Origin of the sequence: Aquabacterium sp., assembly GCF_044226965.1 — a bacterium.
GTDB lineage: Bacteria > Pseudomonadota > Gammaproteobacteria > Burkholderiales > Burkholderiaceae_C > Pseudaquabacterium.
The window spans coordinates 1-57132 of the sequence record NZ_JBGAGA010000006.1; the positions used below are offsets into that span (position 1 = coordinate 1).

Sequence of the window (57132 nt, forward strand, 5' to 3'; positions counted from 1 at the left end):
AACACGCAGCCCACGCTGAACGGGATGCTCGACATCCTGGCCAGTGCCAAGCAGGGGGCCACGGTCCCTTTTGAAGTGGCCGAGGCGGCCCAACCGGCCGACCAGGGTTCCGCTGCCCTGGCCGCGCTGCCGCCTCGGTATGACATGCAAGCGGTGGCCGAGCCCCTTCCCACGCAGGTGGCTCGCCAACTGAACATCGGTCACTGGCTGCTGGCGTCCGATGCGAGCGGCCAGCTGGCCGACCTGATGGCCGCGGAACTGGTGCAGCGCGGATGCACGGTGCACCGGCTGCCGCGCGAACTGCTGGCCGACGAGGCCGGCCTGGCCGCGTGGATCGCTGCGCAGCGTGACGCGCTGACCCCGCTGGCCGGCCTGCTGCACCTGGCGCCGGTGGGCGCGGCGGCGATCGACCCACAGGGCAAGGTCGACGACTGGCGGCGCAGCCTGCAGGCCAGCGAGAAATCGCTGTACCAGCTGCTGCACGGCTTCAGCGCCGCGCTGGCCGATGGCAGCCAGGTGCTCGCGGCCAGCGCACTGGGCGGCGGCTTCGGCCGCACGGCGCTGCCGCCGATCGACGGCCTGCTGCTGCAAGGCGGCGCGCCCGGCGTGCTGAAGTCGCTGCTCGAAGAGCGGCCGGGCCTGCGCGTCAAGGCGGTCGACCTCGACCCGGCCGCGCAGCCTGGCTGGGCCGCACAGCTGATGGACGAACTGCTGGCCGTCGGCGGCCGGCAGGAAGTGGGCTATCCGCAAGGCGTGCGCACGATCTTCCGCACCGTCGAGGCGGCGGCCCCCGCGAAGCTGGCCGCGCCGCAGCTCGACAACATCGTCGTGCTGGCCACCGGCGGCGCGCGCGGCATCACCGCCGAGGTGCTGCGCGAGCTCGCGCGGCCCGGCAACACGCTGGTGCTGACCGGCCGCAGCGCGCTGCCGGCGACCGAAAGCGCCGACACCGCCGCGCTGGATAACACCGAAAAGCTGCGGCAGCATTTCGTCGCCCAGGCCCGCGCCGGTGCCCTCAAGATCGGCGACGTGCCGCGCAGGGTGCAGGCGGTGCTCGGCGAGCGCGAGATGCGCCAGAACATCGCCGACTTCCGCCGGCGCGGCGCGGCGGTCGAGTACCACGCGGTCAACGTCACGGGCGAAGCCGATCTCGCGGCGCTGGTGGCCGATGTGAGCGGCCGCCTCGGCGCGATCCACGGCATCGTGCACGGCGCCGGCGTGATCGAGGACAAGCTGCTGGCCGACAAGCGGCCCGAGAGCTGGTCCCGCGTCGTCGAGACCAAGGTCATCGGCCTGCTGCTGCTGCACAAGCTGGTGCCGGCGGCCGACCTGCGCTTCGTCAGCATCTTCAGCTCGGTGGCCGGCCGCTACGGCAACAGCGGCCAGAGCGACTACGCCACCGCCAACGAGCTGATGAACCGCCTGGCCACGCAGCTGGCGCAACGCTGGGCCGGCCGCGTCACCGTGCGGGCGATGTGCTGGGGCCCGTGGGGCCCGACCTTGTTCGGCGCCGGCATGGTGACCGAGGACACCGAGGCCAAGTTCGCCACCAAGGGCGTGTTGCTGGTGCAGGCCGCGCAAGGGCGGCGCCTGTTCATCGACGAGCTGCGCGGCCCGGTGGCCGGCGCGGTCGAGGTCATCTGCGGCGTCGGGCCCTGGGAGCAGCGCGAGGCCGACAACGGCCGCTTCACGCTGGCGCCGGCCGATGCATCCAGCATCCGCGGCCCGCTGATCGGCGCGGCCGTGATCGAGCCGCAGCCCACCGGCAGCCAGCTGCTGCGCTTCACGATCGATGCCGGCCATGCCTACCTGCAGGACCATGCGATCGACGGCAAGGCCGTGCTGCCGGCTGCCGCCGCGCTGGAAGTGTTCGCCGAGGCCGCACGGGCGCTGTGGCCCGGCTGGCAGGTGGTGGAGCTGCGCGACCTGCGGCTGATGAAGGGCATCGAGCTGGCCGAGATGCCGCGCAGCCTCACGGTGCTGGTGCAGCCGCCGCCCTATGGCAGCAGCGAAGGCTTCGAGGTCGACGCGACGCTGCACACCGAGCTGGACGGGGGCCGCAAGCTGGTGCATTACCGCACGCTGATCCGGCTCGAGCAGCAGTTCAGCGGGGTGCCCGCGCCGGTCGCGCGCCGCCATGCCGAGAAGCGGCTGGCGGTCGACAAGGCGTACGCCGAGTGGCTGTTCCACGGCCCGCGGTTCCAGGTCATCAGCGCGATCAAGGGGCTGTCGGCCGCCGGAGCCACCGGCAGCGTGCGCACGGTGTCGCCGCAGCACTGGCTGCCGGCCTTGCCTGCGGGTGCGCCGGGCTGGGTGTTCGACCCCGCGGTGGTCGACGCTGCGCCGCAGATGGCCATCCTGTGGGACCGCGCGTTCCACGACCAGACCTGCCTGCCCACCGGCTTCGGCCGCGTGCAGCGCTGCCGCGCCGACTGGCCGGCCACGCTGCAGATGGCCTACGAGGCGCTGCCCTCGGACGACGCGTCCACCGTGCGGGCCAACGTGTATTTCCTCGATGAGACCGGCGCGGTGGTGCTGGCGATCGAGGACATGCGCTGCGTCTCCAGCCAGGCACTCAATCGCCTGGCCGCAGCGGCGAACCGGAAAGTCATGGCATGAGCAGCCAGAACAACAGCGACGGCATCGCGATCATCGGCATGGCCTGCCTGTTCCCGCAGGCCGAGAACCTGCGCGCGTTCTGGCGCAACATCGTGCAGGGCGTCGACGCGATCTCCGAGCCCACCGAGGCCTGGGACGCGCCGCGCTACCTGAGCTCCGGCCGCATCAAGACGGCACATGGCGGCTATCTCAAGGACCTGTACCGCTTCGACCCGCGCGCCTTCGGCATCATGCCCAGCTCGCTCGACGGCGGCGAGCCCGACCAGTTCCTCGCGCTGAAGATCGCCAGCGACGCGCTGGCCGACGCGGGCTATGCCGGCCCGGACGTCGACCACCGCGACACCGGCATCGTGCTCGGCCACAGCACCTACCTGCACCGCGGCCAGGGCACGCTGATCCAGAACCACATCGTGCTCGACCAGACCATCGAGCTGATGCGCATCGCCTGCCCGCACCTGGACGAAGAGCAGTTGGGCCAGGTGCGTGCGCTGCTCGAGAAGCGCGTGCCGCGTTCCACCGCCGACATCGCGCCCGGCCTGGTGCCGAACGTGATGACCGGCCGCATCGCGAACCGGCTGAACCTGCGCGGACCCAACTACCTCGTCGACGCGGCCTGCTCGTCGTCGCTGCTGGCGGTGGCCTCGGCCATCGACGAACTGCGCACCGGCCGCAGCAAGCTGATGCTGGCCGGCGGCGTCAACGCCTCGCTGCCGGCCGAGGTGTCGGTGATCTTCACGCAGCTGGGCGCCTTGAGCGGCCGCGGCAAGGTGCGGCCCTTCGAGACCGGCAGCGACGGCACGCTGCTGGGCGAAGGCCTGGGCGTCGTCGCGCTGAAGCGCCTGGACGACGCGCTGGCCGACGGCGACCAGGTCTACGGCGTGCTGCGCGGCGTCGGCCAGGCCAGCGATGGCCGCGGACATGGCCTGTTAGCCCCCAGCGTCGACGGCGAGACCCTGGCGATCCGGCGCGCCTACCAGGACTCCGGCATCGACCCGCAGACGGTGGGCCTGATCGAATGCCACGGCACCGGCATCCCTTTGGGCGACAAGACCGAGATCGCGGCGATCAAGAACGTGCTGGGCGAGCGCCAGGCCGACCAGGGCACGGTGGCGATCGGCTCGGTGAAGTCGATGATCAGCCACTGCATCCCGGCCGCGGGCATTGCCGGACTGATCAAAGCCACGCTGGCGCTGCACCACCGCGCGCTGCCGCCCACCTTGTGCGAGGCGCCGAACCCCGAGCTCGGCATCGCGCAGACGCCGCTGTACATCAACACCCAGCTCGCGCCGTGGATCCACCGCAGCGACGCGCCGCGCCGCGCCGGCATCAACTCGTTCGGCTTCGGCGGCATCAACACGCACGGCATCGTCGAGCAGGCGCCGGCCGCGGCGAAGCGGCCCGATCGCTTCATGCCCTGGCCGGCCGAGCTGTGCGTGCTGGCCGATGCCTCGGCCGCCGGGCTGGTGCAGCGGCTGCGCGAGCTGGCCGAACGCTGCGAGGTGTGCGGCTGGGGTGTGGCCGAGGTCGCCAAGGCGCTGGCGCAGCAGCCGCTGGACGGCGCGCACCGCATCGCCATCGTCGCAAAGGACCCGGCCGCACTGGTCAAGGCCTTGCGCCAGGCCGCCGACAAGCTGGCCAAGGACGATGCGCCGCAATGGGCCACGCGCACCGGCATCACCTACAGCCGCGTGCGCCAGGTCGGCCAGCTGGCCTTCCTGTTCCCCGGCGAAGGCTCGCAGTTCCTGCACATGTTCGCCGACCTCGCGCTGTGCTTCGACGAGGTGCGCGAGTGGCTGGACTTCTGGCGCGGCCTGTACCCCGATGCGCCGGGCCACACCCGCACCGACATCGTCTATCCGCCGGCGGTGGAGCTGAGCCCCGAGCGCCGCGCGATCCTCGAGGCGCGGCTGCACCAGATGGACGTGGGCTCCGAGGCGGTGTTCGTTGGCGGCCAGGCGATGTACGCGCTGCTGAAGGCCTGCGGTGTCGAGCCCGACGCGATGCTGGGTCACAGCTCGGGCGAGTCGTCGGCGCTGGCGGCCTCGGGCGCCATTCCCGCGGCCGACCGCGAGAAGCTGGCCGAGTTCATCCGCGAGCTGAACGTCGTGTACCAGCAGGTGCTGGCCGCGGGCAAGATCCCCACCGGCGCGCTGCTGGCGGTGGGCGCGCTGCCGGCGGCCACGGTGCTGGAAAAGGTGGCGGCCACTTCGGGCGAGGGTCAGGTCGTCGTCGCGATGGACAACTGCGCCAACCAGCTGGTGCTGTACGGCAGCGGTGAAGCCATCGACGCGATGCGCGACGCGCTGGCGGCCGAGGGCGGCATCTGCCTGCCGCTGCCCTTCGACCGCGGCTACCACACGCCCCACTTCCAGGCGGTCAGCGACGCGTTCCTGAAGTACTACAAGAGCATCAAGCTCGGCAAGCCGAGCGTGCCGCTGTACTCCTGCGCCTCGGCCGGGCTGTTCCCGGACACCGCCAGCGGCATCCGCCAGCTCGCCGCCGCGCAATGGTCGGACACCGTGCGCTTCCGCGAGACCATCCTGCGCATGCACGACGACGGCGTGCGCTGCTTCGTCGAGGTCGGCCCGTCGAACAACCTGAGCGCCTTCGTCGGCGACATCCTGAACGAGCGCGAGCACCTGGCGCTGGCCACCAACCAGCGGCGCCGCAACGGCGTGGAGCAGTTCCTGGCCACGCTGGGCCAGCTGTTCGTGATCGGCCGGCCGCTGAACCTGGGCCGGCTGTTCCAGGATCGGGCCCTCGACGCCATCGACCTGGCCGGTGCGGCGACCAAGCCCCAGCCCGGCTTCCTGCTCGACAACACGATGCCGCGGGTGCGGCTGAACGATGCCGACCGCGCCGCGCTGCGCGCGCTGACGGCGCCGCCGGCGGCGCTGCCTGCTAGCGTTGAAAATGAGCGGCCAGCGCTACCGGCGACGCCGATGGCGGAGCCTGCGCCTGCCCCTGCGGCGGAGACCGTGGCCGACGGCCGCGAGCAACTGGTGGCCGAATACTTCGACCTGATGCGGGGCTTCCTCGACCAGCAGCGCGCGGTGCTCGGCCGCTGGCAGGGCGACGACGAGGCGGCTGCCCTGCCCGAGGCCGAGGCGCGTGCCTGGCCGCTGCTCGACGGCCTGCTCGAAGCCGATGAGAGCCACCTGGTGGCCGCCTGCCGCGTCGATGTCGAGACCCAGGCCTATCTGCGCGACCATGTGCTGTCCGGCGCGGTCTCGGGCTTCGACCCCGAGCTGCGCGGGCTGGCCTGCGTGCCGATGATGGTCAGCCTCGAGATCATGGCCGAGGCCTGCGCCTGCCTGATGGACCCGCTCGGCACGCCGGGCACCGTGCGGCTGATCGAGCAGGTCAAGGCCTTCGACTGGATCGCGCTGGACGAGGGCTTTGCCGACCTGCAGGTGCGCGCCGAACGCATTGCCGGCACCCACCAGTGCAAGGCCCTGCTCAGCCGCGACGGCAAGCCCATCATGAGCGCGAGCTTCGGCTTCGAGGCTGACTGGCGCCTGGCCCCGGTCGCGCCGCCGGCCACGCTGAACCCGACGCCGTGGAACGACGAGGCGCTGTACCAGATCGGCATGTTCCACGGGCCGATCTTCCAGAGCATTGCCCACATCGAAGGCTGGGACCCGGGGGCCATCAGCGCGCAGCTTTCGCGCTGCAGCCTGGACGGCTTCCTGCAGCCCGGCGCGCGGCCGGCGCTGGTGCTGAATCCGGTGATGCTCGACGCGGTCGGGCAGCTCGCGGCCTTCTGGATCGCCCAGTACGCCGGCTACGACTTCAACTGCTTCCCGTCGACGATCGAGCGCATCGAGCTCCATGCCGAGTGCCCGGCCGACCAGCCCGGCCTGCGGCTGGTCGCGCGACAGGCACCGCTGGACCCGGCGGCCACCGAGGTGGGCGCGGTGCGGCGCTGGGACTTCGAGGTGCTGGATGGCCAGGGGCAGCCGCTGCTGCGCGTCGCCAACCTGGTCAACGTGTTCTTCGCGGTGCCGAACCGCTTCTACCAGGTGCGGCGCTCGCCGCTCGAAGGTGCGCTGGGCGAGCCGCTGGCGTCACCCCCGTCCGAGCTGCTGCTGTGGCAGCTGCCGCACCTGCCGGAGGAGTTCTGCGCCCAGTCCGGTGGCATCTTCCTGCGCATGCTGGCGCATGCCACGCTGGGCGCGCCCGAGCGGGCCGAGTGGGCCGCGCTGCAGGGCAGCGTGGCCTGGCGCCGCCAATGGCTGCTGGGCCGGCTGTGCCTGAAGGAAGCGGTGCGCGAGTGGGTGCAGCGCCAGACCGGCGAGCGCCTGCACACCGCCGACATCTGGGTCGGACACCTTGAACAGGGGGGGCCCTTCATCGACGGGCCCTGGTGTGCGGACTTCACGCCGCCCGTCGTTTCCCTGTCGCACAATGCCACTGGTTGCTTGGCGGCAGTTGCAGCGCCAGGCTGGCGGATCGGGGTGGACCACGAACAAGCCGGCCGTGTGCAGCGACCCGAGCTGTTGCGCGACGCGCTGACAGAGGGAGAACAACAGCAGTTGCAAGGCCTGCAGGACGCAGTGCTCGGGCAGCGCATGTTGAAGATCTGGTGCGCGAAGGAAGCCGCCGCCAAGCTGACCGGGCTTGGCCTGCAGGGGCAGCCCGCGGCATTCGACGTTCGATTGGTCGGTGAAGGTGACAACAAGGCAATGGTGGCTTACGAGGGCGACAGCATCGAGGTGCTGCTGATGACGGGACAGGGCGCGATCGTGGCGCTGGCGGCGATGGCTGTGCAGGACATCGGGGTGGCGGCATGAGCAGTACCCTGGTGCGCGACACCGCCGAGGGCACGGTTATTGCGGTGGTCGAGGACCTGATCCAGGACTGGGGACTGGACCTGCCCGAAGGGGTGCTCACGGCGTCCAAGGTCGTCGAGGACCTGCAGTTCGCCTCGGTGGACATCATCCAGCTCTGCGTGGCCCTGGAGCAGGCCTATGACCGCAAGTTCGGCTTCCAGGACTTGCTGATGAAGGACGGCAGCTACGTGGGCGACCTGTCGCTCGCGCAGTTCGCGCGCTTCATCGATTCCAAGCTGAGCGCCTGATCCCGGAGCGAGCGAAATGACCGTCAAGACCCTCTTCATCGGCATGGATGGCGCCACCTTCACGGTGCTGGACGACCTGACCTCGAAGGCCGACCCCGACGCGTCGGTGATGCCCTTCCTGTCGAAGATCTTCCGCGACGGCGCCCGCGCCAAGCTGCGCTCCACGCCGAATCCGCTGACGCCGCCGGCCTGGGTCTCGCTGATGACCGGCCGCTCGCCCGGCAACCACGGTCTGTACGACTTCATCCGCGCCGAGGAGCGCAACAGCGACGTCTTCTTCACGCTGTACGACTCGCGCGATTGCCGCTGCGAAACCATCTGGTCGATCGCCAGCCGCCAGGGCCAGCGCGTCGCGGCGCTGAACTTCCCGTTCACCGCGCCGCCGCCGAAGGACCTGAACGGCTTCATGGTGCCGGGCTTCATCCCGTGGCGCCACCTGCGCCGCAACTCGGCGCCGGCCGACCTGTACGACAAGCTGAAGGCGATTCCCGACTTCAACCCGCAGGAACTGGCCTGGGACTTCGAGCAGGAGAAGCAGGCGCTCAACGAGCTGACCGACGAGGACCGCGAGCACTGGGTCGAGTACCACCTGCCGCGCGAGCAGCAGTGGTTCCGCATCGCCGACTACCTCCTGCGCGAAGAAGCGCCCGAGCTGATGGCCGTGATGTTCGACGGCGTCGACAAGCTGCAGCACCAGGCCTGGCTGTACGTCGACCCGGCGCAGCAGAAGGGCGAGCTGAGCGAATACCACCAGCGCATGCGCAAGCTGTGCCTGGCCTACTTCAAGCAGCTCGATGGCTTCATCGAGAAGCTGGTCACCGCGGCCGGCCCGGAGGTGCAGGTGTTCATGGCCTCCGACCATGGCTTCACAGCGACCTACGAGGTGGTGCGCATCAATGCCTGGCTGCACGAGAAAGGCTGGCTGAAGTGGAAGCCAGCCGACGACAGCGAGGCCGGCAAGCGCCGCGAGGAAAGCATGTTCGCGAACCTCGACTGGAACGAGACCATCGCCTACTGCCGCACGCCCTCGTCCAACGGCATCAACATCCGTGTGGCGCGCAAGCCGGGCGACCAGGGCATCAAGCCCGAGGACTATGAGAAGGTGCGCGCGAAGCTGATCCGCGACCTCGAGGACCTGAAGGATCCCGACACCGGCGACCGCATCATCACCGAGATCCACACCCGCGAGAAAGCCTTCCCGGGCCCGGCGATGGAAGACGCTCCCGACCTGCTGCTGGTGCTGCGCGACCACGGCTTCGTGTCGATCAAGAACAAGCTGCCGGTGGTCGAGAAGCGCACCGAAATCGCCGGCACCCATCACCCGGACGGGGTGTTCCTGGCCTACGGCCGGGGCATCGCCCGTGGCGCAAATATTGCTCGCCGCAACATCGTGGATGTGGGCGCGACCCTGCTGTACAGCCTGGGGCTGCCGGTGCCTTCGGATTTCGAGGGCAAGGTGCCTGCATCGATGTTCACGTCGGAGCAGTTGCAGGCCCAGCCCATCGTGATCGGGGCGCCCACCGCCGTCGCCGGCAAGGCCGAGTCCGAGGCCATGGCCGACGACGAGAAGGACAAGATCCTCGCGCAGTTGCAGATGCTGGGGTACATGGAGTAAGCATCGTGTCCATCCTGGAAGTCAACGGCGCTCGCATCAACTACGTCCAGCTGGACTGCCATCCGGCGGACCATGGCGCGGGCCACCCGTCGACGGCCGCCGAGCCCGAAGACCTGGTGATGGTGCACGGCCTGGCCACCAACATGGCCTTCTGGTACTTCCAGTACGCCGCTCGGTTCTCGCAGCGGCGCTTCCGCGTCACCTTGTTCGACCTGCGCGGCCATGGCCGCTCCGAGATGACCGAATCGGGCTACACGCCCGACAACCTGGCGCGCGACCTGCAAGGCCTGCTCGATGCCCTGGGCATCCGGCGCGCGCACTTCCTGGCGCACAGCTACGGCGGGGTGGTCGCACTGAACTTCGCGAAGCTCGACCCCTCGCGCGTGGCCAGCCTGGTGCTGTGCGACACCCACATCGCCGCGGTGCGGCGCGATGCGCGGGTCGAAGGCTGGGGCCATGGCCCCGAGATCCAGGCCATCGTCGACAAGGTCGGCCTGAACCTGGACACGCGCGACCCCTACTTCGGCTACAAGCTGTTGACCGAGGTCTCGCACCTGCAGATGCGCAGCGCCGAGGTGCCGCCCGAGCTGGTCGAGCTGGTGAGCCCGCTGGTCGGCAAGTACGGCAACCGCACGGCCGCGCAGTGGATCAAGCTGATGGATTGCACGCGGGCCGAAGCCGAGCTGATGGGTGACGACGGGCTGTCGCTGTCCGAGCTGCGCAAGTTCAGCTTCCCGATCCTGGCGATGTATGGCGACCAGTCGCAGGCCCGCCTGACGGGCAAGGAACTGCTGGACGTGTGGCCGCATGCCGACTTCCGCCGCGTGCGCAAGGCCGGCCACTTCTTCCCGGCGTCGCGGCCCGAGGAAGTGATCCATGCCTGCGAACGCTTCTGGGGCGGCGAATTCGCTTCCGGCCCGAAGCACCGTTCCGGCGACACGCGGCGCAGCCACTTCCGCAGCGACCGCGTCTACCAGGCCGATGGCGGCTGGTTCTTCATGACGCGCGAGCAGGCCCAGGTCGGCCCCTTCGAGCGGCAGGAAGAAGCCCAGCAGGTGCTGGCCTCGTTCATCTCGGCGATGGCCGGCGCGGTGCCCGTGCCGGCCGCCGCCGGGGTGGTCGGCTAGGGCAGCCGGGCGGCGTCCGCGATACTCGGGGCCGTGCACAAGACCGCCAATCGCCTGGGCGTTGCGCCCGGATTCAGCGCCCACGATTTCCAGCTCATTGCGCATGGCGGTTTTGGCGATGGCCTGAATGCCTATGCGCATTCGATGGCCTGGTTCAAGGGCCATCTCTACGTGGCCACCACGCGCGGCAACTTTCCGTTCATGAAGGCGCGGCTGCCGATCGGCATGGACGTGTGGCCAGTCGAGTGCCCGCGAGACCCCTTCGACCTCGACATGCACGCCGAGATCTGGCGCTACGACGTGGCCGCCAACGAGTGGGAGCGCGTGTTCAAGGCGCCCCGCATCATCGGCAGCCATGGCAAGCCGATCCCGCGCGAACTGGGCTTCCGCGGCATGATCGTCTACCAGCCCCCCGGCGCGGCCGAGCCGGTGCTGCTGGTGAGCACCTGGTCGCCGGCGCGCGGACCCGGCCCGCACATCCTGGCGTCGCACGATGGCCGGCGCTTCGAGCCCACCTGCGAGCCGGGCCTGAACGGCCTGCCGGTCACCACCATCCGCACGATGGTCTCGTTCAAGGGCCGGGTGTTCACCACGCCGGCGGGGTCGCGTGGCGGCAATCCGAATGTCTCGTCGCACTCGGTGGTCTACGAAAGCCGCAATCCGCTCGAAGGCCAGTGGGAGCCGGTCAGCGACTTCGGCTTCGGCGACCCCGGCAACCTGACGATCTTCGAGATGTGCGGCTTCGGCGAGCACCTCTACGTCGGCACCTTCAATGTCGATGGCTTCCAGGTCTGGCGCTCCACCGTCGAAGGCGAGGCGCCCTACCACTGGGAAAAGATCATCGACAAGGGCGCCTGGCGCGGGCGCTTCAACCAGTGCGTGCTGAGCATGACGCCGTTCAAGGGCGCGCTGTACGTCGGCAGCGGCATCCAGGGCGGCGGCATCGACAAGCAGAACAAGGTCGGCCCGGCGCCGCCGGAGCTGATCCGCATCTGGCCCGATGGCCGGTGGGACCTGATCGTCGGCGACAGCCGCGACACGCCCGATGGCGTGAAGCCCGCGCTGTCGGGCTACCTGCCGGGCTTCGACAACTTCTTCAATGGCTACTTCTGGCGCATGGTCGAGCACCAGGGCTGGCTGTACATGGGCACCTTCGAGTGGAGCTCGGTGCTGGGCTATGCGAATCGCCGCAGCTGGCCCCAGGTGTTCGCCAACATGATCAACCATGTCGGACCGCAGTTGATCCTCGAGCGGCAATCGGGCTTCGACCTGTACCGCAGCTTCGACGGCGAGAACTGGGTGCCGGTCACCACCAATGGCATGGACAACCCGTACAACATGGGCCTGCGCACGCTGGTGTCCACGCCGCACGGCCTGTTCATCGGCACCGCCAATCCCTTCGGGCCGAAGATCATGCCGCTGGGCGGCACGCGCTACGTGCCGAACCCGCGCGGTGGCTGCGAGGTGTTCTTCGCGCGCGATTGAGCGCGCCGGCCCCGGAAGACCGCGGGCCTCGCCGTCACAGGAAGCAGGCGTACTGCCAGACCGGCCAGTACACCGGCAGGCCGCTGCCGCTGTCATTCGGCGTTAGCAAGTCCACCACCGGCATGCCGTGGTAGGGGGTTCCGGGCAGGCCGCCAACGGCCGGCAGGTCGCTGGCGAGCATGTGGCGGCCCTGGTAGCCCGGCTGCGGCAGGGCGACGTCCACCTGCGCCACGGCCCCGAACGCGGCCAGGCCCAGGGCGGCCCAGGTGCTCTGGATCCTGGCGAAGCCGACGACGGTGTCGCGATCGTGCGTGAAGCCGTAGACGCGGCTGGCCGGGGTGGCGCTGGCGGCCGACAGCCAGGCGGCCGGCTGCTGGCGCAGGGTGTCGTAGTCGGCCGGCGACGAGAACAGGCAGGCGCGGTCGACACTGCGCTGCGTCGCGATGTAGGCGGCATGGCCGCCGCCCTGCGAATGGCCGGACAGGCGCACGCGGTCCCAGCGGACGGCGCCGGTGCTGTCCAGGTACTGCGACCAGCCGGCATCGGCCTGCGTCTGCGCCAGGTACTGCAGCGCGCGCTGCAGCCGGTGCTCGATGCTGTTGGCGGCGTTCACGGCCACGCTGCTCGAGGCGTTGCTGCCGCTGCGGATTTCTTCGCGCGCATTGCGCCAGCAGGCCGCGTCGCTGCTGCCGCTGCAGGCATCGTCGATCACCACGTCGTTCGGGTAGGCCAGGCCGATCGCATGGAAGCCGTTGTTCGCCGCGGCCTGCAGGATCAGCTGCGTGCGGCTGGGCACCGACAGGCTGGCCGGCAGGAAAACGAACAGCCGCCCGCGTGCGCTGAGCAGGCTGTTCGGCACCGAGGCCAGGTGCTGGCCGAAGGCCGTGTCGATGCCGGCGTCGTTGACGTTGGCCGCGAAGGCGTTCAGCGTCGGTGGCGTGAGCTTGGCGGGATCGTAGACGCGCAGCGTGGCGGCGGCCGACAGCAGCGAGCCGCCGGCGTCGCTGACGCGCACGGTGACCTGCGCGTTGTCCTGTTCCGTGCCCAGCGCCTGCGGCGCGTAGCTGGCGGCGGTGGCGCCGGCCACGTCCACGCCATTGAGCCGCCACTGGTAGCCCAGGCTGCCGTTGCCGGTGGCCGTGACGCTGAAGCTGGCCGACTGCCCGCTGACCACGGCCTGGCTGGCCGGCTGGCTGCTGATGACCACGGCCGTGGGCGGCGGCGGCGTGCCGGCCGCGCCACCGCCGCCGCCGCAGGCGGCCAGCAGGCTGGTGCCGACGACGAGCCAGGCCCCCTGCATCGCGCGGCTGGCGAGGGAGGAAACTGCGGGAGAAGTCGAGGCAGCGGTCACGGTGGCGCGGTCCTGTCGAAGCCGGAAGAAGCGCCAAGCGTAGCCCAGCACGATTGCTTACGATCGGCGCGGCCATCGGCGGCCGCCGTGGCCGCACCGGATGGCTGCTAGGCAATCAGGCCAGCAGCAGCTTGGTGCCCACCGCCACCAGCACCACCGCGATCGCGCCGCGCAGCAGCTTCTCCGGGGTGCGGGTGCCGAGCAGCGAGCCGAGGATGATGCCGGGGATCGAGCCCAGCAGCAGCTGGCCCAGCAGCCCGAGGTTCACGTTGCCCATCATCAGGTGGCCGGCGCCGGCCACCATGGTCAGCGGAATGGCGTGGACGATGTCGGTGCCCACCAGCCGCGCCGGCGTCATCCGGAAGGGGTAGAGGTACAGCAGCATCACCGTGCCCAGGGCCCCGGCGCCCACCGAGGTCAGCGTGACCAGGAAGCCCAGCAGCATGCCGGCGACCACCGTGGCGATGGGCTGTGCATGCTTGAACTGCTCCGGTGCCTTCGAGCGCAGCGCCTGGCCGATGGCATGCAGCGGCTTCTTGAAGATCATCGCGCAGGCGGTCAGCAGCAGCACCACGCCCAGCATGCTGACGATCAGGCCCTGCTTCATCTGCGCCGCGCCGCTGGCATGCAGCCACCACAGCGTGAGCACCGCCGTCGGCAGGCTGCCCAGCGAGAGACGCCGCATCACCTGCCAGTCGACGCTGCCGCGCTTGTGATGCACCGCGCCGCCCACCAGCTTGGTGATCGCGGCGAACCAGAGATCGGTGCCCACCGCAGCGGCCGGTGCCACGCCGAACAGCAGCACCAGGATCGGTGTCATCAGCGAGCCGCCGCCCACGCCGGTGAGCCCGACCAGCATGCCGACGCCGAACCCGGCCAGCGGGTTCATCCAGTCGACCATCATGGAATCAGTCGTCCAGCAGGCCGAGTGCCTGCATGCGCGCGATCACCTGTTCGGCGCAGGCTTCGGGCGTGGCGTCCACGGTGTTCACGCGCAGCTCCGGGTTCTCGGGCGCTTCATAGGGCGAATCGATGCCGGTGAAGTTGGCCAGCTCGCCACGCCGGGCCTTGCGGTACAGGCCCTTGACGTCGCGTGTTTCGGCCACTTCCAGCGGCGTGTCGACGTGGATCTCGAGGAACTCGCCGTCCTGCACCAGCCCGCGCGCCATCGCGCGCTCGGCGCGGAACGGCGAGATGAAGGCGGTGATCACGATCAGGCCGGCATCGACCATCAGCTTGGCCACCTCGGCCACGCGGCGCACGTTCTCGACCCGGTCGGCCTCGGTGAAGCCGAGGTCGCGGTTCAGGCCGTGGCGCACGTTGTCGCCGTCGAGCAGGTAGGAGTGCTTGCCCATCGCGTGCAGGCGCTTCTCCACCAGGTTCGCGATGGTCGACTTGCCGGCGCCCGACAGGCCGGTGAGCCACAGCACGCAGGGCTTCTGGTGCTTCTGCGCGGCGCGCGCGGCCTTGTCGACGTCCACATGCTGGAGGTGGATGTTGTGGGCGCGGCGCAGCGCGAAATGCAGCATGCCGGCGCCCACCGTGTGGTTGCTCATCCGGTCGATCAGGATGAAGCCACCGGTCTCTCGGTTGGCGGTGTAGGCATCGAAGGCCACCACGCGGTCGAGCGAGACGTTGCACACGCCGATCTCGTTGAGGTCGAGCTTCTTGGCCGCCAGGTGTTCCAGCGTGTTGACGTTGACCTTGTACTTCGGCTCGGTGATGGTGGCGGTCACCGTGCGGGTGCCGATCTTCAGCAGGTAGGGCCGGCCCGGCAGCATCGGCTCGTCGGCCATCCAGACGATGGTGGCCTCGAACTGGTCGGCCACCTCGGCCGGCGCCTGCGCGGCGGAGATCACGTCGCCGCGCGAGATGTCGATCTCGTCGTCCAGCGTCAGCGTGATCGACTGGCCGGCCACGGCCACCGCCAGGTCGCCGTCGGCGGTGACGATGCGCGCGACCGTGCTCTCGCGGCCCGAAGGCTGGGCGCGGATGCGGTCGCCCGGTTTCACCTGGCCACTGGCGATGGTGCCGGCGAAGCCGCGGAAATCGAGGTTCGGCCGGTTCACCCACTGCACCGGCAGGCGGAAGGTGCCGGCCTGGCGGCGCGTCTCGTCGAGGTCCACGGTCTCGAGGAAGCCCATCAGCGTGGGCCCGCGGTACCAGGGCATGTGCTCGCTGTGCGCCAGCATGTTGTCGCCGCGCAGCGCGGACAGCGGCATCGCGGTGATGTCGGTCAGGCCGATCTGCTTGGCGAATTCGCGGTACTGGTCCTCGATCTGCCGGAACACGGTTTCCGAGTAGCCCATCAGGTCCATCTTGTTGATGGCCAGCACGACCTTGCGGATGCCGATCAGCGAGACCAGGTAGCTGTGCCGCCGCGTCTGCGTCAGCACGCCGCGGCGCGCGTCGACCAGGATCACCGCGACGTCGGCGGTCGAGGCGCCGGTGATCATGTTGCGCGTGTACTGCTCGTGGCCGGGCGTGTCGGCGACGATGAACTTGCGCTTGTCGGTCGAGAAGAAGCGGTAGGCCACGTCGATCGTGATGCCCTGCTCGCGCTCGGCCGCGAGGCCGTCGACCAGCAGCGCGAAGTCGATCTCGCCGCCCTGCGTGCCCCATTTCTTGGAGTCGGCCTCGACCGCGGCGAGCTGGTCCTCGAACAGCATCTTCGATTCGTACAGCAGCCGGCCGATCAAGGTGGACTTGCCGTCGTCCACCGAGCCGCAGGTGATGAAACGCAGCAGGCTCTTGTGCTCGTGCTGGTGCAGGTACTCGTCGATGTTGGTCGCGATGAGGTCGGAAACGTGGGCCATGTCAGTGATCCGTCTCTAGGTCCCCATGGGACAGGTCGCCAACGGCGACCAGGGGCGATCTGGTCGGAAGGGCGAAACCGGACCCGGGTTCCCCGGGCCGGTTTCGTAGCCCCTCGGGGGCGGCCGCCAGGCGGCCGGGGCTCAAAAGTACCCCTCTTGCTTCTTCTTCTCCATCGACGCCGAGGTGTCGTGGTCGATCATGCGGCCCTGGCGTTCGCTGGTGCGCGCCAGCAGCATCTCCTGGATGATCGCGGTCAGCGAGTCGGCCTCGGATTCGATCGCGCCGGTCAGCGGGTAGCAGCCCAGCGTGCGGAAGCGAACCTTCTTCATCATCGGCACCTCGCCCTGGCGCAGCGGCATGCGCTCGTCGTCGACCATGATCAGCGTGCCATCGCGTTCGACCACCGGGCGCTCGGCGGCGAAATACAGCGGCACGATCGGCACGTTCTCCAGGTAGATGTACTGCCAGATGTCGAGCTCGGTCCAGTTCGAGATCGGGAACACGCGGATCGATTCGCCCGGGCGCTTGCGGGTGTTGTACAGGTTCCAGAGCTCGGGTCGCTGGCTCTTCGGGTCCCAGCGGTGCTGGGCCGAGCGGAACGAGAAGATGCGCTCCTTCGCGCGCGACTTCTCCTCGTCGCGCCGCGCGCCACCGAAGGCGGCGTCGAAGCCGTACTTGTCCAGCGCCTGCTTCAGCCCCTGCGTCTTCCACATGTCGGTGTGGATCTGCGAGCCGTGTTCGAAGGGGTTGATGCCCAGCGCCTTGGCCTCGGGGTTCTGGTAGACCAGCAGCTCCATGCCCAGCTCGGTGGCCATGCGGTTCCGCAGCGCGTACATGTCGCGGAACTTCCAGGTAGTGTCCACGTGCAGCAGCGGGAACGGCGGCGGCGAAGGGTAGAAGGCCTTCTTCGCCAGGTGCAGCATCGTGGCCGAGTCCTTGCCGATCGAGTACAGCATCACCGGCTTCTCGCATTCGGCCACCACCTCGCGCAGGATGTGGATGCTCTCGGCCTCGAGACGCTGCAGGTGGGTCAGGCGGACAGGGTCGATCATGGGGTACGGCTGGGCTGCGGAAGGCGGATCGCCGCCGGGGAGGACCCCCTGCGGCGCGGGACTTGCATTCGCGGGGGAGCGGGCCGAATGGCCGGGCCATTCTGTCGCACAATCCGCGCCGCCCGCGGGCTGCGTCGCTGCAAAGCGTGATTCGCTCAACGCATTCCCCCCTCATTTGAAGGATCCGAATTCATGGCCGCCGTACCCGATGAACAGACGCTCCTGAACGGCATTGCCGACATCGCGCGTGCCGCGGGCCAGGTGGTGATGGCGGTCTATGCGACCGATTTCGCGGTGCGAGGCAAGAACGATGCCTCGCCGGTGACCGAGGCCGACGAGCGCGCCGAGCAGGTCATCACCGCCGGCCTGGAGAGGCTCGCGCCCGGCATTCCGATCGTCGCTGAAGAAGCCGCCGCCGCCGGCCGCGTGCCCGAGATGGGCGAGCGCTTCTGGCTGGTCGACCCGCTCGACGGCACCAAGGAATTCATCAGCCGCAATGGCGAATTCACCGTCAACATCGCGCTCATCGAGCACGGCGCGCCGGTGCTCGGCGTGGTGCTTGCACCGGCGCTGGGCAAGGCCGGGCATTTGTACGCCGGCTCGCGCGCCGCTGGTGCATGGGTCGACGAAGGCGAAGGTCGCCAGGCCATCCACTGCCGCGCGGTGCCGGCCGAAGGACTCACCGTGGTCGCCAGCCGCTCGCACGGCGATGCGGCGGCACTGGATGCCTTTCTCGCCGGGCGCCGCGTGGCGTCCACCACCAATGCCGGGTCGTCGCTGAAGCTGTGCCTGGTGGCGCGCGGCGCGGCCGACCTGTACCCGCGACTGGGCCGCACGATGGAGTGGGACATCGCCGCCGGCCATGCGGTGCTGGCGGCCGCCGGCGGGCAGGTCTGCGACTTGCAAGGCAGCCCCTTGCGTTACGGCAAACCGGGGTTGGACAACCCCCATTTCGTGGCCAGCGGGCTGCCGGCAGATCGCTGACGGCGAACGCAGCTGCGTGCGGCCCCGAGGCCGGGTTATTGCGGGGCGCAGGCGTGGCCAAGTGCACGCTTTGGGTGCCTTGATGCGGGCATACTCGCCGCCATCGGGGAGTTGTGAGTCGCGCCGGCCTGAAGGGACAGTGAGGGGCCGCCAGCGCCAGCATGCCGGCAGCATGCTCGCCGCCGCGCAATGGGGCCGCGTGTTGATTCATTCACATCGATTCGAGAACCGACCATGACCCTGAACCACATCGTCTTCATCGTGATGGACAGCTGCCGCTACGACACGTTCACGGCCGCCCGCACGCCGAACATCGACCGCCTGGGTCAGGCCGAGAAGCGCTTCTCGTATGCCTCGTGGACCGCGCCCTCGCACTACGTGTTCACGATGGGCATGCTGCCGCATGCGAGTCCGAAGGAGGTGTTCGCCTCCGAGGTCTACAAGAGCGAGTACCTGCAGTGGAAGGACCGCATCGGCACCGATGCGATCGAGTTCAAGAACTTCCTGCCCGAACTCTCGCTGCCCAAGGTGCTGTCGAAGCTGGGTTACCGCACCACCGCCAAGGTGTCGATGCCGGTGCTGAACAAGTACACGCTGATCAGCCAGCACTTCGACGACTACAAGCTGATGGACAACCACAACAATTTCGCCGGCATGGTGGAGGAAATCGAGTTTCCGGACGACGAGCCGCAGTACTACTTCCTGAACCTCGGCGAAACGCACTATCCGTACATGCTGTCGGGCGAGAACCTGCCGCACATCTCCGGCGTGCATGGCGCGGTGAAGGGGCTGGGCAAGGACCCGAACGTCGCGGTCAGCGGCGAGAAGCAGGTGTTCGAGCCCGCGATGCTGGAGATGCTTCGCAAGCAGCAGGTGGTGTGCTGCGAATACATCGACGGCCTGATCGGCAAGCTCTACGAGAAGGCGCCGCCTAACACCTGGTTCATCGTCACCGCCGACCATGGCGAACTCTTCGGCGAAGAGGGCTACTTCGGCCACGGACCCATCATGCACGAGAAGTGCTTCGAGGTGCCGTTCGTGGAAGGGCTCGTGAAGTAAGCCTTGCCCGATGGCCGCACCGCTGTTCCTGCTGGCTCCACCGAGGTCCTACACGTCGCTGATCAACGCGATGCTCGGGCAGCATCCGCAGGCCTTCGGGCTGCCGGAGCTGTGCCTGTTCAACGTGCCGCTGTTGAAGGACCTGTGGATCCGCGCCTCCGACGAGATGAGCAACGAGGCCAAGACGCGCCAAGGCATCCTGCGCGCGGTGGCCGAGATCTATGGCGGCGAGCAGACCGCGGCCACCGTGAAGATGGCGCAGCACTGGTGCGCGGCCCGGCAGGAGTTGTCCACCGGGCTGGTCTACCAGGAGATCGTCGAGCGGCTGCACCCGCTGGTGGCGGTGGAAAAGAGCCCGTCCTACACCATCTCGCTCGAACGCATGCAGGCCATCCGCGCGGCCTTTCCCGATGCGCGCTACCTGCACCTCATCCGCCATCCGGTGGGTCAGTGCAAGTCGGTGATGGCCTTGAACGAAGGCGCGTTCGCGCTGTACGTCAATGCCATCGAGTTCCTCGAGGACCGCGCCATCATCGAGCCGCAGATCGCCTGGCACGACCTGAACATCAACATCCTGAATTTCCTCGCCGAGGTGCCCCCCGAGCTGCAGATGCGGGTGCGTGGCGAGGACATCATGGAGAACCCGCGCGAGCACCTGGCAGCCATCTGCCGCTGGGCCGGCCTGCGCGACGACGACGAGGCCGTCGAGGACATGATGCATCCCGAACGCTCGCCGTTCGCCTGCTTCGGCCCCATCAACGCGCTGTTCGGCAACGATCCCAATTTCCTCAGCGGCCCGACCTTCCGGCCGCACAAGGTCAAGTTCCCCTCGCTGACCAAGCCCGTGCCCTGGCGCGACGACAACCAGGGCCTGAAGCCCGAGGTGCTGGCGCTGGCGCACGAGTTCGGCTACCAATGAGAGCGCGAGCATGAGCGACGAACCCACTTCACCCCTGCGCGCCACGATCGGTGCCATCACCGGCAAGCCGGTGACCACGCACCCCGACCTGGACAAGCTCACCCCCTACCAGCGCGGGCTGCGCGAGGCGGTGATCCGCGAGTTCAAGGCCAAGAAGATGCGCAAGTTCGTCGAGCGGCAGGTCGAACACATCAACATGCGCATCCAGGTCGGCGAGGGCATCCGCTTCCTGTTCGACGAACACGGCCGCCCGCCGGCGAATGCGCCGCTGGAAGACATCGTCTGGCAGCGCCAGCAGGTCGAGTACCAGATCAAGTGGTTCGAGGCCGTGCTGGCCGAACTGCAGGGCACGCTGGTGCGCATCAAGGAGATCGAGGACCAGGCGCTGGACTACCTCAGCGAGGGCCAGGCCGCCGAATGAAGACGCTGACCGCCCGCCCTGTTGCACCGTCCCTGCTGCTGGCCGCGCTGCTCGGCCTGTCGGCCTGCACGATGGGGCCGAACTACCAGCGCCCCGACGTGGACGTGGCGCCTCAGTGGCGCTCGGCCTACACCCCCGGCACGGTGACGCTGTCCAGCGCGTGGTGGCGCAGCTTCGGCGACCCGGCGCTCGACGAGCTGGTGCGCAGCGCGCTCGACGACAACAAGGACCTGCGCATGGCCGTGGCGCGCATCGAGCAGTACGAGGCCCGGCTGCAGATCAGCCAGTCGGCCCGCTATCCGCAGGTCGATGCCAATGGCTCGCGCCAGCGCATCACGATGAGCCAGCAGCGCCCGGTGCCGCTGCCGGCCAATGTGGCGCCGACCAACAACCAGTACGAGCTGGGCTATGGCGCGAGCTGGGAGATCGACCTCTGGGGCCGCGTCAAGCGCTCGAACGAGGCCGCGCTGGCCGAGCTGCTGGCGGTGAAGGAGAACCGCGAGGCGGTGGTGCTGAGCCTGGTCAGCGAACTGGTCGCCAGCTACCTGAACCTGCTGCAGCTCGACCGCCAGCTCGAGCTGATGAAGGCGCGCGTCGCCAACCGCGAGGCGGTGTGGAAGCTGCTCGAGGGCAAGGCCGCCGGCGGCGCGATCGCGGCGCTGCAGGTGGCCCAGGCCAAGGCCGTGTTCGAGGAAGCACGCGCCGAGCTGCCGCTGAAGGAATACGAGATCGCGCTGGCCGAGAACAACCTGAACTTCCTGGCCGGCCGCAACCCCGGGCCCATCGCGCGCGGCAGGCGCTTCGAGCAGCTGCAGGTGACCGGCATCCCGGCCGGGCTGCCCTCCGAGCTGCTGCAGCAGCGACCCGACATCCGCCGTGCCGAGCAGGACCTGATCGCGGCCAACGCGCGCATCGGCGTGGCCAAGGCCGCCTACTTCCCGACGCTCTCGTTGACCGGTGGCGCCGGCTATGCGTCCACCGAGCTGCGCAACTTCGGCCAGCTGACGTCCAACTTCTGGAACTATGGTCCGCAGATCGCGGCCACGCTGTTCGACGGTGGCCGCATCGCCGGAAACGTGCGCGAGGCCGAGGCACGCCAGCGCGAGCTGGTCATCGCCTACCAGCGCGCGATCCAGGCCGCGTTCCGCGAGGTCGACGACGCGCTCGCCAGGCACAAGCTGCTCGGCGACCGCATCGGGGTCCAGCAATTGCAGATCGCCGCCACGCAGGAGGCGGCGCGGCTGGCCCGCAATCGCTACGAAGGCGGCTACTCCAGCTACCAGGAGGTGCTGGATGCCGAGGCGCTGGTGCTGCAGTCGCAGATCAGCAACGTCAACGCGCAGGGCAACCAGCTGGACGCCTTGATCGCGGTGTTCCGCACCATGGGTGGGGGTTGGACATCGCAGGCCGAATCCTTGGCCGCGGGCGCGCCGCGCCAATGACGTGTTAGCAGCAGCAAAGCAAGAACGCCAGGAACCGCAGCAATGACCGAACAAAGCAAGAAAGTCGCCCTGCCGGCCTACCTGCCGCGCCGGCTGGAGGCCTTCCGCATCGCGCGCGATTCGGGCCACAGCTACCTCATCCGCGACAAGCTGCTGGGCAAGACCCACGACTTCGAGCCCTGGCAGTTCTTCGTGCTGGAAGTGCTGCCGGGCTGCGAGGATTTCGCCAAGCTGGCCTCGGTGTTCGAAGACCGCTTCGGCCAGAAGCTCACGCCCGAGCAGCTGCGCGCGCTGTTCGCGACGCTGGCCGACAACAAGCTGCTCGACGACGAGGCCGCGCGCCACCCGCTGCTGGCGCCGTACCTGAAGAAGGGCTACACGGTCAACGAGCAGGGCAAGCCGGAGGTCAAGTCGTTTCAGGGCCTCTCGCCCGGCGCGGTCGTGGCACCGGTGCCGGCGGCCGGCGCGCCGCATGCGGCGCCGCCCGCGCCGGCCCCCGCGGCCGCTGCCGCGAAAGACGAAGAGACTGCGCCCGATGCCACCTTGCCGGCCGGCATCCAGGACGCCTACGGCATCGATTCGCGCACCGTCAAGCGCCTGTGGACGCTGTTCGACCCGACGGCCGCGCTGAAGCTGCTGGTGCCGCCGCTGCTCTGGCTGCGGTACATCGTCTACCCGCTGCCGCTGCTGCTGCTGATGTCGCTGTACATCTTCGGCCGCTACCCGGTGCTGGTGCTCGACGACATCCGGCGCCTGCATGGCACCACCACGCTGCTCGAGCACATCGTCTTCAGCCTGCTGACGATCAACCTCGCCACCACGGTGGCGGTGGCCGCGGTGGCGCACCACTTCCGCGCCAGTGTCAAGGCCATCGGCATCTCGATCTTCCTCGGCTTCCTGCCGCGCTTCGTGGCCCGCATCACGAATGCCGAGCAGCTGAGCCGGCGCGAGAAGCTCTGGCTGCACGGCACGCCGCTGATCATGCGCGCGCTGCTGTTCTCGCTGGGCATGCTGATGTGGTACACGCTGCGCGACCAGTCCGGGCTGCTGCCGAAGGTGGGCCTTGGCGTGGCGCTGCTGACCGCGCTGGACGTGGTGTTCGCCTCGGCCAACCCCTTCGTCAAGGGCAGCCTCTACCACCTGATCACCACCTGGACCAACGAGCCGCACCTGCGCGGCAAGGCCTTCAAGGCGGTGGTCGCCCGCATGCGCGGCGACCGCTTCAAGGAGGCCGAGAGCAACCTGCTGGTCGGCTACGGCCTGGCCACCTTGCTGTACTCGTACGTGCTGATCGGGCTCGCGGTGTTCATGGTCGCGGTGTTCCTCGGCCAGGCGCGGCTGGGCGGCATCTCGATCCTCCTGGCGCTGGCGCTGGGCCTGTACCTGATCCGCGGCACGATCAACCGCTTCCGGCTGATCGGCGAAGCCTACGAGCGCAGCGAACGCTTCGAGCGCTGGCGCCAGCGCGCGCTGCCGGTCGCGGCCGAAGGCGAGAAGCCGGTCGAGCCCAGCGCCAAGAGCCGGTTCTGGTCCTATGTGCGCGGCGCGGCGCTGATCATCTTCATCGTCATCCTGTTCCTGCCCTACCCGTACGAGCCGGGCGGCCCGATCAAGATCTACCCGAGCAAGCAGGAGCCGCTGGGCACCGACGTGCCGGGCCTGGTGTCCGAGGTGTACTTCGACGGCGGCGAGAAGGTCAGGAAGGGCACGGTGATCGCCAAGCTCACGGTGCCCGACATCGAGGCCGCGCTGGCCACCCTGGAAGCGCAGGTGATCGAGCAGACCAAGGTGGTGGCCGACCTGAAGGCGCGGCCCAAGCCCGAGGAAGTGACGCTGGCCGAGCGCGACCTCGACGTCGCGCGCAAGCACCTCGACTACAGCCGCGAGAAGGTGCCGCGCTACGAGAAGCTGTATGCCGACCACAGCATTGCCTTCGACGAGCTGGACGCCGCGCGCCGCACCCGCGATGTCGATGCCGAGCAGGTGGCGCAGAAGGAGGCCGCGCTGGCGCTGGTGAAGACCGGCGTCACGAAGGAGCACATCGAGGCGGCCGAGGCCAAGCTGGTGGCGCTGAAGGAAGAGCGCGACGGGCTGAAGCAGAAGGTCGGGCGCACCACGCTGACCATGCCCTTCGACGGCGCCATCCTCACGCTGCACCTGAAGCAGAAGGTCAATGCCTACCTCGACCGCGGCCAGCCTTTCGCGGTGGTCGAGAACACCGAGTACGTCACCGCCGAGATCGAGGTGCCGGAGCCCGACATCGCCCAGGTCCGCATCGGTTCGCCGATCCGGGCACGGCCCAATCCCTACAGCGACGTCGAGTTCGAAGGCAAGGTCACGGTGATCGACCGCAACATCACCGTGCAGCCCTTCGGCAACGTGATCAAGGTGATCGCCGAGATCAAGAACCGCGACGACCTGCTGCGCACCGGCATGGGTGGCTACGCCAAGATCGGCGGCCCGACCCTGCCGGTGTGGAAGGCCTTCACGCTGGCGGTGGTGCGCTTCTTCAACGTGCAGGTGTGGTCCTGGATCCCATGATCTCGCCCGGGCTCAAGAAAGCGGCGCGGCGGCCGAAAAGGCCGTCATGCCCGCCCACCGTTTTGCCGCCGCTGTGTTGCTCGCCCTCGGCCTGGCCGGCCTGGCCTGGCCAGCCCGCGCCGGCGCGCTGAGCGACAGCGTGGCCGCCCAAGCCGCCGAGATGCGCAGCCTGATCGACGCCAGCGGCGCACGCCGCCGCCCCAGCGACCTGGACGACGACGACCCCGGCGGCACGCTGGTGCTGCCGGCCGGCGCACGCATCGAGCGCGACATCGCCTATGGCAGCACCGCCGAGCAGCGGCTCGATGCCTACATCCCCGCCGGCGCCACCCAGGCGCCGCTGCTGGTGATGGTCCATGGCGGCGCCTGGATGATCGGCGACAAGGCCAACCCCGGCGTGGTGGCCAACAAGGTCGGCCGCTGGCTGCCGCGCGGCTACATCCTGGTCTCGGTCAACTACCGGCTGGTGCCACGCGCCACGCCGCTGGAACAGGCCGATGACGTGGCCCGCGCGCTGGCGCTGGTGCAGCAGCGCGCCGCCAGCTGGGGCGGTGACGCGAAGAAGCTGGTGCTGATGGGCCATTCGGCCGGCGCGCACCTGGTCTCGCTGCTGGCCGCCGACCCGGCCATCGGCCAGGCCCGCGGCGTGGCCAGGTGGCTCGGTACCGTCTCGCTCGACAGCGCCGCGATGGACGTGGTGGCCACGATGCAGGCGCCGCACTACGGCTTCTTCGACACCGTGTTCAAGAACGACAGGGCGGTGTGGACGCAGAGCTCGCCCTTGCACCGGCTGAGCAGTGCGCCGCAGGCGCCGATGCTGCTGGTCTGCTCGAGCAAGCGCGACAACGCCTGCGCGCAGAACCGCGCCTTCTCGGCCAAGGCCAACGGCCTGGGCGGGCGCACCACGGTGCTGCCGGTGGCGCTGTCGCACCGCGAGATCAACCAGGACCTGGGCCAGCCCGGCGAGTACAGCGACGCGGTCGATGCCTTCGTGAAGACACTGGGCCTGCCCTGAACCCGGGCGGCGGATACTCCGCACGCCTTGACCACCCCCGTCCCTTCCTCCGCCCCCGCGCGTTCGCGCGCGCTCGACGGCTTCCGCGGCGCCACCGTGGCGTTGATGATCGTCGTCAACAACCCCGGCAGCTGGAGCGCGCTGTACCCGCCGCTGGCGCATGCCAGCTGGCACGGCTGCACGCCCACCGACCTGGTGTTCCCGTTCTTCCTGTTCGCGGTGGGCAATGCACTGGCGCTGGTGATGCCGGGCTACCGCCAGCTCGACGGCGCGGCCTTCGCGGCCAAGGTCGCCAAGCGGGTTCTGCTGATCTTCGGCATCGGCCTGCTGCTGAACGCCGCGCCGTTCGTGCGCTGGGACGAGCACGGCGCGCTGGTGATGCGCGACTGGGAGCGCCTGCGCTTCATGGGCGTGCTGCAGCGCATTGCGCTGGCCTGGGGGTTGGCCGCGCTGATCATGCGTTATCAACCCGCCCCGCGCGCGCTGCTGGGCTGGGCCGGCGCGCTGCTGCTGGTCTACTGGGGCGCCTGCGTGGCTTTCGGCGCAGCGGCCGATCCCTACAGCCTGGAAGGCTTCTTCGGCACCGCGCTGGACCGCGCGCTGCTCGGCCCCGGCCACCTGTACCGCGGCGAGGGCGTGCCCTTCGACCCCGAGGGCCTGGCCAGCACCGTGCCGGCGGTGGCCCAGGTGCTGCTGGGCTGCTGGGCCGGCGAGCGGCTGCGCGACGGCGGCGCCCGCGCCGAGACGCTGCTGCGCCTGTTCGTTGCCGCGGTGGCGCTGGCGCTGCTGGCCTATGCGTGGCAGCTGGCGATGCCGGTCAACAAGAAGATCTGGACCAGCTCCTACGTGCTGCTGACCAGCGCGCTGGCGATCGCGGCGCTGGCCACCACGGTGTGGCGGGTGGACCTGCGCGGCCACCGTGGCGCCGCGCTGGCCTTCTGCGAGGTCTTCGGCCGCAACCCGCTGTTCATCTATGCGATGAGCGGGCTGATCCCGCGCTTCCAGGGCCTGCTGCGCTGGCAGGACGGTGTCGACGCCCGCGGCGCGCCGCGCTTCACGACGCCGCTGGACTGGGCCTGGCAGCACCTGTTCGCGCCGCTGCCGGTGGACCCGCGCCTGGCCTCGCTGCTGATGGCGCTGGCCACCCTGGCCGGCTACTGGCTGCTGGGCTGGTGGCTGCACCGACGCCGCATCTACCTGCGTGTCTGAGCGCTTGTGCGGGGCGCCGCCCAACGCACAATCGCCGCGATGAACATCGAGATCCGCGCGCTGGCGCCCGAGGGCCTGAACGATTTCCTGGGCTTCTTCGAAGGCGAGGCCTTCGCCGACAACCCGAAGTGGGCCTCGTGCTTCTGCCAGTTCCTCTACGTCGACCACCGCGTCGTGCACTGGCCCGGCCGCAGCCACGATGAGAACCGCGCGGCCGCGTGCGAGCGCATCGCCTGCGGCCGCATGCAGGGCTGGCTGGCCTTCGACGAGGGGCGGCCGGTGGCCTGGTGCAGCGCGGCGCCACGTCGGCTGATGGCAGCCTTCGACGACGCGCCCGACCCCGAGGCCGGGCACATCGGCCAGATCGGCTGCTTCGTCGTGGCCAAGAGCCATCGGCGCAGCGGCATCGCCACGCGCCTGTTGAACGCCGCTTGCGAAGCCTTCCGCGCGCAGGGCTTGCGCATCGCGGAGGCCACACCGCTGTCCGGCGCGGGTACGGATGCCCAGCAGCACTACGGGCCACTGGCCATGTTCCTGGCAGCCGGCTTCGTGCCGCTGCGCGAGGAAGACGGCAAGACCATCGTGCGGCGGTCGCTGCTTGACTAGGCAACTCGACGCGACCCCGGCCGCTGGCGCCGGCGAACTGCGCCTGGCCCATGCGCTGGTGTTCATCACCCCCGCGCTGTGGTGCGTGAACTACCTGGTGGCGCGCTGGGCGCCGGGGGTCATCGCGCCGCATGCGCTGGCGCTGGGCCGCTGGTGCATTGCGGCGCTGCTGCTGCTGGCGCTGTGCCGCGACGAGCTGGCCGCCAAGCGCGCGCACATCCGCGCCGAGGCCGGGCAATTCCTCGTGCTGGGGGCCCTGGGCATGTGGGTCTGCGGCGCCTTCGTCTACATCGGCGGGCGCAGCACGCCGGCGCTCAACATCGGCCTGCTGTACGCGGCCGCGCCGGTGCTGATCGCGCTGGTCTCGGCGCTGTGGCTGCACGAGCGGCTGCGGCCGCCGCAACTGCTGGGCGTGGCCCTGGCGCTGGCCGGCGTGCTGTACATCCTGTGCAAGGGCGATGCGCATGCGCTGGCCCGGCTGCAGATCAACCCGGGCGATGCCTGGGTCTCGGTGGCGGTGCTGTGCTGGGCCGCGTATTCGCTGCTGCTGCGTGCCTGGCCCTCGGCCTTCGGCGCCACCGCGCGGCTGGCGCTCATCGCCTGCGGCGGCATCGTCGTGCTGCTGCCCTTCACGGTGCTGGAAGCCGTGCTGTGGCTGCCCACCGCCTGGTCCTGGCAGGCGCTGGGCCTGGTGCTGGCGGCCGCGCTGCTGCCGGGGGCCGCAGCCTATGCCGCCTATTCGGTGATGCAGCGCGTGCTGGGCGCGGCGCGCGTCGGGCTGGTGCTGTACCTCGGGCCGCTGTACAGCGCGCTGATCGGCTGGCTGGTGCTGGGCGAGCCGATCGAGGCCTTCCACGGCATCGGCGCACTGCTGATCCTGCCGGGCATCTGGCTGGCGACGCGACGCTGAGCCGCGGCACGGGCGCCGCCGCAGTCGGTCAGCTGAAGCTCAGCAGGCGTGCGTCCTGCGAAAACGCGAGCAGTCCTTCGACCGCACCGCGCTTGACCCGCTCGATCATGGTCTGCAAGGCGGCCTCGACGGCCTGCGGCGACGGGGCCAGACCCTGGCTGCCGGACAGGCCGGCCACGAACACCACGGACCAGGGCGGCCCCATGCGGCGCGATTCCTCGACCAGGGCGTCGAAGCTGCCCAGTTCGTCGACCGTCTTGTCGCAGCACATCAGCGGCGTCAGCGCGCCGCCCGCCCCGGCCTCGTAGCGGGCGCGCTGCGCCGGCGTGGCATCGGCCGGCAGCTCGGCACCAGTGAACACGAACAGCAGCGCCTGGGGCTCAGGCTGCGCGGCGGCGGCAGCGACGAGCTGCTCGAAAGCGGTGGCTGGCATGCCGGGCATGGTGCGCCCGCGCCGCGGCCGCGGGCTTGAGAAGGATCAAGTGCGGAGAGCGTCCTCCGGCTATGGTCGGGTTGACGCGGGCGTGGCATCGCCGCACCGGCGAGCGCCGCGCGTCAGGGAGCAGACATGGCACTGGAACATGCGATCGCCGGGGTGCCGCTGGACGTCCGGCCGCTCGCCGACCGGCTGGCGGAAACGCCGTCCGCCGCGCTCTTCAAGTCGAAGGACCTCGAGGTGATGCGGCTGGTCCTGCGCGCCGGCAAGAGCCTGCCGGTGCACCAGGTGCCGGGCGAGATCACGATCCAGTGCATCGAGGGCAGCCTGGCGATACCGCTGCCCGCCTCGGTCGTGACGCTGCGGGCGGGCGAGCTGCTGTTCCTGGCCGCGGGCACGCCGCACGGCGTGCAGGCGGTGACCGACACCTCGGCGCTGGTCACCATCGCGTTGCGATCCTAGGCGGCGCGGCAGCCGGGCCGCGCCCGCGACTCACCAGCCGTCTACGAAGCGCCCGCCGCTGCCGCGCGGCTTGCGCGCCGCGCTGTCCAGCCCGCGCAGCAGCCAGGCGCGCGTGTCGGCGGGGTCGATCACCGCGTCGATCTCCAGCGTGGTGGCCATGTTGATCGCCGAACCGCGGCGGTACTGCTCGGCCACCAGCTTCTGGTACAGCGCCTCGCGCTCGGCGCCTTCGGCCGCCGCCTCGAGTTCCTTGCGGAAGCCCAGGCGCACCGCGCCTTCCAGGCCCATCGCGCCGAATTCGCCGGTGGGCCAGGCGATCGTGAACACCGGCGCGTCGAAGCCGCCCACCGCCATCGCCTGCGCGCCCAGCCCGTAGCCCTTGCGCACCACCACCGTGAAGCAGGGCACCGAGAGCTTGGCGGCCGCCAGGAACATGCGGCAGGCATGGCGCACCTGGGCCTGGCGCTCGATGTCGGGGCCGACCATGAAGCCGGGCGTGTCGCACAGCGACAGCAGCGGCAGGCCATGCGCTTCGCACAGCTGCAGGAAGCGCGCGGCCTTGCTGGCGCCTTCAGGGTCGATCGCGCCGCCCAGGTGCTGCGGGTTGTTGGCGATCACGCCCATCGGCCGGCCTTCGATGCGCACCAGCGCGGTGATCATGCCGGCGCCGAAGCCGGCGCGCAGTTCCAGCACCGAGTCCCTATCGGCCACATGACGCAGCAGTGCGCGCATGTCATAGGCGCGCACGCGGTTCTCCGGCACGGCGTGACGCAGCAGGCGCGCATCGTCGGCCTGCCAGGGCTGGACCGGTCCCTGGAAGTAGGACAGGTACTGGCGCGCCGCGGCCACTGCCGCGGCCTCGTCGTCCACCAGCAGGTCGACCACGCCGTTGGCATGCAGCTCGGCCGCGGGGCCGATTTCCTCGGGCCGGAACACGCCGAGGCCGCCGCCTTCGATCATCGCCGGGCCGCCCATGCCGATGTTGGCGGCGCGGGTGGCGACGATGGTGTCGCAGCAGCCCAGCAGCGCGGCGTTGCCGGCGAAGCAGCGGCCGTGCACGATGCCCAGCACCGGCACCTGGCCCGACAGCGCGGCGAACTGGCTGAAGGTGTGGTTGTTCAGCCCGGCGACGATGGGCATGTCCACGTCGCCCGGCCGGCCGCCGCCGCCTTCGGCGAACAGCACGGTGGGCAGCTTCAGCTGGTGGATCAGGCCCAGCAGCCGGTCCTTCTTGGCATGGTTGCGGAAGCCCTGCGTGCCGGCCAGCACGGTGTAGTCGTAGGCCATCACCGCGCAGCGCGAGGCCTGGTCGCCAAAGTGAGCGGCATTGACGGTGCCGATGCCGGTGACCATGCCGTCGGCCGGCGTCTGGCGCACCAGTTCGTCGACCGGACGGCGCCGCGTCTGCGCCGCGATGGCGTAGGCGCCGTACTCGATGAACGAGCCGGGGTCGCACAGGTCCGCGATGTTCTCGCGCGCGCTGCGGCCGCCGGCCGCGTGGCGGCGGGCGATGGCCTCGGGCCGCGCGGCATCCAGCGTCAGCGCGCTGCGCTCGAGCACGCGCTGCAGGTCGGCGCGGAGGTGGTCCAGGTCCAGCGCATGCGCGGCCGCCTGCTGCTGCGCATCGGCATCGGCCGGTGCCAGCAGCATCAGCAGCTGGCCCTCGTCGACGAAGTCGCCCGCCGCGACGCGCAGCGCCTCGACCCGCACCGCCTGCGGCACCGCGATGCCGTGCTGCATCTTCATCGCTTCGAGCACCAGCGCTTCGGCCGCGGCGGCCAGCGCCTGGCCGGCACCGGCGTGCAGCTGCACCACGCGCCCGGCCATCGGCGCGCGCAGGCCGATCAGGCCTTCGGGCACCGCTTCGTCGGCCGGCGGCACGGCGGATGCAGCCGATGCCGGCAGCGGCGGATGGTCGTCCTGGTGGGCGGCCAGCCGCGCCTGCAGTGCGGGCCACTGCTGTTCCAGCCAGCGCGTGTGCACCCGGTGGTGCGGCAGCGCCTCGTGCGCGGCCAGCGTGCGCAGCAGCGGCAGGTTGGTGGCCAGGCCGGCGATGCGGCATTCGGCCAGCGCGCGCTGCGAGCGGCGCAGCACGTCCTCGAAGCGTGGGCTGCCGTGGTGGACGATCAGTTTGGCCAATAGCGAATCGTAGTGCGGCGAGGGCGCGAAGTCGGCGCGCGCCTGGCTGTCCACCCGCACGCCGGGGCCCTGCGCGAACTCGCAGCGGGTGATGCGCCCGCTGGCCGGCCGCGCCTGGCCCTGCGCGTCCAGCTGCTCGGCGTTGATGCGCCACTGCACCGCGAAGCCGCGCTCGGCCGGCGGGTGCGCCGGGTCCAGCCCCAGCGCCGCCAGCGGCTGGCCGGCGGCGATGGCCAGCTGCAGCTGCACCAGGTCCAGCCCGGTGACGGCTTCGGTGACGGTGTGCTCGACCTGCAGCCGCGGGTTGGCTTCGATGAACACGAAGGGCAGGTCGGCCGATGCCTCGTCCACCAGGAACTCGAAGGTGCCCAGGCTCTGGTAGCCGCTGGCGCGCGCCAGCGTCAGCGCGGCCTGCACCAGGCGCTCGCGCAGCGCGGGCGCGAGCGTCGGGCTCGGTGCGATTTCCACCAGCTTCTGGAAGCGGCGCTGCAGCGTGCATTCGCGCTCGCCCAGCGCCATCACCTGGCGGCCGTCGCCGATGACCTGCACCTCGATGTGCCGCGCCTGCGCGATCAGCCGCTCGGCATACACCGCGCCGACACCGAAAGCCGCCTGCGCCTCGGCGCTGCAGCGTTCGAAGGCTTCGGGCAGCTGCGCCGGATCGCTGACCGCGCGCATGCCGCGGCCGCCGCCACCGGCCACCGCCTTGAGCATCAGGCCGCACTGCGGATCGTGCGCACGCTGCTCGGCGAAGAAGGCCTGCAGCTGCGCGAGCCCGGCCGCGCCGGTGCCGGGCAGCAGCGGCACGCCATGCTCGGCAGCCAGCGCGCGGGCGCGCGCCTTGTCGCCGAACAGCGCCAGCTGCGCCGGTGTCGGGCCGACGAAGCGCAGGCCCGCGGCGGCACAGGCCTCGGCGAAGTCGGCGCGCTCGCTCAGGAAGCCGTAGCCGGGGTGCACCGCGTCGCAGCCGGTCTGGCGGGCGATGGCCACCAGCGCGGCAATGTCCAGGTACGCCGCCGGGCCGGTGGCCTGCAGCGCCACCGCCTCGTGGGCCAGCGTGCAGTGCGGCGCTTGCGCATCGTCGCGCGCGAACACCGCGACGGTGGCGATGCCTATGTCCTGCGCCGCGCGGAGGATGCGCAGCGCGATCTCGCCGCGGTTGGCGACCAGCAGCTTGGCCAGGCTCATGCTGCGTCCTTCAGCAGCCGGCGCAGCACCTTGCCGGCGCCGGTGGCGGGCAGGGCGTCGATGAAGCGCACGCTGCGCGGGGCCTTGTACGAGGCCATGTTCTCGCGCGACCAGGCGATCAGCGCTTCCTCCGTCACGCGCTGGCCGGGCTTCAGCACGATGAAGGCGCGCACCACCTCGCCCTTCTCGGCATCGGGCACCGCGATGGCGGCGGCCTGCGCCACCGCCGGGTGCTTGATCAGGATGGTCTCCACCTCCTCGGGGAACACGCTGTAGCCGGAGACCTTGATCATTTCCTTGAAGCGGCCGATGAAGGTGAGGTAGCCCTCGGCATCGAGCCGGCCCATGTCGCCGGTGTGCACCCAGCCGTCGCGCAGGGTCTTCTCGGTGGCCTCGGGCTTGCGCCAGTAGCCCTGGAAGGTGCCGCGGCTCTTCAGCACGATCTCGCCCACCTCGCCGGCCGGCTGGTCCTCACCGGTGTCGGGGTTCAGGATGCGCAGCTGCACGCCGGGCACGGGCTTGCCATGCGCGCCCCAGCGGATGGCCTCGCGCGGCATGTAGGTGTCGCAGGTGTGGGTCTCGGACAGGCCGTAGGCCGCCTCGAAGCTCTCGCAGTTCGGCGCATGCTCGCGCCACTGGCGCGCCAGCCCTTCGGTGAAGGTGATGCCGAAGCTGGTGACCGGGTTGAAACGCAGGCTGGAGAGATCGAACTCGCGCACGCCGGGCACCGCCATGCAGGCCACGTTCATCGGCGCGATGCTGTACCACCAGCTGACGCGGTGCCGCGCGATGGCCTGCACCGTGGCCAGCGGGTCGAAGCGGAACATCAGCACGCTGGTGGCGCCGGTGAACAGCGTGACGTTGATGCCCATCAGCATGCCGGCGATGTGGTACAGCGGCGCGATGGCCAGCAGCACCGCATCGCCCGACACGCCGTTGCAGCCGGCGGCCGCGGCGGTCTTGAACAGCGCGTTGTCGTAGCTGAGCATCGCCCCCTTGGGCAGGCCGGTGGTGCCGGAGGTGTAGGTCATCAGCGCCACGTCGTCCATGGCCAGTGCGGGCTGCGGCGGCAGCGCGTCGCCCTGCGTGGCTTCGAGGAAATCGAGGCAGCCGGCCGGCACGCTGCGCGGCACGTCGCGCAGCGCCAGCAGCTCGGGCGGCACGTCGATGGTCGGCGTGGCCGGCAGCAGGTCGGCGTAGTGCACGACGAACACATGCTCGAGCGCCGTGCCGGACCGCACCTTGTCGACCACCGGCAGCAGCGGCGCGGCGGCGACGATGACGCGGGCCTGCAGGTCGTCGAGCTGGTACTGCAGCTCGTGCTCCTTGTTCAGCGGCCCGCAGGGGCAGACGATGGCGCCGAGCTTCTGGATGGCCACGTGCGCCATCACGTACTGCGGGCAGTTGCCCATGAACAGCGCCACCGGCTCGCCGCGGGCGACGCCCAGCGCGGCCAGGCGCGCGGCGAACGCGTCGCTGGCGCGGTCGAGCTCGGCATAGCTGATGGCACGGCCGTACCACAGGAAGGCCGGCTTGCGCGGCTGGCGCCGCGCGTGGGCGCGCAGGTACTCGTGCAGCGGCGCGTCCAGCGGAATCGGGAGGGTGGGGTCCATGCGGGGCTTCCAGGGTGAAGGACCGATCAGGGTTTCCGATCGTCCGGCGGGCTTGCCTGTTTCTACCAAACGGTAGAACAATGCTACCCAGCGGTAGAAACGTTGACCAGCCCCGTGAAATCCCCCGTCGTGCCGCCGCGCCGCCAGCGCGTGCCCACCGCCGGCACCGATGCCGCGCGCGAGCGCATCCTGCGCGCGGCCGAGGCGCTGTTCCACCAGCAGGGCTACGAGCGCACCACCATCGAGCAGATCTGCGCCACGCTGGGCGTGACCAAGCCCTACGTCTACTACTACTTCCACAACAAGCAGGAGATCTTCGAGACCCTGTCGTGGACGCCCACCGTGGCCTGCTTCACCGTGCTGGACGGCGACGAGGACGCCGGCCGCCCCGCGCACGAACGCGCCGCGGGCGCGCTGCAGCGCCTGATCCGCGCCACCCTCCAGCACTACCCGGCGGCCTTCTTCGCCTACCGCGAGCCGCAGGCCTACCGGCCCGCGTACATCGCCGAGCAGAAGCGCATCGCGCACCACTTCTACGACAAGTTCTGCGCGCTGCTCGAGGAAGGCCGCGCTGCCGGCCAGCTGCGCTTCAACGACACCATGATCACCGCGCTGGCGGCCTGCAGCCTGCCCGGCTTCCTGCACAGCTGGTACCGGCCCGAAGGCCGGCTGGCGCCCGAGGCCGTGGTGCAGGAGCTCACCACCCTGGCCTGCCGCGTGATCGGGCTGGACTTTCCCCCGCACACCCCTGAATGGAGACCCTCATGAACGCCGTCAAGCGCAGGCTTGCACCCCTGGACCGGGCCGCCCTGGCCGCCCTGGCCGCCCTCATGGTCGCGAGCGCCCCGGCGCGCGCCGAAGAGAGCTTCAAGATCGCCTTCATCGACCCCTTGTCCGGCCCCTTCGCCGCGGTGGGCGAGCTGATGCTGGCGCATGTGCAGTACGGCGTCGACCAGGTCAATGCCAAGGGCGGCATGGCCAAGGGCGTGAAGCTGCAGCTGCTGCAGTTCGACAGCAAGCTCTCGGCGCAGGAAAGCCAGAGCGCGCTGCAGTCGGCCATCGACCAGGGCGCCAAGGTCGTCGTCACCGGCGGCTCGGGCTCCACCGTGGTGGCCGCGCTGGTGGATGCCGCGGCCAAGCACAACGAGCGCAACCCCGATCGTCCGGTGATCGTGATCAACCATTCGTCGATCGACCCCGACCTCACCGGCAAGCGCTGTAATTTCTGGCACTTCCAGATGGAGGCCAACACCGCGATGAAGATGAAGGCGCTGGCCAACTACATCAAGCGCCAGCCCGACATCCACAACGTCTACCTGCTGAACCAGGACTATGCGCACGGCCGGCAATGGGCCAAGCACGGCCAGGAAATGGTGGGTCTGGCGCGGCCGGACATCAAGTTCGTCGGCAGCGAGTTCACCGCCATCGGCCGCGTCAAGGACTTCGCGCCCTATGTCTCGAAGGTCAAGGCCGCCGGGGCCGACAGCGTGATCACCGGCAACTGGGGCCCGGACATGACGCTGCTGCTGCGCGCGGCCGGCGACACCGGCGCGAACCTGCGCTACTTCAACCACAGCGCCGGCGCGGTGCCGGGCACGGTGACGGCGGTGTCGCTGGCCAGGATGGGCCAGCTGACCTGGGTGGCCGAATGGCATCCGGGCCAGGGCGAGGTGCCGAAGGCCGAGGCGCTGGCCCAGGCCTTCCAGGCCAAGACCGGCAAGGGCTTCCTCGCGCCGCGCATCGAGGTGGTGCCGCACTTCCTGGTGGCCGCCGCCGCGAAGGCCAGGTCGCTGGATGCGCTGAAGCTGGCGCGCGCGATGGAAGACCTGACGGTCGACAGCGTCGTCGGCCCGCTGCGCATGCGCGCCGAAGACCACCAGCTGCTGCTGCCGCAGGTGGTGAACACCATCGCGCCGGTGGACGGCAAGACGGTGAAGGTGGGCTACGAGGGCACCAACTACGGCTTCCGCACCGATGCCGTGTTCAGCGGCAACGAGCTGGCGCAGGGCACCGAGTGCAAGATGCAGCGCCCCGGCTGACGGCCTGATCAGCTGCGCACGGCCTGGCGGATCAGCGCCTTGAGCTCGAGCCAGTAGGGGTGCGAGAAGCCCCACTGGCGCTGCGTCATCGCCACCGCGGCCACCTTGTCCTGCGGCGAGATCCACCAGTGCGTGCCGGCCAGCCCGCCCCAGTGCAGGTCGCCCACCGCGTCGGCGGGATCACCGGCCCAGCGCTGCACCGTCAGCCCGCCGCCCAGGCTGTAGCCATGGCCGTCGAAACTGCCCATGCCGGCGAAGTTGATCCACACGCCGGGGGCCAGCTGGTTCTCAAACAGCAGCGCCAGCGTCGCGGGCTTCAGCAGCGTGTCGCCACCGGGGCGCAGCGCCTGCAGCAGCGTCACCATGTCCGGCAGCGACGAGACCAGCCCGCCACCGCCCGACTGCTTGGGCACCGGCCGCAGGTAGGCGCCGGGGTAGGGATAGTCGTCGGTGCGCGTGAGGCCGGGCGTCATCGGCGCCATCAGGTCGGCGCCGGCGTAGATGGCGGTCAAGCGGCCGCGCTGTTCGTCCGTCAGCACGAAGCCGGTGTCGTGCATGCCCAGCGGCTGCAGGATGCGCGTGGCGAGGAAATCGCCGAAGCGCTGGCCGCTGATCACCTCCACCAGCCGCGCCACCACGTCGGTGGCAATCGAGTACTCCCAGCCGGTGCCCGGGTGGTAGGCCAGCGGCAGTGCACCCAGGCGCTCGACCATCTCGGCCAGGCTCAGCAGCGGGCCCATGATCTGGGCCTTGCCGTAGGCTTCGAACAGCAGGCTGCCGGGGTCCAGCAGGCCGTAGCTCAGGCCCGAACTGTGGCTCAGCAGCTGGCGTACCGTGATCGGCGAGCGCGCCGGTTCAGTGTCGTCCAGGCGGGTGGCGCCCGGCTTCAGCACACGGCGATTCGCCAGCGCCGGCAGCCAGCGCTCGACCGGGTCGTCGAGCTGGAAGTGGCCGTCTTCCCACAGCAGCAGCGCGGCGCAGGAGGTCAGCAGCTTGGTGTTCGAGAACACGCGGAACAGGTGGTCGCGGCGCAGCGGCACGCGCTGTTCGCGGTCGGCCCAGCCGGCGCAGTGTTCGTCGACGAGGTCGCGGCCCACCAGCACCGCGCAGGAGACGCCGGGCAGCAGCTCGGCATCGACATGGCGCTGCATCGCGGCGTGCAGCGCATCGAATCTCATGGCCATCGTGGGGCTTCCTTGTTGTTGCAGGGGCAGGTGCCGGCCGAGCGGACGGGGTGGCGGCGCACCGTCAACCCGCCGCCTGCTTGATGGCCGCTCTGATCCGAGGGTAGGTGCCGCAGCGGCACAGGTTGCCGCTCATCGCCTGCTCGATCTGCGTGTCGTCGGGCTTCGGCGTCTTCTGCAGCAGCGCGCAGGCGCTCATCAGCTGGCCACTCTGGCACCAGCCGCACTGCGGCACGTCCAGCGTGGTCCAGGCCTTGCGGAGGGCCTCGATCTGCGGGCCCTGCACGCCTTCGATCGTGGTGATGGCCTTGCCTTCGGCCGCGCTGATGGGCGTCACGCAGCTGCGCACGGGCTCGCCGTCCAGGTGCACGGTGCAGGCGCCGCACAGCGCCATGCCGCAGCCGAACTTGGTGCCGGTCATCTTCAGCTCGCCGCGCAGCAGCCAGAGGATGGGCGTGTCGCCTTCAGCCTGCACGGTGACCGGCTGGCCGTTGATGTTCAGGGTGCTTGCCATCTTGTGTCGTTCCTCAGGCGAGGCGCAGCGGCAGCGTGCGCAGGCGCTGGCCGGTCAGTGCGAACAGGGCATTGGCCACCGCCGGCGCGATCGGCGGCGTGCCGGGCTCGCCGACGCCTTCGGGCGGCTCGGCGCTGGCGATGATCTCGGTCTCGATCTGCGGGCATTCGTGGAAGCGCAGCATCGCCTGCTGGTGGAAGTTGGTCTGCTGCACCTGGCCCTTGTCGAGCGTGATCTCGCCGTACAGCGCGGCCGACAGGCCGAACACGATGGCCGACTCCATCTGCTGGCGGATGATGTTCGGATTGACCGCCAGCCCGCAATCGATCACCGCGATGACGCGGTGCACGCGCACCTGCTTGTCGGCCGCGGCCACGGACACCTCGACCACCTGCGCGACGATGCTGCCGAAGCTCTGGTGCAGCGCGATGCCGCGCGCCTTCTTCGCGCCATCGGGCGCGTTGCCAAGGCTGGTGCCCCAGCCCGCCAGCGCGGCGGCGCGCTGCAGCACCTGCCGGTGCCGCGGGTGGCGTTGCAGCAGGCTGGCGCGAAAGGCCACCGGGTCCTGGCCCGCGGCGGACGCGGCCTCGTCGACGAAGCTCTCGGTGAAGAAGGCCTGGTGCGAGTGGCCGACCGAACGCCAGAAGCCCACCGGCACCGGCGTCTCCACGATCACGTGGCCGACCCGCGCGTTCGGCCATTCGTAGGGGTTGTCGAAGGCGCCCTCGGCGGTGGTCTTGTCCGGGCCCGCGCCGGGCAGGCCCCATTGCCGCTTCAGGTACTGCTGCACGATCGACGGGCCGGCAGACGTGGCCTGCCACGCCACCGGCCTGCCCTGCGCGTCGAAGCCGGCCTGGTAGCGGGCAATGCAGGGCGGGCGGTAGAAGTCGTGCGTCATGTCCTGCTCGCGCGACCAGAAGGTCTGCACCGGCCGGCCCGGCAGCGCGCGGGCGATCTGCGCGGCCTGTGCGACGAAGTCGACATCCAGCCGGCGGCCGAAGCCGCCGCCCAGCAGCGTCACCTGCAGCTCGACCTGCTCGGACTTCAGGCCCAGCGCCTGCGCGGCGGCGCCGCGCGCGATGTCGGGTACCTGGGTCGGCGCCCACACGGTGGCGCGGGTCTTGTCGGGCTCGAACAGCACGGTGCAGTTCTGCGGCTCCAGGGTGGCATGCGCCAGCAGCGGTGCGCTGTACTCGGCGCGGATCGTCTTCGCGGCGGACTGCAGCGCAGTGGCCGCGTCACCTGCGTGATAGTAGCCAAAGCCATCGTCGGCATCGAGCGCGGCCTTCAGCTGCTGCTGCAGCCCGGCGCTGGACACCGTGGCGGCCGGGCCGGGGTCCCATTGCACGGCCACCTGCTTCGCGGCCTGCATCGCATGCCAGGGCGTGTCGGCCACCACCGCGATGCCGCCGCTGCCGCCGCGAAGCCCGTCGAAGCGCAGCACCTGCTTGACGCCGGGCAGTGCCTGCGCGGCCTTGGCGTCGAACGATGACACGCTGCCGCCGAGCGTCGGGCACATCAGCACGCTCGCGTACAGCAGGCCGGGCGGCAGCACGTCCAGGCCGAAGCGGGCCGTGCCGTCGCTCTTCGCAGCACTGTCGCGGCGCGGCATCGGCTGGCCGATCAGCGTGAACTTCGCCGGGTCCTTCAGCGCCACGCGGCCGGGCAGGTCCTGCTGCGCGGCGCGTTCGGCCATCTCGCCGAAGCGCGCCTGTTTGCCGCTGCCGGCATGGCGCAACAGGCCGGCTGCGGCCGTGACCTCGCCGGCCGGCACGCCCCAGGCCTGCGCCGCGGCGGCCACCAGCATCGCGCGCGCCGAGGCACCGGCCTCGCGCATCGGCTGCCACAGGTCCTTGATGCTGGACGAGCCGCCGGTCACCATCAGCCCGATCTCGCGCATCGACTTGGCCGTCATCCAGCCGGCGATGCGCTTGAGGCTGCCCTGGTCATCGGGGTGGAAGGGCAGGCCGTCGACGACGGTGGCGAGGTTGTTGTAGATCTTGTCCACCGGCGACATCTCGGTGGCCACGTGCGACCAGTCGGCATCCAGCTCCTCGGCCAGCAGCATCGCCAGCGCGGTGGCCACGCCCTGGCCCATCTCGCTCTTGGCCAGCATGATGGTCACGCGGTCGTCGCGGCCGATCTTCACCCAGCCGTTCAGCGCCGACTGGCCCGCGGCGGTGGGCAAGGGTTGGGCGGTGCGCAGGCGCTGGCGCGGCGGCAGCACCGACCAGCCGATCGCCAGCGCGCCCGCGGCGCCCAGGCTGCCGAGGATGATGCGGCGGCGGCTCACCATGGGGTGGTCTCCAGTGGGGGCAAGGGGTCCATGCGCATGGGGCCAGAGGATAAACCGCGCGCGGCCGCGCCACCGCCGTCTGGGGGGGCGCCGGGCCTTGGGGCAATCCCGGTTCAAGCCGACCCGATGCAGGCCGATATGCTCGGGGTGACATGCCAGCGATGTATGAGGGCCGGGTGACGATGCGGTATGGGGCGGTCGTGGCACTGCTGGGCCTGCTGGCGCCGGCGATGGCGCGTGCCCAGACCGCGCAGGAACTGGCCAACCTGCCGCTGGCGGCCCTGCTGGACATGGAGGTCAGCGGCGCCTCGCGTTTTCCCACGCGGCGCAGCGAGTCGGCCGCCGCCGTGACGGTGATCACGCGCGAGGAGATCCAGGCGCTCGGGCACCGCACGCTCAGCGACGTGCTGCGCAGCGTGCGCGGGCTGAGCCTGAGCACCGACCGCACCTACGACTACGTCGGGGTGCGCGGACTGGCGGCCAGCGGCGACTACAACACCCGCGTGCTGTTGCTGGTGGACGGCAATCGCGTCAACGACGCGCTGTACGACCAGGCCTACCTGGGCGGCGAGTTTCCGCTGGACCTGTCGTTGGTCGAGCGGGTGGAGTTCGTGCCCGGGCCGGGTTCGGCGGTGTATGGCGCGAACGCGCTGTTCGGCGTCATCAACGTCATCACCCGCAGCGCGGCCAGCGGCGGCAGCCAGCTCGCGCTGGGCCTGGGCAGCCAGGGCGAACGGCAGCTCAGCGGCCAGTGGCAGCAGTCCACGGCGGGCGGCGGCTGGCGCATCGCCTTCTCACGAAGCCTGCGCGCAGGCGAGGCGCTGGCCGATCCGACGCCGGGCGCGCCTGCTGCCGCGCCGCCCGGGCACGACGCCGAACAGCGCAGCGCGCTGCACCTGCGCTGGGACCACGGGCCGTGGACCGCCACGTGGCTGCGGGCCGATCGGCGCGTGAACTCGCCGCTGGGATTGGGCGTGGTGTTCGGCGACGCCGGCAACCGCTACCGGGACACGCTTCAGCTGGCCGGCCTGCAACTGGACCAGGCGCTGGGCGGGCACGAGCAGCTGGTGGTCCGCGTGCACGCCGGCAACTACCGCTACCTGGGCGATTACCTGATCGACTACCCGCCGCCGACGCCGAATCGGGATGTCGGCCGTGGCCGCTGGTGGGGCCTCGAGACGCGTGTCACCAGCACCCGCTTCGACGGCCATCGGCTGGTGGCCGGCGCCGAATGGCAGCAGACCACCGAACTGCTGCAGCAGAACTTCGACACCGGGGCCGTACCGGTGTCCTACCTGGACGACCGGCGCCGCAGCAGCCGGGGCGCGCTGTTCGCCGAAGATCAGGTGCGCCTGGGCAGCCAATGGACGCTGCACCTCGGTGCGCGTGTCGACGAGGTGCAGCACTACGGCAACGCCACCAGCCCGCGCGTGGCGCTGGTGTGGCGGCCGACCGCGGCCTGGAGCTGGAAGCTGATGCACGGCGGCAGCTTCCGGGCGCCCAATGCCTATGAGGCCTTCTACGAGGTCGATGGTACGGCCGGCTACCTGCGCAATGCAGCGCTGCGGCCCGAACAGGTGGACGGCGACGAGCTCAGCGCCGAATGGCAGGCCGCGCCGGGCTGGCGCCTCTCGGGTTCGCTGTACCGCAACCGCGGGCGTCAGCTGATCCTGCTCGACTATGACGCGTCATTGGAGCGCTATCGATTCGACAACGGCGGCAGCTTCTCGGCCCGCGGCGCCGAGGTCGAGCTCGAGCGCGCCAGCGGTGCATTGCGCTGGCGCGTCAACGCCAGCTTCAACCAGGACCGCAGCGCCGTCGCGTCGCTCGCGTCGCCGTCGCTGTACCCACGGCGCATGCTCAAGGGCACGCTGGTGCTGCCGCTGGCCCGTGGCTGGCGCCTGGGCCTCGAAGGCGACGCGTCGAGCCGCCGTGGCGCCGCCCCCGGCCAGGCGCTGCTGAACCTCAGCCTCGGGGGTCCGCTGCCGGCGCTGGGTGCGAACCTGCAGCTCACGCTGCGCAACCTGTTCGACAGGCCCTTGCAAGATCCCGGCGGCGATGCGCAGCGCCAGCCGGTCCTGCCGCAGCCTGGGCGCATCGTGCGGCTGGAGCTGGCCTGGCCCTTCAACGGCGCCGGACCGTGAGACCGGACCGATGCTGTGCCGACGTTCCCCGCACCGCTGCGGCCCCGGCCGCGCCAGGCTGATGCGCCTGCTGCTGGCCACGCTGCTGCTGGGCCTGCCCTTGCGCAGCCAGGCGCTGGACGAGCTGCCGCTGAAGGCAGCCATCATCTTCAACCTGCTGCTGTTCGTCGAATGGCCGGGCGAGTCGGAGCTGCCCCCGGGCGCGCCACTGCTGCTGTGCGCCGACCGCAGCGGACCGCTGTGGCCGCACCTGAAGCTGTTGCAGGACCGCCCCGTGCGCCAGCGCCGCCTGGAGCTGCGCGAGGTCGCCTCGGTGGACGATCAGCGCGGCTGCCAGGCCTGGGTGCTGGAGGAGGGCGGCAGCCGCCCGCTGGCCGCCCGCGTGCCGGGCACCGGCGCGGCCCTGGTCATCGGTGATGGCCAGCGGGCCGACGATGGCGGCGTGGTGATTGCGTTGCGCATGATGAACAACCGCCTGCAGTTCGACATCGACATGGCCCAGGCCCGCCAGCAGCGCCTGCTGCTGAGCTCGAAGATGCTGCGCCTGGCCCGGGTGGTGCGCGAATGAAGTGGCCGCTGCGGGCTCGCACGGAAGGTGCGCTGCCGCGCGGCGCGCTGGGCCAGCGGCTGACGCGGGTGGCCCTGGCTGCCGCCGGGCTGGCCCTGCTGGTCACCGGCAGCGTGCTGAACCTGGTGATGATCCAGCAGGCCCGCGAGGCGCTGATCGACGAGACCACCACGCAGGCCCGCGTGATCGCGGCCAACCTGGGCGCTGCGCTGCTGTTCCAGGACGCGCGGGCCGCGGCCGAGATGCTGGCCACGCTGCAGCAATCCAGCGGCGTGCAGCGGGCCGCGGTGTTCGATGCACGGGGCGTGGTGTTCGCCCACTACCAGCGCCCCGGAACCCCCGAGACGGCGGCACTGCTCCCGAACGGCGCCGGCCCGCCCGGCCACACCCTGGGCGGCGGCCTGCTGGTGGTGAACGAGCCGATCGAGCAGGCCGGCGTGCAGATCGGTCGCATCCGCTTCGAGGTGCCGCTGACGCCGCTGCATCGTCGCGCGTGGATCTTCGGTGGCGTCACGGTCGGCGCGGCGGCGCTGGCGATGGCGCTGGCCTATCTGCTGGCGGTGGGCGTGCGGCGCGACGTCGGCCGCATCGAGCGCCGGCTCGACGAGCTGGCCTACCTCGATCCCGTCACCTTGCTGTACAACCGGCACGCTTCACACGCGCACTTGGCGAGTTATGTCACCGAGGCCGATCGCACGGGTCAGGGCTTCTCGATCATCACGATCGACCTCGACGATTTCAAGGCCGTCAACGACAGCCTGGGCCACCCGATGGGTGACGAGCTGCTGCGCCGCATTGCCCAGCGGCTGCAGCAGGCGCTGAAGCCGGGCGCCCGCGCCTACCGCTTCGGCGGCGACGAGTTCGTGATGATCTGCCCCTGGCAGCCCGGCTTCCATGAGCCGCAGCGCTATGGCGCGCTGGCGCAGGAGGTGCTGGGGGCCAGCGTGCGCCTGGGCGGCATCGACACCCGGCTGCGGGGCAGCATCGGCGTGGCCCGCTACCCGGTGGACGGGTCGGGCGCCGACGAGGTGCTGCTCGCCTCCGACATGGCGATGTACCAGGCCAAGGCTGCCGGCAAGAACCAGGTGGCGGTCTTCCACGCCGGGCTGCGCGAATTGAACGAGCAGCGACTGCGCATCGAGAGCGAGTTGCGCATCGGCCTGCGCGAGGGCCAGCTGTGCCTGCACTACCAGCCCATCGTCGACCTGGCCGGGGGCCAGGTGCTGGGCGCCGAAGCCTTGTTGCGCTGGCGGCATCCCCAGCGCGGCCTGATATCGCCGGCGCAATTCATACCGCTGGCCGAGCGCTCGGGCCTGATCGTCGAACTTGGCGAATGGGTATTCCACGAAGCCGCGCGCCAGCTGCAGCGCTGGGCCACGGCCGGCATGCCGCCCTTGCCGGTGGCGGTGAATGTCTCCGCACGGCAATTGCGAGAAGGCCTGCTGCTGCAGCAATTCGAACAGGCCATGGCGGCGAGCGGATGCGACCCGACCCTGCTGGAAATCGAATTGACCGAGCACACCCTGGTGGAGGACGTCGACGACAATCTGCGATTGCTGCATGCACTGCGCGAGCGCGGCGTCCGCGTGGCGATAGACGATTTCGGCACCGGGCTCTCTTCGCTGTCCTATCTGAAACGATTGCCGGCCACGAAACTGAAGATCGATCGCAGCTTCGTGCGCGATCTGCCGGACGACCGCGGCGACGTGGCGATCGTCGAAGCCGCGCTGTCGATGGCGCAGGCCCTCGGCCTGCAGGTGGTGGCAGAAGGCGTCGAGACCGAAGCGCAACGGCAATTGCTGGCTCGCCTGGGCTGCCATGCAGCGCAAGGCTTTCTGTACAGCCCCGCACTCGAGCCCGACGCCTTTGCGCATTGGTGTCTGCAGCATCAACGCGGGCGCCCTGCGATTCGGACTGCGCGGGTATCCGGCAACTGATTCGAGAACCCGATTGTTGCGAATCGTGCATTGCCGGACGGAATGATTCGGCAATTGATTTATGCTGTCGGTCCCTTTCACCCTGAGGCAGTACCGATTCATGGCAAAGTCATTGGCGCAGATTCAGAAGCAAATCGAAGCCTTGCAGCGCGAGGCCGACGCCATCAAGGCCAGCGAGAAGTCGGGTGTCGTCGCCCGCATCAAGGAAGCCATTACCCACTACGGCATCACTGCCGCGGAACTGGGCCTGGGCAAGGGAGGTGTACGGGGCCCGCGCGGTCCGTACAAGAAGCGCGCAAAGAGCGGGGCACCCGCCGCGAAGAAGGCTGGCAAGAAGCCCAATGGCGTCGTGAAATATCGCGACGATGCGGGCAACACCTGGTCCGGCCGTGGCCCGAAGCCGCGCTGGTTCAAGGCGGCGCTGGAGGCCGGCAAGAAGCCGGAAGACCTGCAGGCCTGACACGCCGTCCGGTCCTTGAATGCATGCACGGCGGGCCCTCGGGCCCGCCGTCTTCTTTTGGGTCGCCCGTCTTAATCCTCGCTTCACTTCGCGCTCATGAAGGGCTCATCGGCATTGCGCAGACTTGTGCCATCCGCAATGGGCACTTCGAGGAGCCGATTCATGAAAGCAACGTCGACACTGAAACCGCTGGCCTGGGCCCTGCTGGGTGGTGGCCTGGCGGTGATGACCACGGCCGGGGCATTCGACCTGCCCTGGTTCGGCAAGCACGACAAGTCCGTGCCGCCGGTGGCCATGGCGCCGGTGGCCGCCGCAGCCGCCACCGCGGTGGCACCGGCCCCGCTGCCGCAATTGCCGCCCGGCACGGCCCCGAATTACCGGGCCATCGTTCAGCAATACGGGCCGGCGGTGGTGGGCGTCACCGTCGAGGGCCTGCGCAAGACCTCGGATGAAGACGGCCAGGCCGCCGACCCGATGGAGCGCTTCTTCCGCGGCATTCCGGGCTGGCGCGGTGGCCAGATGCCGGAACAGCCGTTCAAGGGCCAGGGCTCGGGTTTCGTCGTCAGTGCCGATGGCCTGATCCTGACCAATGCGCATGTGGTGCGCGATGCCAAGGAAGTGACCGTGCGCCTGGCTGACCGGCGCGAATTCGCCGCCAAGGTGCTGGGCTCGGACACGGCGACCGACATCGCGGTGCTGCGCATCGACGCCAAGGGCCTGCCGACCGTGCGCCTGGGCGATCCGAAGTCGCTGATGGTGGGCGACTACGTGCTGGCCATTGGCGCGCCGTTCGGACTGGAGCAGACGGCCACCTCGGGCATCGTCAGTGCCAAGGGCCGTTCGCTGCCGGGTGATGCCTTCGTGCCGTTCATTCAGACCGATGCGGCGGTGAATCCCGGCAACTCGGGCGGGCCGCTGTTCGATGCGGCCGGCAATGTGGTGGGCATCAATTCGCAGATCTATTCGCGCACCGGCGGGTTCCAGGGCCTGAGCTTCGCGATTCCGATCGACGTGGCGATGCAGGTGAAGGAGCAGATCGTCGCCACCGGGCGTGCGCAGCATGCCCGCCTGGGGGTGCAGATCCAGAGCCTGACGCAGAACCTGGCCGAGAGCTTCGGCCTGCAGCGGCCCGACGGCGCGGTGGTGGCCAAGGTCGACGCCAAGAGCCCGGCCGCCGCGGCAGGCCTGAAGGCCGGCGACGTGATCCTGGCGGTGGATGGCGAAACCATGGCGCAGGCCGGCAGTGTCTCCAGCCGCATCGGCCTGGCCAAGCCGGGAGACAAGGTCAAGCTGAAGGTGTGGCGCGATCACGCCGAACGCGAGATCACCGTGACGCTGGGCAATGCCAAGGGCGACGACGTGGCCGATGCCGCGAGCCCCGCAGCCCCCGGCGAGCCGCCGCGCCTGGGCCTGGCGCTGCGCCCGCTGTCGCCGCAGGAGCGCAAGCAGGCCGAACTCGACCATGGCCTGCTGGTGCAGGAGGCCGCCGGTCCGGCCGCCAAGGCCGGCATCAACGAAGGCGACGTGGTGATCGCGATCAACGGCAAGCCGGTGAGCTCGATCGAGGACCTGAAACGCGTGCTCGAGTCCAAGCCCAAGAGCGTGGCGCTGCTGGTCTGGCGCGACGGCGACCGGTTGTTCGTGCCGGTGCCGCTCAGCTGATCGTCACAGGTCCGTGCGCAGGCGCCAGATCTCGGGGAACAGAACGACCTCGAGCATCTGGCGCAGGTAGCCGACGCCGCTGGTTCCGCCGGTGCCGCGCTTCTCGCCGATGATGCGCTGCACGGTGGTCAGGTGGCGGAAGCGCCAGAGCCGAAACGCGTCTTCCAGGTCGGTGAGCTCTTCGCCCAGCTGGTACAGGTCCCAGTGCTGCTGCGGCGCGCGGTACACGCTGAGCCAGGCCTGTTCCACCGCGTCATTGGCTTCATAGGGCTGAGTCCAGTCGCGCTCGAGGTGGCTGGCCGGCACCGCGATGCCACGCCGCGCGAGCAGGCGCAGTGACTCGTCGTACAACGAGGGCGTGCGCCAGGCCGCTTCCACCTGCGCCAGCAATTCGGGGCGGTGCGAATGGGGTTTGAGCATCGCGGCCTTCTTGTTGCCGAGGCCGAATTCGATGCAGCGGTACTGCCAGCTCTGGAATCCCGACGAATGCCCGAGGTAGGGCCGGATCGCGCTGTATTCGGGCGGCGTCATCGTCGCCAGCACGTCCCAGGCGTGCACCAGCTGCTCCATGATGCGCGACACGCGGGCCAGCATCTTGAAGGCCGGGGCCAGTTCGTCCGAGGCGATCGCCGCGATGGCCGCGCGCAGCTCGTGCAGCATCAGCTTCATCCACAGCTCGCTGGTCTGGTGCTGCACGATGAACAGCATCTCGTTGTGGTCCGGCGACAGCGGGCGCTGGGCGTTCAGCACCGCATCGAGCTGCAGGTAGTCGCCATAGCTCATGTCGCGCGCGAAATCGAGCTTCGCGCCGTGGTGGCTGGTGGGGGATTCGGAAGGGTTCATGTCACGGCGCTGCGTTGGTGAAAACGGGGCTGCTGCCATTCGGCGCTGGCCATCACGAGGCGCAGCTGCTCCACCGCGTCCCACACGTCGACGAAGCGGGTGTAGAGCGGGGTGACGCCGAAGCGCAGGATGTCGGGCAGGCCGTCGCGGGCATCGCCGGCGCGGAAGTCGCCGACGACGCCGCGGGCGATCAGCGCCTGCACGATGGCGTAAGCGCCTTTGTCGCGCGCCAGGCAGACCTGGCTGCCACGGCGGGCATCGTCGCGCGGCGAGGCGAGGGAGAAGCCCTGGCCGGCCAGGCGCGTCTCGACCAGCTGCATGAACAGCCGGGTCAGGGCCAGCGACTTGGCCCGCAGCGCGGCCATGCCGCCCAGCGCCTCGGCCGCCAGCACGGTGTCGACGCCACATTCCAGCGCCGCGAGGCCGATCACCGACGGGGTGCCGCACAGATAACGCGTGATGCCAGCGGCCGGGCGGTAGCCCGGGGTGAACTCGAAGGGCGCGGCATGGCCGATCCAGCCCGACAGCGGCTGCTCGAAGCGCGAGACAAGGCGCGGGCGCACCCAGGCGAAGGCCGGCGCGCCGGGGCCGCCGTTGAGGAACTTGTAGCCGCAGCCGACGGCGAAGTCCGCCCCGTCGGCGACGAGCTGCACCTCGACCGCGCCGGCCGAATGCGCCAGGTCCCACAGCGCCAGTGCGCCGGCCGCATGCGCCGCGGCGCTGAGCGAAGCCATGTCGTGCAGGTGGCCGGTGCGGTAGTTCACCTGCGTCAGCATCAGCACCGCGGTGTCGGCGCCGAGTGCCGCCGGAATGTCGGCCGGCGCATTGACGAGCCGCAGCGTGCAGCCGAATTCACGCGCCAGCGATTCGGCGATGTAGAGGTCGGTCGGGAAATTGCTGCGCTCGGAAATGATCACGCGGCGTTGCGGCGCCTCGGCCCGCTGCATGCGCAGCGCGGCACTGAGCACCTTGTACAGATTGACCGAGGTCGAATCCGCGGCGACCACTTCGCCCGCGCCAGCGCCGACCAGCCGCGCGATCTTGTCGCCCACGCGTTGCGGCAGTTGCATCCAGCCGGCGGCATTCCAGCTGCCGATCAGGCCCTGGCCCCATTCCGCGGTCACCACCTGCTGCACGCGCGCCGCGGTGGCGCGCGGCAGCACGCCGAGCGAGTTGCCGTCCAGGTAGATCAGGCCATCCGGAATCTCGAATTGCGCGCGCAGCGGCGCCAGCGCATCGGCGGCATCGAGGGCCAGGGCATCGTCTCGGGTCATCGGAGTCCTCGGGGTCAGAGTTGGCGCAGCACGGCCCGCACCGGCGAGGCGTCGGCGGTGCTCAGCTTCAAGGGCAGGGCGATCAGTTCGTAGTCGCCGGCGGCCACCTCGTCGAGCACGAGGTTCTCGAGCACGCGCAGGTCGCGGCGGCGGATCACCTGGTGGCTGGGCAGCTGCTTGCTGTCGGCCGGATCGATGCTGGCGGTGTCGATGCCGATCAGCTGCACGCCGAGGTCGGCCAGGCGTTCCACGGTTTCAGCGGCATAGCCGGCCAGCGCCGGATCCCAGCCCTGCGGTGCGCGCGCATAGGTCCGCACCAGCACGCGCGGCGGCAGCGTGGCATCGATGGCATGGGCGATGTGCGGCCACTCGACCAGCGGGCCGCAGCCGATGGCGTGGATCACGCGGCAGGGGCCGAGGTAGGGCGCGAGAGCGAGCGCACCGATCGGTGCGCCAGAGGCGTCGTAATGCAGCGGCGCGTCGGCGTGCGCGCCGGTGTGCGGCGACAGCGTCAGCGTGCTGACATTCACCGGGCACTCCGGCCCCAGCGTCCAGCTCCAGTGCAGCCGGAATTCGGCATCGCCCGGAAACACCGGCGAGCCGGGTCCGACGGGCGGCGAGATGTCCCACAAGCGCTTCATCGGCGCGATGATAGGCGCCGGGAAATTAGTTGACAACTAAAGAATATCAGCGCGCCAGCCCGAGGCCGCGATCACATCGGCAGCGGCGGCAGGCCGTGGCGCGCGCGGGCCCGGGCACAGGCCTCGTCGCCCAGGCCCTGCGGTGCGCGCAGGCCGAACTCGCGGCAGGGGCCGGGGCGCCATTCGTAGATGCCGCAAGCGGCCTGCACGCCCACGGTGCCGACCAGCGCGGCGCAGCGCGGCGGGCTGTGGTCGGTGCCGCGCAGGCGGCACAGTCTGCCGTTCACGTCGACCGCCAGGCCATCGGGCACGCAACCGCCCTCGCTCTGCAGCTCGTCGCGCGCAAAATCGACGCGGAAGCTGGCGCAGCAGGCGCCGCAAGTCGTGCAGGGATTGATCGAAGAGGAGGGCATGCGTGGCAACGACGACGGCCGGCTATTCCGGCACGCCATTGTGGAAGAAGCTCGGTCTGGCCGCGGGCCAGCGCATCCATGTGATCAATGCGCCGCAGGACTACGCGACGCTGGTGCCCGATGCGCCGCAGCCGCTGCAGCGGGTGGCGCGCGCCGATGCGAGCGTGGCGCTGGTGCACCTGTTCGCCGAGCAGCGCGCGCAACTGGCGCTGCAGCTGAAGCAGCTGCGCGAAGCGCTGGCGCCCGACGTGGTGCTGTGGGTCTCGTGGCCGAAGAAAGCCTCGAAGCGGCCGACCGACATCACCGAGGACGTGATCCGCGAACTGGCGCTGCCGCTGGGCTGGGTGGACGTGAAGGTGTGCGCGGTGGACGCCACCTGGTCCGGGCTCAAGCTGATGGTTCGGAAGTCGGAGCGCCCGGCGCCCGCACGACGGTGACGCTGCAATCCGACTCGGCCACCACCTGCGACGAGACGCTGCCCAGGAAGCGGCGCAGGCCCGAGGTGCCGCGCGCACCCATCACGATGTGATCGGCCTGGTTGCGGCGCGCGAAGTCGACGATGGCGGCGGCCGGATCGGAGGCCTCGAGCACGTGGAAGGTGAGGCGGCCTTCCTCCAGGTTCAGCGCCTTGCTGATCGGCCGCGCCCAGTGCTTCAGGCTGACCAGCTGCTTGACGTGCAGGCTCTGGCCCTGCTCGTCGACCAGTTCGTCCAGCCCTAAGCGCGCGGTCTTCATCACGCTGACGCAGGCCAGCCGTGCGCCGGGCTCGGTGAGCACGATGCGGCGCACCGTCTCGCGCAGGCGTTCGAGCAGCTCGGTGGTGGCGCTGTCGACGTCCACCGCGGCCAGGATGATCGGGCTGCGGTCGAGCTGATCGCTGGCCTTGGCGCGCTCCTGCCCGGGCTCGGCGCCGAGGGCGAAGAACCAGCGCTTGAAGGTCTTCATCGCGCTGCTGCGCTGCAGCTTCTCGGCACGCCGCGTCAGCGCCACCTGCGAGGGGCTCTGCAGGTCCAGCGCCAGCTGCGCCGCGCTCTGGTAGCGGCGCTCGGGCTTGACCTCCAGGCACTTCAGGATCACCTCCTGCAGCCAGGGCGGGCAATCGGCGCGCAGCGCGCGCGGCGGCACCGGCTCCACCCACAGCCGGCGGCGCAGGCCGCGCACGCTCTCGGGCTGGCCGAAGGGCCGCTCGCCGGTGGCGAAGTGGTAGAGCATCACGCCCAGCGCGAACAGGTCGCTGCGCGGGTCGTTGCGCACGAACTGCACCTGCTCGGGCGACATGTAGGGGCCGGTGCCCATCGGCAGCATGAACTCCTCGTCCAGCAGGTCGGGCAGGTGGTCGTGGCGCGAGAGGCCGAAGTCCACCAGCACCGCGGTGCCGTCGGTGCGGAACATGATGTTGCTGGGCTTGATGTCCAGGTGCACCAGGTGCTGGCGGTGCAGGTCGTGCAGCGCGGTGGCCACGCGCGAGCCGATCTCGATCACCTCGTCCAGCGCCAGCGGCGCCTCGTCGAGCCGCGGGCGCAGCGAGCTGCCCTGGATCTGCTCCATCACGATGTAGGGCTGGCGCGTGAAGTCGCCCTTGGCGATGAACTTCGGCACGTGCGGGCCGCTGAGCATCGGCATGATCATCTGCTCGACCTCGAAGCCGACGATCGTGGCCGGGTCTTCACCGCCCTTGATGCGCGGCACCTTCATGATCAGCGGCAGCCGGGAATCGCCGGCATGGTTGACTTCGCTGACGCGCCAGATGTGCGCCATGCCGCCGACGTGCAGCTTCTCCTCGAGCCGGAAGCGGTCGATGACCTGGCCGACCTCGAGCGGGCTGGGCGCCTGGTCGCTGCCGCTGCGCTGGTAGCCCAGCGTCTGCGAGTACAGCTTACTGTCCATCTTCGAGCCGGAAGGCCAGGCGCTGCGGCAGTTCGGCGGCCAGGATCTTGGCGGCGGCAGCCGCGTGGTCGTAGGGCACGCGGTGGTAGGTGACGGTGGCGGCCTCGTCGTCGAACATCGCGTAGCAGGCGGCCGGGTTGCCGTCGCGCGGCTGGCCCACCGAGCCGGGGATCACCAGCCACTGGCGGTGCGCCGGCACCGGGATCGGCACGCCGGGCGTGGGCACGAAGTCGCCCGACTTGCCGGTGCCCGACAGGTGGTAGAGCTTGGGTTCGTGCATGTGGCCGCAGAAGGTGTAGCGGCACTCGGTGGCATGCAGGCTGCGCATCGCCTCGATGCGGCCGGTGATGTACTCCCAGCCCTGCGGCGCCCAGGCATTGGCATGCACGAAGAGCTGGTTGCCGCGCTGCGCGCTCAGCGGCAAGGTGGCGAGGAAGTCGATCTGCGCGGCGTCCAGGTGGCCGCGCGTCCAGTCGATCACGTAGCGCGGCTCGGGTCGCATGTGCGGCGAGGCGCCCTGGGCCACCGCGAGGTCGTGGTTGCCCTGCACCGCCAAGGCGCCCTGGCTCACCATCTCGCGCACAGTGTCCAGCACCCAGGCGGGATCGGCGCCGTAGCCGACGAAGTCGCCGAGCAGCACCCACGATTCGGCCTGCTGGCCGCGCGCATGCGCGATCACCGCCTCGGTGGCCTCGCGGTTCGCATGCAGGTCGGTGAGGACGGCGGTCTTCATGGCCTGGTGTCGCGCTAGCCGATGCGGCCGAGCAGCAGGTATTCCATCAGGGCCTTCTGCACATGCAGGCGGTTCTCGGCCTCGTCCCAGACCACCGACTGGGGGCCGTCGATCACCTCGGCGGCGACCTCCTCGCCGCGGTGCGCAGGCAGGCAGTGCATGAACAGCGCGTCCTTGCGGGCCAGCGACATCATCTGCACGTCCACGCACCAGTCGGCGAAGGCTTTGACGCGCTCGGCGTTCTCGGCCTCGTAGCCCATGCTGGTCCAGACGTCGGTGGTCACCAGGTGCGCATGCTCGCAGGCGGCGAACGGGCTCTTGAAGATCTTCAGGCAGCCGGGGTTCGAGATGCCGGCCAGCACGGCCGGATCGATCTCGTAGCCGCCGGGCGTGCTGACGTGCAGCGTGAAGCCCAGGATGTCGGCCGCCTGCACCCAGGTGTTGGCCATGTTGTTGCCGTCGCCGACCCAGGCCACCACCTTGCCGGCGATCGAGCCGCGGTGCTCGATGAAGGTGAAGATGTCGGCCAGGATCTGGCAGGGGTGGAACTCGTTGGTCAGGCCGTTGATCACCGGCACGCGCGAATGCGCGGCGAAGCGCTCGATACGCGCCTGCTCGAAGGTGCGGATCATCACGATGTCGACCATGCGGCTGATCACGCGCGCGGAGTCTTCCACCGGCTCGGCGCGGCCGATCTGGCTGTCGCCGCTGGTGAGGTGCACCACCGAGCCGCCCATCTGGTACATGCCGGCCTCGAAGCTGACACGGGTGCGCGTCGAGGCCTTCTCGAAGATCATCGCCAGCGTGCGGTCGACCAGCGGCTGGTATTTCTCGTAATTCTTGAAGCGCGACTTGATCGTGGCGGTGCGCTCGAAGAGGTAGGCGTACTCCTCGGTACGCAGGTCCTTGAACTGCAGGTAGTGCTTCATCAGGCTGTAGCCGGGCTTCATGCTTGCGGGCTGGCGAGGAAGTTCCGCACCAGGGGCACCAGGCGGCTGACAATCTGGTCGGCCTCGTCGGCCGAGAGGATCAGCGCGGGCAGCAGGCGGATCACGCTGTCGGCGGTGACGCTGATCAGCAGGCTCGCCTCCTTGGCGGCGCGGCCCAGCAACTCGTTGCAGGGGCGGTCGAGCTGCACGCCGAGCATCAGGCCCTGGCCGCGGATCTCGACGAAGCCGGGCACGCCCTTCAGCCCTTCGGCAATGCCGGCGCGGATGCGCTCGCCCATCGCCGCGGCGTTGGCCAGCAGGCCGTCTTCTTCCATGATGCGCAGGGTCTCGATGCCGGCGCGCATGGCCAGCGGATTGCCGCCGAAGGTGGTGCCGTGGTTGCCGGGGCCCAGCACGTCCTTCGCGCGCGGGCCGGCGACGACCGCGCCGATCGGCACGCCCGAGCCCAGGCCCTTGGCCAGCGGCATCACGTCGGGCTGGATGCCGGCCCACTGGTGCGCGAACCACTTGCCGGTGCGGCCGATGCCGCACTGCACCTCGTCGAGCATCAGCAGCCAGTCGTGCTCGTCGCACACCGCGCGCAGCTCGCGCAGCACGTCGATGCGTGTCGGGTTGATGCCGCCTTCGCCCTGGATGGTTTCGAGGAAGACCGCGACGATGTTCTTGTTGCTGCGCGCGACCTCGCGCACCTGGTTGATGTCGTTCAGCGGCAGGCGCACGAAGCCTTCGACGAGCGGCTCGAAGCCCTTCTGCACCTTCGGGTTGCCGGTGGCCGACAGCGTGGCGATCGAGCGGCCGTGGAAGGCCTTGTCGTAGACGATGATCTCGGGCCGGTCGATGCCCTTGTCGTGGCCGAACTTGCGCGCGATCTTCAGCGCGGCTTCATTCGCTTCGAGGCCTGAGTTGCAGAAGAACGCGGCCGACAGGCCCGACAGTTCGCACAGCCTGGCCGCCAGCGTTTCCTGCAGCGGCATCTGGTAGTAGTTCGAGCAGTGGATCAGCTTGCCCACCTGCTCCTGCAGCGCCGGCACCAGCTTCGGGTGCGCATGGCCCAGGGTGTTGACGGCGATGCCGGCCAGTGCGTCGAGGTATTCGCGGCCCTCGGTGTCCCAGACGCGGCAGCCTCGGCCGTGCGACAGCGCGAAGGGCAGCCGGCCGTAGGTGTTCATCACGTGCGAGGTCATCGAAATGCTCCGGAAATGAGGGGCTGGAAAGAGGCAAGGCCGGCGGTTTGCCCCTGGGCAAAGCACCGGCCTGCTGGGGAAACGATTCTAAAGGGCTGCTTGCCGTGGCACCTTGCATGCTGCAGCGCAGCACTTCGGAGGCACAATCGCGGTTTGCTCTCGCTCCCCCCTGTGGCCGCATGTCTGTCGAAAAGCCACGCGAATTCTTCATCCAAGGCATCACGCTCAGCGGCAAGACGTTCCGTCCCAGCGACTGGGCCGAACGGCTGGCGGGTGCGCTGTCGAGCTTCCGCCCGGGTGGCGTGGTGAAGGTCGGGATCGGCGCGCACATCGGCTACTCGCCGTACTGCGTGCCGCGGGTGATCGAGGGGGTGAAGTGCGTGATCGTCAACGAGGCGCTGCGCGGTGTCGAGCCGATGGCCTGGGACTTCGTGATGAACTTCGCCCGCGACAACGAACTGCAGGTGGTCGAGGCCTGCTGGCTGCCCGAGCCGGGCGGCAAGGCCGACTAGGTCCTGCGCTGCCGCGCCAACGAAAAAGGCCCGCCTAAGCGGGCCTTTCGTTTGCCAATCCGGAAACTGCTGATCAGGCCGAGGTGGCCAGCGCCTTGATCTTGGCAGCCAGGCGGCTCTTGTGACGAGCGGCCTTGTTCTTGTGGAAGATGCCCTTGTCGGCGACAGAGTCGATCACCGATTGGGCGGTCTTGAACAGCTCGGCCGGCTTGGCCTTGTCGCCACCGGTCGCGGCCTTGTCCAGGGCCTTTTGCACGTTCTTGATGACCGTGCGGAAATGCGAACGCAGACCCGTGTTGTGAGCGTTGAGCTTCACGTCCTGGCGGGCGCGCTTGCGGCCCGACGCCAGGCGAACGGTCTTCTTCTTGGCTTTGGATGCGGTTGCCATTGCTGTAGGAGGTTCCGGAAATTGGCAAAGACCGCGAGTATAGCCTTTCGGGCGGCAGGCGCCAAGCAGCGGCGTCGGCGGGCGCAAGGCGCTCCCTATAATCCCGCGCCCCGACGATGAACCTCTTCAAGGCCGCCTTCTCGATTTCCGCGCTGACCATGCTGTCGCGCATCACAGGCCTGCTGCGAGACCAGGTGGGCGCCGCGCTGTTCGGCGCCTCGGCGATGATGGACGCGTTCTGGATCGCCTTCCGCATTCCGAACCTGCTGCGCCGGTTGTTTGCGGAGGGGGCATTCTCACAGGCCTTCGTGCCGCTGCTGGCCGCCACGCGGGCCCGGCATGGCGACGACGTGACCCATGCGCTCGTCGATGCGGTGGCCACCGTGATGCTGTGGACGATGGTGGCGGTGTGCACGCTGGGCATCGTCAGCGCGCCGGTGCTGGTGTGGCTGCTGGCCTCGGGCTTCGACGCGCCGACCACCGAAGCCACCGTCCGCATGACGCGCTGGATGTTCCCGTACATCGGCTGCATGTCGCTGGTGGCCTTGTCCTCGGCCGTGCTGAACACCTGGCGCCGCTTCGCGATTCCCGCCTTCACGCCGGTGCTGCTGAATGTCTCGACGGTGGCCGCGGCCTGGCTGCTGACGCCGATCTTCCGCCGCCACGGCATCGAGCCGGTGTTCTCGATGGCGGTGGGCGTGATGCTGGGCGGTGTGCTGCAGCTGGGCATCCAGGTGCCGGCGCTGTTGCGCATCGTCGCGCTGCCGCGCATCGGCCTGACGTGGTCGCGGCTGCGGGCAGCCTGGGCGCATCCGGGGGTGGGCGAGATCCTGGCGAAGATGGGCCCGGCGGTGATCGGCGTCTCGGTGGCGCAGCTGTCGCTGATGATCAACTCGCAGATCGCCTCGCACCTGGGCGCCGGCGCGGTGTCCACGCTGCAGTACGCCGACCGCCTGATGGAGCTGCCGATCGCGATGCTGGGCGTGGCGCTGGGCATGGTGCTGACGCCGCAGCTTTCGGCCGCGCAGGCGCGCGAGGACTGGGAGCGCTATTCCGGCCTGCTGGACTGGGGCCTGCGCATGGTGCTGCTGCTGGGGCTGCCCTGTGCGGCGGGGCTGCTGACCTTCGCGCTGCCGATCGTCGCGACGCTGTTCCACCGTGGCGCGTTCACCGCGCATGCCGCGCAGCTGGCCGCCGCGGCGACGATGGGCTATGGCGCCGGGCTGATCGGCCTGGTGGGCGTGAAGGTCGTCGCGCCGGGCTACTACGCGAAGCAGGACATGAAGACGCCGATGTATGTGGGGATCGGCGTGATGCTGCTGACCCAGGCGCTGAACCTGGTGCTGGTGCCCTGGCTGGGCGTCAGCGCGCTGACGCTGTCGCTCTCGCTGGCGGCCATCGTCAATGCCGGCT

The 57132-nt window shown here is 70.0% G+C and carries 46 protein-coding genes (1 of these 46 only partly in view); 27 read left to right on the forward strand and 19 right to left on the reverse strand.

Features of this window, described 5'->3' with window-relative positions; genetic code table 11:
- The 6 genes from ACILR4_RS04160 to ACILR4_RS04185 form a co-directional block, all read left to right on the forward strand.
- On the forward strand, window positions 1-2619 hold a 2619-nt coding region (locus ACILR4_RS04160; protein WP_395699568.1), incomplete at its 5' end, for an SDR family NAD(P)-dependent oxidoreductase.
- Window positions 2616-7412 (forward strand): beta-ketoacyl synthase N-terminal-like domain-containing protein, encoded by a 4797-nt coding sequence (locus ACILR4_RS04165; protein ID WP_395699569.1) that lies wholly within the window; start codon window positions 2616-2618, stop codon window positions 7410-7412. The genes ACILR4_RS04160 and ACILR4_RS04165, both read left to right, overlap by 4 nt.
- Window positions 7409-7699, forward strand: coding sequence for an acyl carrier protein (locus ACILR4_RS04170; protein ID WP_395699570.1), 291 nt, complete (start codon window positions 7409-7411; stop codon window positions 7697-7699). Before ACILR4_RS04165 ends, ACILR4_RS04170 begins: the two co-directional genes overlap by 4 nt.
- 16 nt (window positions 7700-7715) lie before the next feature.
- Window positions 7716-9314: an alkaline phosphatase family protein gene (locus tag ACILR4_RS04175; protein ID WP_395699571.1), complete on the forward strand. Its 1599-nt coding sequence runs from the start codon at window positions 7716-7718 to the stop codon at window positions 9312-9314.
- A 5-nt stretch (window positions 9315-9319) separates the two neighbouring features.
- The gene (locus ACILR4_RS04180; RefSeq protein ID WP_395699572.1) at window positions 9320-10441 is read left to right on the forward strand and encodes an alpha/beta fold hydrolase; all 1122 of its coding nucleotides are present in this window, start codon (window positions 9320-9322) and stop codon (window positions 10439-10441) included.
- 33 nt (window positions 10442-10474) lie between these two features.
- A complete protein-coding gene (locus ACILR4_RS04185; protein WP_395699573.1) occupies window positions 10475-11926 on the forward strand; it encodes a hypothetical protein in 1452 nt (483 codons plus the stop codon).
- A 34-nt stretch (window positions 11927-11960) separates the two neighbouring features.
- On the opposite strand, the gene ACILR4_RS04190 is transcribed toward ACILR4_RS04185, so the two are convergent.
- From ACILR4_RS04190 to cysD, 4 genes are all read right to left on the reverse strand, one after another.
- Window positions 11961-13277, reverse strand: coding sequence for an immunoglobulin domain-containing protein (locus ACILR4_RS04190; protein WP_395699574.1), 1317 nt, complete (start codon window positions 13275-13277; stop codon window positions 11961-11963).
- 115 nt (window positions 13278-13392) lie between these two features.
- A complete protein-coding gene (locus tag ACILR4_RS04195; RefSeq protein WP_395699575.1) occupies window positions 13393-14181 on the reverse strand; it encodes a sulfite exporter TauE/SafE family protein in 789 nt (262 codons plus the stop codon).
- Window positions 14182-14185: 4 nt separating this feature from the next.
- Window positions 14186-16093, reverse strand: a complete 1908-nt coding sequence (gene cysN, locus ACILR4_RS04200; RefSeq protein WP_395699576.1) for a sulfate adenylyltransferase subunit CysN — start codon at window positions 16091-16093, stop codon at window positions 14186-14188.
- A gap of 141 nt (window positions 16094-16234) precedes the next feature.
- Complete coding sequence (gene cysD / locus ACILR4_RS04205; RefSeq protein ID WP_395699577.1) at window positions 16235-17146, reverse strand: sulfate adenylyltransferase subunit CysD; 912 nt, start codon at window positions 17144-17146, stop codon at window positions 16235-16237.
- A 192-nt stretch (window positions 17147-17338) separates the two neighbouring features.
- Between cysD and cysQ the strand changes: the two genes are divergently transcribed.
- From cysQ to ACILR4_RS04255, 10 genes are all read left to right on the forward strand, one after another.
- Complete coding sequence (gene cysQ / locus ACILR4_RS04210) at window positions 17339-18130, forward strand: 3'(2'),5'-bisphosphate nucleotidase CysQ (protein ID WP_395699578.1); 792 nt, start codon at window positions 17339-17341, stop codon at window positions 18128-18130.
- A 234-nt stretch (window positions 18131-18364) separates the two neighbouring features.
- Entirely contained in the window at window positions 18365-19189 is an 825-nt protein-coding gene (locus tag ACILR4_RS04215) for a sulfatase-like hydrolase/transferase (RefSeq protein WP_395699579.1), read from the forward strand.
- A gap of 10 nt (window positions 19190-19199) precedes the next feature.
- The gene (locus ACILR4_RS04220; protein ID WP_395699580.1) at window positions 19200-20108 is read left to right on the forward strand and encodes a sulfotransferase family protein; all 909 of its coding nucleotides are present in this window, start codon (window positions 19200-19202) and stop codon (window positions 20106-20108) included.
- Window positions 20109-20118: 10 nt separating this feature from the next.
- The gene (locus ACILR4_RS04225; protein ID WP_395699581.1) at window positions 20119-20529 is read left to right on the forward strand and encodes a hypothetical protein; all 411 of its coding nucleotides are present in this window, start codon (window positions 20119-20121) and stop codon (window positions 20527-20529) included.
- Complete coding sequence (locus tag ACILR4_RS04230) at window positions 20526-21971, forward strand: efflux transporter outer membrane subunit (protein WP_395699582.1); 1446 nt, start codon at window positions 20526-20528, stop codon at window positions 21969-21971. The genes ACILR4_RS04225 and ACILR4_RS04230 overlap by 4 nt, the downstream gene beginning before the upstream one ends.
- Before the next feature lie 42 nt (window positions 21972-22013).
- Window positions 22014-24512 (forward strand): HlyD family secretion protein, encoded by a 2499-nt coding sequence (locus ACILR4_RS04235; RefSeq protein ID WP_395699583.1) that lies wholly within the window; start codon window positions 22014-22016, stop codon window positions 24510-24512.
- 46 nt (window positions 24513-24558) lie between these two features.
- Window positions 24559-25527: an alpha/beta hydrolase gene (locus tag ACILR4_RS04240; RefSeq protein WP_395699584.1), complete on the forward strand. Its 969-nt coding sequence runs from the start codon at window positions 24559-24561 to the stop codon at window positions 25525-25527.
- A 27-nt stretch (window positions 25528-25554) separates the two neighbouring features.
- Window positions 25555-26736, forward strand: coding sequence for an acyltransferase family protein (locus tag ACILR4_RS04245; RefSeq protein ID WP_395699585.1), 1182 nt, complete (start codon window positions 25555-25557; stop codon window positions 26734-26736).
- Between the two features lie 39 nt (window positions 26737-26775).
- Complete coding sequence (locus ACILR4_RS04250) at window positions 26776-27342, forward strand: GNAT family N-acetyltransferase (protein ID WP_395699586.1); 567 nt, start codon at window positions 26776-26778, stop codon at window positions 27340-27342.
- The gene (locus tag ACILR4_RS04255) at window positions 27335-28252 is read left to right on the forward strand and encodes a DMT family transporter (RefSeq protein WP_395699587.1); all 918 of its coding nucleotides are present in this window, start codon (window positions 27335-27337) and stop codon (window positions 28250-28252) included. The genes ACILR4_RS04250 and ACILR4_RS04255 overlap by 8 nt, the downstream gene beginning before the upstream one ends.
- Before the next feature lie 28 nt (window positions 28253-28280).
- On the opposite strand, the gene ACILR4_RS04260 is transcribed toward ACILR4_RS04255, so the two are convergent.
- Window positions 28281-28685 carry a ribonucleotide reductase subunit alpha gene (locus ACILR4_RS04260; RefSeq protein ID WP_395699588.1) on the reverse strand — a complete coding sequence of 135 codons (405 nt, stop codon included), beginning with the start codon at window positions 28683-28685 and terminating at the stop codon, window positions 28281-28283.
- A gap of 135 nt (window positions 28686-28820) precedes the next feature.
- On the opposite strand from ACILR4_RS04260, the gene ACILR4_RS04265 reads away from it, so the two are divergent.
- Window positions 28821-29150, forward strand: coding sequence for a cupin domain-containing protein (locus ACILR4_RS04265; RefSeq protein WP_395699589.1), 330 nt, complete (start codon window positions 28821-28823; stop codon window positions 29148-29150).
- 30 nt (window positions 29151-29180) lie between these two features.
- Here ACILR4_RS04265 and ACILR4_RS04270 read toward each other — a convergent pair whose 3' ends face one another.
- Both ACILR4_RS04270 and ACILR4_RS04275 read right to left on the reverse strand, forming a co-directional pair.
- Window positions 29181-32477 (reverse strand): carboxyl transferase domain-containing protein, encoded by a 3297-nt coding sequence (locus ACILR4_RS04270; RefSeq protein WP_395699590.1) that lies wholly within the window; start codon window positions 32475-32477, stop codon window positions 29181-29183.
- A complete protein-coding gene (locus ACILR4_RS04275; RefSeq protein ID WP_395699591.1) occupies window positions 32474-34090 on the reverse strand; it encodes an AMP-binding protein in 1617 nt (538 codons plus the stop codon). Before ACILR4_RS04275 ends, ACILR4_RS04270 begins: the two co-directional genes overlap by 4 nt.
- Window positions 34091-34204: 114 nt before the next feature.
- On the opposite strand from ACILR4_RS04275, the gene ACILR4_RS04280 reads away from it, so the two are divergent.
- Window positions 34205-34858: a TetR/AcrR family transcriptional regulator gene (locus ACILR4_RS04280; RefSeq protein WP_395699592.1), complete on the forward strand. Its 654-nt coding sequence runs from the start codon at window positions 34205-34207 to the stop codon at window positions 34856-34858.
- Window positions 34855-36129, forward strand: a complete 1275-nt coding sequence (locus ACILR4_RS04285) for a branched-chain amino acid ABC transporter substrate-binding protein (protein ID WP_395699593.1) — start codon at window positions 34855-34857, stop codon at window positions 36127-36129. The genes ACILR4_RS04280 and ACILR4_RS04285 overlap by 4 nt, the downstream gene beginning before the upstream one ends.
- 8 nt (window positions 36130-36137) lie before the next feature.
- On the opposite strand, the gene ACILR4_RS04290 is transcribed toward ACILR4_RS04285, so the two are convergent.
- From ACILR4_RS04290 to ACILR4_RS04300, 3 genes are all read right to left on the reverse strand, one after another.
- The gene (locus tag ACILR4_RS04290; protein ID WP_395699594.1) at window positions 36138-37313 is read right to left on the reverse strand and encodes a serine hydrolase domain-containing protein; all 1176 of its coding nucleotides are present in this window, start codon (window positions 37311-37313) and stop codon (window positions 36138-36140) included.
- Between the two features lie 64 nt (window positions 37314-37377).
- Window positions 37378-37827, reverse strand: a complete 450-nt coding sequence (locus ACILR4_RS04295; protein ID WP_395699595.1) for a (2Fe-2S)-binding protein — start codon at window positions 37825-37827, stop codon at window positions 37378-37380.
- A gap of 13 nt (window positions 37828-37840) precedes the next feature.
- On the reverse strand, window positions 37841-40123 hold the full coding sequence (locus ACILR4_RS04300; protein ID WP_395699596.1) for a molybdopterin cofactor-binding domain-containing protein: 2283 nt from the start codon (window positions 40121-40123) through the stop codon (window positions 37841-37843).
- A 152-nt stretch (window positions 40124-40275) separates the two neighbouring features.
- Between ACILR4_RS04300 and ACILR4_RS04305 the strand changes: the two genes are divergently transcribed.
- From ACILR4_RS04305 to ACILR4_RS04325, 5 genes are all read left to right on the forward strand, one after another.
- Window positions 40276-42267, forward strand: coding sequence for a TonB-dependent receptor plug domain-containing protein (locus ACILR4_RS04305; RefSeq protein ID WP_395699597.1), 1992 nt, complete (start codon window positions 40276-40278; stop codon window positions 42265-42267).
- Between the two features lie 10 nt (window positions 42268-42277).
- Window positions 42278-42835, forward strand: a complete 558-nt coding sequence (locus tag ACILR4_RS04310) for a YfiR family protein (protein ID WP_395699598.1) — start codon at window positions 42278-42280, stop codon at window positions 42833-42835.
- Window positions 42832-44772 (forward strand): putative bifunctional diguanylate cyclase/phosphodiesterase, encoded by a 1941-nt coding sequence (locus tag ACILR4_RS04315; RefSeq protein ID WP_395699599.1) that lies wholly within the window; start codon window positions 42832-42834, stop codon window positions 44770-44772. Before ACILR4_RS04310 ends, ACILR4_RS04315 begins: the two co-directional genes overlap by 4 nt.
- A gap of 100 nt (window positions 44773-44872) precedes the next feature.
- Window positions 44873-45232 (forward strand): H-NS family nucleoid-associated regulatory protein, encoded by a 360-nt coding sequence (locus tag ACILR4_RS04320; RefSeq protein WP_395699600.1) that lies wholly within the window; start codon window positions 44873-44875, stop codon window positions 45230-45232.
- 162 nt (window positions 45233-45394) lie between these two features.
- The gene (locus ACILR4_RS04325) at window positions 45395-46894 is read left to right on the forward strand and encodes a Do family serine endopeptidase (RefSeq protein ID WP_395699601.1); all 1500 of its coding nucleotides are present in this window, start codon (window positions 45395-45397) and stop codon (window positions 46892-46894) included.
- A gap of 3 nt (window positions 46895-46897) precedes the next feature.
- Here ACILR4_RS04325 and kynA read toward each other — a convergent pair whose 3' ends face one another.
- The 4 genes from kynA to ACILR4_RS04345 all read right to left on the reverse strand — a co-directional run bounded on the left by kynA (window position 46898) and on the right by ACILR4_RS04345 (window position 50065).
- The gene (kynA, locus tag ACILR4_RS04330) at window positions 46898-47737 is read right to left on the reverse strand and encodes a tryptophan 2,3-dioxygenase (protein ID WP_395699602.1); all 840 of its coding nucleotides are present in this window, start codon (window positions 47735-47737) and stop codon (window positions 46898-46900) included.
- Entirely contained in the window at window positions 47734-49011 is a 1278-nt protein-coding gene (gene kynU / locus ACILR4_RS04335; RefSeq protein WP_395699603.1) for a kynureninase, read from the reverse strand. Before kynU ends, kynA begins: the two co-directional genes overlap by 4 nt.
- A gap of 14 nt (window positions 49012-49025) precedes the next feature.
- The gene (gene kynB / locus ACILR4_RS04340; protein ID WP_395699604.1) at window positions 49026-49652 is read right to left on the reverse strand and encodes an arylformamidase; all 627 of its coding nucleotides are present in this window, start codon (window positions 49650-49652) and stop codon (window positions 49026-49028) included.
- 71 nt (window positions 49653-49723) lie between these two features.
- Window positions 49724-50065 carry a YkgJ family cysteine cluster protein gene (locus tag ACILR4_RS04345; RefSeq protein WP_395699605.1) on the reverse strand — a complete coding sequence of 114 codons (342 nt, stop codon included), beginning with the start codon at window positions 50063-50065 and terminating at the stop codon, window positions 49724-49726.
- Window positions 50066-50067: 2 nt separating this feature from the next.
- Between ACILR4_RS04345 and ACILR4_RS04350 the strand changes: the two genes are divergently transcribed.
- Complete coding sequence (locus ACILR4_RS04350) at window positions 50068-50502, forward strand: DUF3052 domain-containing protein (RefSeq protein ID WP_395699606.1); 435 nt, start codon at window positions 50068-50070, stop codon at window positions 50500-50502.
- Here ACILR4_RS04350 and ACILR4_RS04355 read toward each other — a convergent pair.
- From ACILR4_RS04355 to ACILR4_RS04370, 4 genes are read right to left on the reverse strand one after another with little or no spacing between them, the layout of a single operon-like run.
- On the reverse strand, window positions 50453-51952 hold the full coding sequence (locus ACILR4_RS04355) for a serine/threonine protein kinase (RefSeq protein ID WP_395699607.1): 1500 nt from the start codon (window positions 51950-51952) through the stop codon (window positions 50453-50455). The genes ACILR4_RS04350 and ACILR4_RS04355 overlap by 50 nt on opposite strands.
- On the reverse strand, window positions 51942-52685 hold the full coding sequence (locus tag ACILR4_RS04360; RefSeq protein ID WP_395699608.1) for a metallophosphoesterase family protein: 744 nt from the start codon (window positions 52683-52685) through the stop codon (window positions 51942-51944). Before ACILR4_RS04360 ends, ACILR4_RS04355 begins: the two co-directional genes overlap by 11 nt.
- A 14-nt stretch (window positions 52686-52699) precedes the next feature.
- On the reverse strand, window positions 52700-53635 hold the full coding sequence (argF, locus tag ACILR4_RS04365) for an ornithine carbamoyltransferase (RefSeq protein ID WP_395699609.1): 936 nt from the start codon (window positions 53633-53635) through the stop codon (window positions 52700-52702).
- Entirely contained in the window at window positions 53632-54819 is a 1188-nt protein-coding gene (locus ACILR4_RS04370) for an aspartate aminotransferase family protein (protein WP_395699610.1), read from the reverse strand. The genes argF and ACILR4_RS04370 overlap by 4 nt, the downstream gene beginning before the upstream one ends.
- A 179-nt stretch (window positions 54820-54998) precedes the next feature.
- On the opposite strand from ACILR4_RS04370, the gene ACILR4_RS04375 reads away from it, so the two are divergent.
- Complete coding sequence (locus tag ACILR4_RS04375; protein WP_395699611.1) at window positions 54999-55331, forward strand: DUF3579 domain-containing protein; 333 nt, start codon at window positions 54999-55001, stop codon at window positions 55329-55331.
- 73 nt (window positions 55332-55404) lie between these two features.
- On the opposite strand, the gene rpsT is transcribed toward ACILR4_RS04375, so the two are convergent.
- Complete coding sequence (rpsT, locus tag ACILR4_RS04380; protein ID WP_395699683.1) at window positions 55405-55719, reverse strand: 30S ribosomal protein S20; 315 nt, start codon at window positions 55717-55719, stop codon at window positions 55405-55407.
- A 116-nt stretch (window positions 55720-55835) separates the two neighbouring features.
- Here rpsT and murJ point away from each other — a divergent pair, with 116 nt between their 5' ends.
- Window positions 55836-57132, forward strand: the 5' portion of a protein-coding gene (gene murJ, locus ACILR4_RS04385; RefSeq protein WP_395699612.1) for a murein biosynthesis integral membrane protein MurJ. The gene runs 269 nt beyond the window's last position; the window shows 1297 of its 1566 coding nt (coding positions 1-1297); the start codon lies at window positions 55836-55838; its stop codon lies off the right edge, out of view.

What these genes read in the sequence shown, in the direction of transcription:
- kynA (WP_395699602.1), bottom strand. Translation starts at nt 47,737, where the DNA reads ATGAACCCTTCCGAATCCCCCACCAGCCACCACGGCGCGAAGCTCGAT.
- ACILR4_RS04265 (WP_395699589.1), top strand. Translation starts at nt 28,821, where the DNA reads ATGGCACTGGAACATGCGATCGCCGGGGTGCCGCTGGACGTCCGGCCG.
- ACILR4_RS04250 (WP_395699586.1), top strand. Translation starts at nt 26,776, where the DNA reads ATGAACATCGAGATCCGCGCGCTGGCGCCCGAGGGCCTGAACGATTTC.
- rpsT (WP_395699683.1), bottom strand. Translation starts at nt 55,719, where the DNA reads ATGGCAACCGCATCCAAAGCCAAGAAGAAGACCGTTCGCCTGGCGTCG.
- ACILR4_RS04360 (WP_395699608.1), bottom strand. Translation starts at nt 52,685, where the DNA reads ATGAAGACCGCCGTCCTCACCGACCTGCATGCGAACCGCGAGGCCACC.
- ACILR4_RS04235 (WP_395699583.1), top strand. Translation starts at nt 22,014, where the DNA reads ATGACCGAACAAAGCAAGAAAGTCGCCCTGCCGGCCTACCTGCCGCGC.
- ACILR4_RS04305 (WP_395699597.1), top strand. Translation starts at nt 40,276, where the DNA reads ATGCCAGCGATGTATGAGGGCCGGGTGACGATGCGGTATGGGGCGGTC.
- ACILR4_RS04230 (WP_395699582.1), top strand. Translation starts at nt 20,526, where the DNA reads ATGAAGACGCTGACCGCCCGCCCTGTTGCACCGTCCCTGCTGCTGGCC.
- kynB (WP_395699604.1), bottom strand. Translation starts at nt 49,652, where the DNA reads ATGAAGCGCTTGTGGGACATCTCGCCGCCCGTCGGACCCGGCTCGCCG.
- ACILR4_RS04220 (WP_395699580.1), top strand. Translation starts at nt 19,200, where the DNA reads ATGGCCGCACCGCTGTTCCTGCTGGCTCCACCGAGGTCCTACACGTCG.
- ACILR4_RS04240 (WP_395699584.1), top strand. Translation starts at nt 24,559, where the DNA reads ATGCCCGCCCACCGTTTTGCCGCCGCTGTGTTGCTCGCCCTCGGCCTG.
- ACILR4_RS04215 (WP_395699579.1), top strand. Translation starts at nt 18,365, where the DNA reads ATGACCCTGAACCACATCGTCTTCATCGTGATGGACAGCTGCCGCTAC.
- ACILR4_RS04375 (WP_395699611.1), top strand. Translation starts at nt 54,999, where the DNA reads ATGTCTGTCGAAAAGCCACGCGAATTCTTCATCCAAGGCATCACGCTC.
- ACILR4_RS04165 (WP_395699569.1), top strand. Translation starts at nt 2,616, where the DNA reads ATGAGCAGCCAGAACAACAGCGACGGCATCGCGATCATCGGCATGGCC.
- ACILR4_RS04320 (WP_395699600.1), top strand. Translation starts at nt 44,873, where the DNA reads ATGGCAAAGTCATTGGCGCAGATTCAGAAGCAAATCGAAGCCTTGCAG.
- ACILR4_RS04325 (WP_395699601.1), top strand. Translation starts at nt 45,395, where the DNA reads ATGAAAGCAACGTCGACACTGAAACCGCTGGCCTGGGCCCTGCTGGGT.
- ACILR4_RS04310 (WP_395699598.1), top strand. Translation starts at nt 42,278, where the DNA reads ATGCTGTGCCGACGTTCCCCGCACCGCTGCGGCCCCGGCCGCGCCAGG.
- ACILR4_RS04300 (WP_395699596.1), bottom strand. Translation starts at nt 40,123, where the DNA reads ATGGTGAGCCGCCGCCGCATCATCCTCGGCAGCCTGGGCGCCGCGGGC.
- ACILR4_RS04355 (WP_395699607.1), bottom strand. Translation starts at nt 51,952, where the DNA reads ATGGACAGTAAGCTGTACTCGCAGACGCTGGGCTACCAGCGCAGCGGC.
- ACILR4_RS04270 (WP_395699590.1), bottom strand. Translation starts at nt 32,477, where the DNA reads ATGAGCCTGGCCAAGCTGCTGGTCGCCAACCGCGGCGAGATCGCGCTG.
- argF (WP_395699609.1), bottom strand. Translation starts at nt 53,635, where the DNA reads ATGAAGCCCGGCTACAGCCTGATGAAGCACTACCTGCAGTTCAAGGAC.
- ACILR4_RS04175 (WP_395699571.1), top strand. Translation starts at nt 7,716, where the DNA reads ATGACCGTCAAGACCCTCTTCATCGGCATGGATGGCGCCACCTTCACG.
- cysQ (WP_395699578.1), top strand. Translation starts at nt 17,339, where the DNA reads ATGGCCGCCGTACCCGATGAACAGACGCTCCTGAACGGCATTGCCGAC.
- ACILR4_RS04225 (WP_395699581.1), top strand. Translation starts at nt 20,119, where the DNA reads ATGAGCGACGAACCCACTTCACCCCTGCGCGCCACGATCGGTGCCATC.
- ACILR4_RS04370 (WP_395699610.1), bottom strand. Translation starts at nt 54,819, where the DNA reads ATGACCTCGCACGTGATGAACACCTACGGCCGGCTGCCCTTCGCGCTG.
- cysD (WP_395699577.1), bottom strand. Translation starts at nt 17,146, where the DNA reads ATGATCGACCCTGTCCGCCTGACCCACCTGCAGCGTCTCGAGGCCGAG.
- ACILR4_RS04345 (WP_395699605.1), bottom strand. Translation starts at nt 50,065, where the DNA reads ATGCCCTCCTCTTCGATCAATCCCTGCACGACTTGCGGCGCCTGCTGC.
- cysN (WP_395699576.1), bottom strand. Translation starts at nt 16,093, where the DNA reads ATGGCCCACGTTTCCGACCTCATCGCGACCAACATCGACGAGTACCTG.
- ACILR4_RS04275 (WP_395699591.1), bottom strand. Translation starts at nt 34,090, where the DNA reads ATGGACCCCACCCTCCCGATTCCGCTGGACGCGCCGCTGCACGAGTAC.
- ACILR4_RS04290 (WP_395699594.1), bottom strand. Translation starts at nt 37,313, where the DNA reads ATGGCCATGAGATTCGATGCGCTGCACGCCGCGATGCAGCGCCATGTC.
- kynU (WP_395699603.1), bottom strand. Translation starts at nt 49,011, where the DNA reads ATGACCCGAGACGATGCCCTGGCCCTCGATGCCGCCGATGCGCTGGCG.
- ACILR4_RS04295 (WP_395699595.1), bottom strand. Translation starts at nt 37,827, where the DNA reads ATGGCAAGCACCCTGAACATCAACGGCCAGCCGGTCACCGTGCAGGCT.
- ACILR4_RS04285 (WP_395699593.1), top strand. Translation starts at nt 34,855, where the DNA reads ATGAACGCCGTCAAGCGCAGGCTTGCACCCCTGGACCGGGCCGCCCTG.
- ACILR4_RS04260 (WP_395699588.1), bottom strand. Translation starts at nt 28,685, where the DNA reads ATGCCAGCCACCGCTTTCGAGCAGCTCGTCGCTGCCGCCGCCGCGCAG.
- ACILR4_RS04195 (WP_395699575.1), bottom strand. Translation starts at nt 14,181, where the DNA reads ATGATGGTCGACTGGATGAACCCGCTGGCCGGGTTCGGCGTCGGCATG.
- ACILR4_RS04315 (WP_395699599.1), top strand. Translation starts at nt 42,832, where the DNA reads ATGAAGTGGCCGCTGCGGGCTCGCACGGAAGGTGCGCTGCCGCGCGGC.
- ACILR4_RS04170 (WP_395699570.1), top strand. Translation starts at nt 7,409, where the DNA reads ATGAGCAGTACCCTGGTGCGCGACACCGCCGAGGGCACGGTTATTGCG.